The following is a 57,671-nucleotide window of genomic DNA, read 5'->3' as shown; positions in this document are numbered from 1 at the left end:
GACATCACCGCGCCAGGTGACCCGCCGTACCGGCGCCGGAGCCATGGGCACGTACGGTGAGGAGTGGACCGTTTCGCGCCGACCTCGGCGTCACTTCCCTGTACGACGGCGCCGCCTCCCCGTGCCGTACCGGCGCGGGTGATCAGGAGTGGTCGGGGGCCTCGCCGTAGTGGTGGATCAGGGAGCGGAGTTCGGCCACGGCCTGGCGGGAGCGGGCCTTCTCGGTGCCCTGGATGCCCATGGCGCCCACGCTGGAGCCGTCGGCCAGGTCGATGCGGGGCCAGGGTTCGCCTTCGGGGAGTGTCACGCCCAGGAGTTCGGGCCACTCGTAACGGTGGACGCGTATGGCGTTCACCACGGTGACGCCCTTGGTGTCGGCCTCGACGCGGAGGCGGCCGAGGAGGTGGAGGATGAAGGCGACCAGGCAGCCGAAGAGCACGACCCCCACCTTGTCGGCGAGGCCGAAGGGGGGCGGCAGCAGGACGGCCAGCACCACGGCGCCGCCGACCATGACGGTGGCGAAGCCGTAGGCCAGGACGCGGGCCCGGCGGGGGCGCCACACCACCGGGAGCGTGGGCGGGGGCTCGTGCTCAGCCACGCGGACCTGCCAGGCGGGGCCGGCGGGCGGCGCGTGGGCCTGCCGGGGGGCGGCGAGAGGGCCGGTCGGCCAGGTGGGGGTCGTGGGGCGGGCGGGGCGGCACTTGCTGGGTTCCCTTCGGGTGGCGGTGTGGGTGGTGCTTTGGTCCGCGGTCCCGAGGGGAGGGGCCTCAGGGGAGGTCGTTCATGTCGCGGGCCTTCAGGTCGCGCAGGAGCAGGGCCGTCTCGATGGCCGCCAGGGTGGCCTCGTAGCCCTTGTCCTCGTGGCCGCCTGGGACGCCGGAGCGGTCGACGGCCTGATCAAGGTTGTCACATGTGAGGACTCCGTTGCCCACGGGGGTGGATTCGTCCAGGGACACCCTGGTCAGGCCGGAGGTGACCGAATCGCAGACGTATTGGAAGTGGGCGGTCTCGCCGCGGATCACCGTGCCGAGTGCCACGACGGCGTCGCAGCGCCGGGCCAGCGCCTGGGCCACGACGGGGATCTCCAGGGAGCCGGCGACCCGGACGGTGACGGCGGAGGCGCCGCAGTCGCGGACGGCGGTCTCGGCGCGGGCGACCATGCGATCGGTGATGTCGTGGTGCCAGCGGGCCGCGACGATGCCCACGGTGAGGCCGGCGGCGGCGACGGGCGCGGCGTCCGGCCGCCCGGCGCCGCTCATCGCACACCGCCCGCGTGCGCGGCACCGTTCACCGAGCTCGCCACAGGCTGCGCGGCACCGTTCACCGAGCTCGCCACGGGCTGCGCGATGCCGTTCACCGAGCTCGCCACAGGCTGCGCGGCACCGTTCACCGTGCTCACCACGGGCTGCGTGATGCCGTTCACCGTGCTGACCACGGGCTCGGCACCGTTCACCGTGCTCGCCGCGGGCTGCGCGGTGCCGTTCACCGTGCTCGCGGCGGGTTGCGCGGGCTCCTCGTCCATCGCCGGTTCCTCCATCTGGTGTCCGAGGCGGTCGCGTTTGGCGGTGAGGTAGCGGATGTTGAACTCGTTGAAGGCGACCGGCATGGGCTCGCGGCCGAGCACCTTGATGCCGTAGCCGTCGAGGCCGCGTAGTTTGGCCGGGTTGTTGGTGAGGACGCGCACCGACTTGACGCCGAGGTCGGCGAGCATCTGGCCGGCGTTGGAGAACTCGCGGGCGTCCACGGGCAGGCCGAGTTCCAGGTTGGCGTCCACGGTGTCGCTGCCGCCGTCCTGGAGGCTGTACGCCTTGAGCTTGGCCATCAGCCCGATGCCGCGTCCCTCGTGGCCGCGCAGGTACACCACGACGCCCCGGCCCTCGGCGGCGACGGCCCGCATGGCGTGGTCGAGCTGCACGCCGCAGTCGCAGCGCAGGGAGCCGAGCACGTCCCCGGTGAGGCACTCGGAGTGGGCACGCACCAGGACGTTCCTCCCGTCGCCGATGTCGCCGTAGACCAGCGCGACGTGCTCGCCGCCGTCGATGCCGCTGGCGTAGCCGTACGCCCGCCACATGCCGTACTTGTTGGGCAGGTCGGTGACCGCGACCCGGGTGACCACCCGCTCGGTGCGGCGGCGGTACTCGACGAGCTGCTCGATGGACACCAGCGCCAGGCCGTGCTCGTCGGCGAACATGCGGAGCTGCGGCAGCCGGGCCATGGTGCCGTCGTCGTTGACGATCTCGGCGAGCACGCCCGCGGGGGTGAGCCCGGCGAGCCGGGTGAGGTCCACCGCGGCCTCGGTGTGGCCGCGGCGGGCCAGCACGCCGCCCTCGTGGTAGCGCAGCGGGAAGATGTGCCCGGGGCGGACCAGCTCGAACGGCTCGGTGGCCGAGTCGGCGAGGGTGCGGATGGTCCGCGCGCGGTCGGCGGCGGAGATGCCGGTGGTCACGCCGTCCCTGGCGTCCACGCTGATGGTGTACGCGGTGCGCAGCCGCTCGCGGTTGTGCTGCACCATCAGCGGCAGCCCGAGGCGGTCCAGGTGGGCGCCGAGCATGGGGACGCAGATCACGCCGCTCGTGTAGCGGATGGTGAAGGCGAGCAGCTCCGGCGTGGCCTTCGCGGCGGCGAAGATGATGTCGCCTTCGTTCTCGCGGTTCTCGTCGTCCACGACCACCACGGGCAGCCCGCGGCGGATGTCCTCGATCGCCCGCTCGATGGAGTCGAACCTGATGTCGTTCATGCCGTCGCCACCTCCAGCCGGCGGATGTACTGCCGGCGCCATTCACGAAATCCCAGCAGGACCAGGACGAAGAAGATCCCGTACACCACGCCGGACACCACCAGCCCCGAGGCGAACGCCAGGGGCACGCCCACCAGGTCGACCGCGACCCAGATCCACCAGAAGTCGATCAGCGCCTTGCCCTGGGCGTAGGTGGCGACGGCGCTGCCCACGAAGATGTAGGCGTCCGGGAGGGGCGCCCACGACCAGCCGGTGACGGTGAAGAACGCGGCGACCGCGGCGGTGGCGGCCGCCATGACGGCGACCAGGACGACGCGTTCGCGGGTCCGCCCGGGCCGCACGGCGAGGCCTTCGGGGTCCTTGGCGCCGCGTGACCAGCGCACCCAGCCGTACACGGCGAGCACCCCGAACATCGCCTGCTTCAGCGCGTTGCCGGTGATGTGGGCCTGCACCGAGGCGGCGAACAGCAGCACCGAGCCGGCGAGCTGCACGGGCCAGGTCCAGATGGTGCGCCGGATGGCCAGCCACACGGTGGCGAGGGCGCAGACGTTGCCGACGAGGTCGATCCAGAGGACCTTCTGGCCGAGCAGGGTGAAGCCCGCCTGGGTCCAGTTCATGACGCGGCGCCCGAGCGGTGCGCCTCGGTGAGCCGCTCGACGTACTTGGCGATCACGTCGACCTCGAGGTTGACGGGGTCCCCCGGCCGCCGCAGGCCGAGCGTGGTGAGGCTGAGGGTGGTGGGGATGAGCCCCACGGAGAAGCCGTCGTCGTGCAGGGCCGCGACGGTCAGGCTGACGCCGTCGACCGCGATGGAGCCCTTCTCCACGACGTAGCGGGCGATGCCGGGCGGCAGGGTGAACCGCACGGTCTCCCAGTGCTCGGCGGGCTCACGGGCGGCGACGGTGCCGGTGCCGTCCACGTGGCCCTGCACGATGTGGCCGCCGAGACGCTGGTCGGCGCGGACGGCCCGTTCCAGGTTGACCCGTGCGCCGGGGACGAGGGAGCCGAGCGTGGTGCGGTCCAGCGTCTCCTTCATGACGTCCGCGGTGAAGACGTCGCCGTCGACGTCCACGACGGTCAGGCAGACGCCGTTGACCGCGATGGAATCGCCGTGCCGGGTGCCCTCGGTGACGGTCTTGCCGCGGATGGACAGCCGCGCCGCGTCGTCCAGCGCACGCAGCTCGGTGAGCTCCCCCAGCTCTTCGACGATTCCGGTGAACATTCGCTCCACCCGGCCCCTCCTACTCGCCTGTAGCCATTGCCACGGCGAGCCCCGGGGTGAACGGGGTGCGGCGAACGCACCACGTGCGCGCCCGGCGACATCGGTCGCCGGACGCTCGCGCGCTTCCTCCCATCCGGACTTTCACCGTCGGTCCTGGAGTTCCACCAGGTCCACCGGCCGATGGACTCGGCCGGGTCGCGGACTGTCACCGCCGGTTCGGAATTTCACCGACCCCGGAGCACGCTGCTCTGCCCTCAGTGTGCCACGCCCTGCAAAGAGCTCGTAACCCCACACCCCTGTAAGCGCCAGGTCGGCGACCGGAGGCAAGACTGGGGTGCCACCCCTTATGCACACCTTTGTTCGAAAACGTGGTGTCGCCGGGGATTTGCGTACCATGGTCAAATTCGGGCGATTTCGTCATGGCCGCGTCATGCTTGTGTCACAGAACCGTGACAATGGCAAATATGGGCGATCGATAGTGTGACCTACGGCATCGACGCAGGTCAATGGGTGTGCGGACACGAACTGATTGACATTCCGCAACGAACCTCAAAAAGGCGAGAGGGAGCCGTCGAGGACATTGACCGGCAGGTAATAAATTGCCAAGGTTCCCTCAAGTCAGGATTTTCTGCTGATCGATCTCTGGTGGCAGCCACACGATGACTCTCCCCTCACCCGCCACGCCCGAGGCGGGCTCCGCGCCCACCGGCGCCGCCGGAGCCCCGCCCGCCGGCACCGGCACCGCCCCCGCGGTGGGACGCTCGCCGTCCCAACTGATGTGGCGGCGCTTCCGCCGCGACCGCACCGGCGTGGCGTCCGCCTTTGTCGTGGCTTTCTTCTTCCTCGTCGCGCTCCTGGCGCCGGTGATCTCGTGGCTGTACGGCAAGGACCCGTACACGACCTACGGCCAGAACACCCCCGGGCTGCTCAACGAGTACGGCTACCCGATCGCGCCGAACGGCGGCGTCAGCGCCGACTTCTGGTTCGGCCTGGAGCCCGGCCTCGGCCGCGACGTGTTCATGCAGCTCGTGTACGGCATCCGCACCTCGCTGTCCATCGCGGTGATCGTCACCATCGTCACGACGGTGATCGGCGTGGTGATGGGCATCTGGTCGGGTTACGCCGGCGGCAAGACCGACTACGTCATCGGCCGGATCATCGACACGCTGCTGGCCTTCCCGTCGCAGCTCTTCCTCATCGTGTTCCTGCCCGTGGTGGAGGCGGCGTTCGTCTCGCCCGAGGAGGAGACGCCGGTCTGGCTGAGGTACGTGTCCATCTGCCTGGTGCTCACCGTGCTCGGCTGGGCCACCATCTCGCGGCTGCTGCGCTCACAGGTGCTGTCGCTGCGCGAACGCGAGTTCATCGAGGCGGCCCGGGTCACCGGGGCCTCCCCCGCGCGCGTCATCTTCAGGGAGCTGCTGCCGAACCTCTGGACGCCGATCATCATCCAGTCCACCCTCGCCCTCCCGCTGTACGTCGGCGCGGAGGCGGGACTGGGCTTCCTCGGGGTCGGCATGACCGAGCCGACGCCGGACTGGGGCCGCATGTTCCTGGTGGGCTCCAACGTCTACCACCAGGACATCACCTACCTGGTGTTCCCCGGCGTCTCCATGGTGATCTTCGTGGTGGCCTTCAACCTGCTCGGCGACTCCCTGCGGGACGCCTTCGACCCCAAGACCCGGCGATGAGCCGCTTCCCCGCCGTCCTCCCCCGGACGGCCCAAGAATCCCAGGAATCAGGAAGGGCGATATGAGAATCTCACGCAGGAGCACCGCCGCGGTGGTGATCCTCACGGCCGGGGCACTGACGCTGGCCGGCTGCGCCAAGGGCGGGGGCGGCGGCCCCGCGGCGTCGCCGGGCGGCACCTCCAGCACGCCGCTGGAGAACAAGGCGGTCAGCGCCATCACCGTCGGCACCGCCGAGGACTCCAAGGGCCCGGCGCCCGCCGTCCCCGGTTCCAAGCGCGGCGGCACGGTCAACATGATCGACCGGGACGACTTCTCCCACCTGGACCCGGGGCGCATCTACCTGAACTACAACTCCACCGTCTCCCTGCTGTTCACCCGGCAGCTCACCGGCTACCGGCAGGAGGGCGGCAAGATCACGCTGGTCGGCGACCTCGCCACCGACACCGGCACCACCACCGACGGCGGCAAGACCTGGAAGTTCACCCTCAAGGACGGCCTGAAGTGGCAGGACGGCACGCCGATCACCTCGGGTGACATCAAGTACAGCTTCGAGCGGCTGTTCGCGCCGTTCATCACCGAGGGCCCGACCTACGTCCAGCAGTGGCTGGTCGAGGGCGACTACCGCAAGGCCTACGAGGGCCCGTACGACGGCAAGTCGCTGGACGCCATCCAGACCCCCGACGACAAGACGATCGTCTTCACCCTGACCGCCCCGCACCCCGACTTCAACTTCACCGTGGCCATGACCGGCTACGGCGCGGTGCCGAAGGCGCAGGACACCAAGGAGAAGTACGACAAGAAGCCCTTCTCCTCCGGGCCGTACCAGATCGTCAGCCACGTGACCGACAAGTCGCTGGACCTGGAGCGCAACCCCCACTGGGACCCGAACACCGACCCGATCCGCAACGCCTTCCCCGACAAGTGGCACATGGAGTTCGGCGTGCAGGCGCAGAACTCCACCGAGCGCTTCCTCGCGGACAGCGGCGCGGACAAGACCGCGATGACCTTCCACAACGCCGTCGCGGCCGAGCGGGTGCAGGAGGTGCTGAACAACCCCGACGCGATGAAGCGCTCGGTGCGTGGCCTCACGCCGTTCACCACCTTCTACAACATCAACACCAAGCGGATCACCGACGTGAAGGTCCGCCAGGCGATCATCAAGGCCTGGCCGTCCAAGCAGGTGCAGCTCATCGCGGGCGGTGAGGTCAACACCGGCCAGATCGCCACGACCGTGATGAGCCCGACGGTGCTCGGCTACGAGGCGTTCGACCTGTACGGCATGCGGGCCAAGCCCACCGGCGACCCCGAGGGCGCCAAGCAGCTGCTCCAGGAGGCCGGGCAGCCCAACCCGACCGTGGTCTACGCCTACAACCAGACGCCGACCCAGGAGAAGATCACCGTCGCGATCAAGGACGCGCTGACCAAGGCCGGCTTCAAGGTCGTGGCCAAGCCGCTCAACCCGGCGACCTACTACGACGCCATCGGCCCGGTGGACAACAAGTACGACATCTACTGGGGCGGCTGGGCCGCCGACTGGCCGACCGGCTCGACCGCCATCCAGCCTCTGTTCGACGGCCGGCAGATCGCCGACAACGCGTCCAACTACAGCCACCTGAACGTGCCGGCGATCAACGAGGCGATCGACAAGGCCAACGCCATCGCCGACCCGGTGGAGGCCGGCAAGGCGTGGGCCGCGATCGACAAGATGATCATGGAGCAGGCGGCCATCGTGCCGGAGTACTACCAGACCTACTTCGGTCTGTACGGCTCCGGGCTCGGCGGCGTCGAGTTCGACCCGATCTCGGGCGAGCAGTACCCGCTGAACGTGTTCGTCAAGTAGTTCCCGCGCCCGCGGCGCCGCCGTACCGGACCTGTGCCCGGTACGGCGGGGCCGCGGAGCCGCCCGTCCCGTCCCGACCACCGGTCACACCGGCTGGAGAAGCAGTCCGAGGCCATGTTCCGGTTTTTCGTCCGCCGTGTCATCGGCGCCGCCGTGATCCTGCTGATCATCAGCGCCGTCACGTTCTTCCTCTTCTACGCCGTGCCCCGCGACCCGGCACGGGCGTTCTGCGGCAAGATCTGCCCGCCGCAGAACCTGGAGCTGATCCGCCACAACCTGGGCATGGACGAGCCGCTGTTCGTGCAGTACCTGCACTGGCTGGGGGGCATCTTCACCGGCCGTGACCTCGTGCAGTTCGGCACGTGCGACGCGCCGTGCCTCGGCTACTCCTTCGCCACGCAGGAGCCGGTGTTCTCCGCGATCGTGGACCGTTTCCCCGTCACCCTGTCGGTGACCGCGGGAGCGGCCGTGGTGATCCTTTCGTTCGGCGTGATCACCGGCATGATCGCGGCGTGGCAGCAGGGCAGGCCACTCGACAAGATCGCCAGCACGTCGTCGGTGATCGGCGCGTCGCTGCAGATCTACTTCGTCGGGCCGCTGCTGGTGTTCTTCATCGTGGACAGCATGGGGCTGCTGCCGCGGCCCCGCTACATCCCGTTCACCGAGGACCCCGTCGGCTGGTTCGTGCACCTGCTGATCCCGTGGGTGGTGCTGTCGATCATCTTCACCGCCAACTACACCCGCATGACCCGCTCGGTCATGGTGGAGCAGCTCGCCGAGGACTACGTGCGGACCGCACGCGCCAAGGGCATGTCCAGCCGCACGGTCTTCCTGCGGTTCGCCTGGCGCGGCGCGATGATCCCCATCGTGACCATCTTCGGCGTGGACCTCGCCACCCTGCTCGGCGGCGCCATCATCACCGAGCAGACGTTCACCCTGCACGGCATCGGCGAGCTGGCGGTGCGCGCCGTGCAGAACACCGACCTGCCCATGCTGCTCGGCGTGACGCTGGTCGGGGCGTTCGCCATCGTCGTCCTCAACATCGTGGTGGACGTCCTCTACGCCGTCATCGACCCCCGTGTACGGCTCACCTGACATGTCCTCCCGAACCACCACAAGGAGCACCGAGTGACCACCGTGACCTGGGAGCGCGAACCGGCCGGCCCGCGCGGCCCCGGGCCGTTCCTGTCGGTCAGGGATCTGTCCGTGCAGTTCAGCACCGAGGACGGCGTCGTCCACGCGGTGGACCGGCTCTCGTACGACCTGGAGAAGGGCACCACCCTCGGCATCGTCGGGGAGTCGGGGTCGGGCAAGTCGGTGTCCACCCTCACCATCCTCGGGCTGCACGACCCGGCCGTCACCAAGATCGGCGGCGAGGTCTGGCTGGAGGACCGCCAGCTCGTCGGCGCCCCGCGCGCCGCCATGGAGAAGCTGCGCGGCGACCGCATCGCGATGATCTTCCAGGACCCGCTGACCTCGTTGTCGCCGTACCACACCGTGGGGCGGCAGATCGGCGAGACCTACCGCAAGCACAAGGGCGCGAGCAAGCGCGAGGCGCGCGACCGGGCGATCGAGATGCTGCGGCGGGTCGGCATCCCGCACGCCCAGACGCGGGTGGACGACTACCCGCACCAGTTCTCCGGCGGCATGCGCCAGCGCGTCATGATCGCCATGGCGCTGGTCTGCGACCCCGACCTGCTCATCGCCGACGAGCCCACCACCGCGCTGGACGTGACGGTGCAGGCGCAGATCCTCGACCTGCTCAAGGAGCTGCAGCAGCAGTTCGGCACCTCGATCATCCTGATCACCCACGACCTCGGCGTGGTGGCGCGCACCGCGCACGACGTGCTCGTGATGTACGCCGGTCGGGCCATCGAGCAGGGCGGCGTGCGCGAGGTGCTGCGCGAGCCGCGCCACCCGTACACCTGGGGGCTGCTCGGCTCCATGCCGCGGCTCGACTCCAACGTGGACCTGCCGCTGCTGCCGGTGCGGGGCACGCCGCCGAGCCTGCTCAACCCGCCGCCCGGCTGCCCCTTCCACCCGCGCTGCGACTACCGGGACCGGGTCCCCGGGGACATGTGTGAGACCGAGCGGCCCGAGTTGTCCCCCGCCTCGGGGCACCGGGACGCCTGCTACCTGACGCTCGCGCAGAAGCGGGAGATCTTCGACGGCCAGATCAAGGGACGACTGTGAGCGAGACGCTGCTGGAGCTGTCCGGCCTGACCAAGCACTTCCCCGTGACCGGCGGGCTCGTCCTCAAACGGCAGGTCGGGCGGGTGCACGCGGTGGACGGCGTGGACCTGGCCGTGGAGGCGGGGCACACCCTCGGCCTGGTGGGGGAGTCCGGGTGCGGCAAGTCGACCACCGGGCGGCTGGTCGCGCGGCTGCTGGAGCCCACCGCCGGGAAGATCCTGTACCAGGGCAAGGACATCGCGCATTCGAGCCGGCGGCAGCTCAAGCCGATCCGGTCCGAGATCCAGATGATCTTCCAGGACCCGTACTCCTCGCTGAACCCCCGGCACACCGTGGGCGGCATCATCAGCGGGCCCATGGAGGTCAACGGCATCAACCCGCCCGGCGGGCGGCAGAAGCGGGTCAGGGAGCTGCTGGAGATCGTCGGGCTCAACCCCGAGCACTACAACCGCTTCCCGCACGAGTTCTCCGGCGGGCAGCGGCAGCGCATCGGCGTCGCGCGGGCCCTCGCGCTGGAGCCGAAGCTGATCGTGGCCGACGAGCCGGTGTCCGCGCTGGACGTGTCCATCCAGGCGCAGGTCGTCAACCTGCTGCAGCAGCTTCAGCGCGACCTCGGCATCGCGTTCCTGTTCATCGCGCACGACCTGGCCGTGGTGCGGCACTTCTCGCAGCGGGTCGCCGTGATGTACCTCGGCAAGATCGTCGAGGTGGGTGACCGGACGTCCATCTACGAGCGGCCCCGCCACCCGTACACCCACGCCCTGCTGTCCGCCGTCCCCGAGGTGGAGCTGGAGGACAAGCCCGCCACCGAGCGCATCCGCCTCACCGGGGACGTGCCCTCCCCCATCGACCCGCCGTCCGGCTGCCGCTTCCGCACCCGCTGCTGGAAGGCCCAGGACAAGTGCGCCATGGAGGAGCCGCCGCTCGTCCGCCTGGAGGGCAACCACGAGGGCCACCTGACGGCCTGCCACTTCCCCGAGGCCCCGACCACCCACGGCGAGGACGTCATCCTCGACCCCGCGCTCGCCTGAACCGGCGCCCCGCGGAGCCGCTCGAGGACGTAGGTTCGTCCATGCCGGGTTCACGAGAGATCGGGAGGCCGCCGTGGCGGTGTTGCGGGACAGGAAGGCCGTGGTCACCGGAGGGTCGCGAGGCATCGGGCGGGCCATCGTGGAACGCCTGGCCGCGGACGGCGCCGAGGTGGTGTTCGGCTACGCCGCCAACGCGGAGGCGGCGGCCGAGGTGGAGCGGGGCGTCAAGGCGGCCGGGGGCGCCGCGCACGCCGTGCGGGCCGACCTCGCCGAGCCGGGCGCCGCCACGCGGCTCATGGAGGCCGCGGCGGAACGGCTCGGGACGGTGGACATCCTGGTGAACAACGCCGCCCCTGCGTTCGTCCCCACGCCGCTGGCCGACCTGGCCGAGGAGGACTTCGACCGGGCGATGACGGCGAACGCCCGCGCGATCTTCCTCACCCTGCGCCACGCCGCCCGGCACATGCCCGACGGCGGCCGGGTGATCAACATCTCGACCGTCAACACCGTACGTTCATCCCCCGGCATCGCGGCCTACGCCGCCGGCAAGGGCGCCCTGGAACAGCTCAGCCTGGTCGCCGCCCAGGAGCTCGGCCCCCGCGGCATCACCGTGAACATCGTCTCCCCCGGCGCCACCGACACCGACCTGCTCCGCGGCACCAACCCGCCGGAGGCCCTGGAGATGGCCACGGCCATCACGCCGCTGCGCCGCCTCGGCACACCCGACGACGTCGCCGCCGTGGTGGCCTTCCTCGCCGGCCCCGACGCCCGCTGGATCACCGGCCAGAACATCCGCGCGAGCGGCGGCCTCGTCTAGCGCGGCCCCGGGGAGCTTCCCGTCCCGCGGGCCGCCCCACCGCGGCGGCGCCCCAGGAAGGAAACCTCACTAGAGCAGGCGGGCGGCCTGGGCGCGGAGGGCCTGGACGGCGCCCGCGGGGTCGTCGGCCCCGTACACGGCGTTCCCGGCCACGAAGACGTCGGCGCCGGCCTCCGCGCACCGCTCGATGGTGGCCGCGGAGACGCCGCCGTCCACCTGGAGCCAGATCTCGCCGCCGTGCTTGCGGATCAGCTCCCGGGCCCTGCGGATCTTGGGCAGCATGATGTCGAGGAACGACTGGCCGCCGAAGCCCGGCTCCACCGTCATCACCAGCAGCATGTCGATCTCACCGAGCAGGTCCTCGTAGTCCTGCACGGCGGTGCCGGGGTTGAGGGCGAACCCGGCCCGGGCCCCCGCCTCGCGGATGCGCCGCAGGGTGCGCACCGGCGCGGTCGCCGCCTCGGCGTGGATGGTGACGCTGCCCGCCCCGGCCTCGGCGTAGCCAGGTGCCCAGCGGTCCGGGTCCTCGATCATGAGATGGCAGTCGACGGGCAGGGTGGTGGCCTTCACCAGGGACTCGACCACCGGCAGCCCGATGGTGAGGTTCGGCACGAAGTGGTTGTCCATCACGTCGACGTGCAGCCAGTCGGCCACGTGCGCGACCTTGGCCACCTCGTCGGCGAGCCGCGCGAAGTCGGCGGTGAGGATGCTGGGCGAGATCTGTGCTGGCATGATCCCCCAGTCTACGGCCCCCGCCCGTCCCCGCCGGGCGGCGCCGCGTCGGACAATGTACTGATCATGCCGCCGGAACAGCTCCGTCCACTCCTCGGCGAGAGGGTGCGCCCGGACCCGGCGACCTCGGCGAGCTCCTCGAAAATCCGCGGATCACGGAGTGACCGGCTCGCCGAGCCAGGCGAGGGTGAACTCCCCGTCGTGGCGGACGCCTTCGAGAAAGGCTCGCCACTCGGCGGGCGTGTACGCCACACCCGGCTGTCCGTCGTCACCCCGCACGACCACCCGGTGTCCGTCGAAGGAGACGAGAACCTCGCTCGCCACGCGGACGGGTGTGGCCAGCCGGTCCAGACCCAGATCTCCCCTGCGCACCCGCTCGAGCAACGCGAGCCACCGCTCAGCCGCTAACCCGATCATCGGCCTGTCCTGCGACACGTCATTGGAGTTACGCACCCACACGGTCACCCCGTCGAAACGAGCCTCCACACAGTTGCTCTGGGCGCCACTACGAGAGCTTTTACGCCAGACGCTGTCCAACCGCTGACCTCCTGGCATATGAGACACTTTCGGTGTGAAGCGTGCTCCTTAGAGAGTATTCGCCAGCTTCTCCAGAAAGGAGTCCGTCTCCTCTGGCGTCAGGGCGAGTTCGCAGAGACGCTCGTAGGCACGGAGATACTGCATCGCGCCATGCTCGTCCTCAATGTACATATCGGTGTTCATCGCCTCGATATGTGCGACGGTGAGCTGTGGCAGGTTCAGAAGGGTGAAGGCGCCGGACATGCCCGGATGGGGACGATCCATGAACGGGAGTACCTGCACCGTGACAGTGGGCAGGGTTGCGCATCTCCGCAGATGCCCAAGCTGCTCCTTGAAGGTCTTCGCCCCACCGATAGGGTGCCGAAGAGCCGCCTCGCTGATCAGCGCCCGCAGCACGACGGGCTCGTCCCGAGTGAGCACCGCCTTGCGCGCCATACGGACGGCGACGAACTCGTCCAACTCGGTCTCGCTACTCAGACCACGCATGGCCGCTACGAACACGCGGGCATACGCCTCCGTCTGCAAGAGTCCGGGAATGAGGTAGGTCTCGTAGGTGCGAATCTCGGTGGCCGCGGCCTCGAGCCGGATCAGGTCTACGTACGAGGGCGCCAGGGCGTCGCTGTGCTCGACCCACCAGCCACGCCGCTCATGCTGGATCTCCGCCGCCACGACCATCAGTTTCTCTCGGACGGCAGGATCAGCGATCTCATAGGCGTCCAGAATGGGCGGTATATCCCGAGGCGGAATTCCGACGAGGCCGTTCTCGATGCGGCTGAGCGAGCCTGTCGACCGTTTGCACTTCTCAGCGGCCACAGCAAGAGACGGGATACCCGCCTGTAGCCGGAGTTCGGCGAGCTTCGCCCCTAGCCAGCGCTGCCGGAGCGACGGCGTATCCACCTTTACGTCCTCCTTTGAACTCTCGTCTTTGCACCCTGACAGCCCGGCGACCTTTTCTTCAGTGGAAGATTTTCGCTGAAGCCGCTTGCGAAGCAGAATCAGCAGGCTCACTCTAGGCTCGCCAGGCGATCACGGAAAGCAGTTGACCGAAAGCATGCCGTAACGGTGGCTCGGATGGGCCCTCACGGGCCATGTGCCAGTGATCGTCCGGCGACGCGACAAACGATCAGCGCCCTCATGTCGCAATGGCGGTCAAGAGCGATCAAATGGCACACAGCACGAGAGGATCAACGTGATGGCTATGCGTCGGCATACGGTGGCTCGAATGGTCGGCTGGCTCACCAGTCGCATCCGCCTGACGGCGAACGCACCGGACCGGCCACGTGGGGCCCTTGTCCCCACCCGGCCGGTGACGCCGCTGGATCCGATGGACTTTCCGACCTACAACCAGCCGTTCGCGGCCGTTCCCTCCGAGGTGAAGGCGGCCCGCGCGTTCGTCACCGCCCTCCTCGGGGCCGAGCACCCCTGCCACGACGACGCGATCCTGCTGACCAGCGAACTGGCCGGCAACGCCATCCGGCATGCCGTCCACGGCGCGTTCGCCGTCTCGGTGGCGCTGGTGCCGGGCGGGGTGAGGATCACGGTGGGCGACCGCGGCTCCGCGACGATCCCGCGCCCGCGCGACCCCGGGGATGCCGAGGTCGCGGGGCGTGGACGCGATGGTCGACGCCCTGGCCACCCGCTGGGGTTTCCAGAGGACCACGGGGAACACCAGTGTCTGGTTCCGCCTCGCCGAACCCGCCCGCGCCGACACCTGAATCCACCAGAAGGCGCCAGAAGCGGGAAGAACGTCAAGGGAACCGGCTCGGTCACGGCTCGGCGACCGGCCCTCGCCGGCCCCCGCCGCGGGCGGCCAGTGCCGCCACGACGTCGAGGAAATCGTCGAGGTCGGCCTGGCACTCCGCGTCCCAGTCCACCGGGGCGTCCAGATGCTCCGCCAGCAGCTGATGACCCGGCAGCAGGTGGGGCGCAATCTGGGCTCGGCGGCTGCGGGTGTCCAGTGAGCCCTCGGAGAACCGGCCGCCGACCTCCGAGGTCGCGAACCCGAGGATGAAGGTGCTGAGCATCCGCTCCATCCTGGGCACCTGCGCCGGCTCGACACCCGCACGCAGCACCGCGTCGAACACCAGGTCAATGATCATGATCGCGGACGGGCTCACGGCCGGACGGGTGAACAACAGCGGGAAGACGGAGGGATACCGGCGCGCCACCGAACGGACCTCGGCGGCCAGATACAGGAGCGTCTCCCTCCAGCCGAGACCGGCCGCCGGCCGGGAAACGTCGGCGAGCATGCGGCCGATGACGGCGTCCAGCAGCTCGTCCTTGTTGCGGAAGTACCCGTAGAGCGCCATCGGCGTCAGCCCGATGCGGGCGGCGACCGTGCGCATCGACACCGCCTTGATGCCCTGCTCGGCCGCGACGAGAAGCGCGGCATCGGCGATCTCGGCACGGCGAGAGTCCTTGAGCTTCCGCATCGCCTCAGTCTACACTGTAGAGTGGTATACAGCGTAGACCGGGAGGTCTCGATGCTTCGAGCGGTCGGCTTGACGAAGCGCTACGGCGACGTACGGGCCCTCGACGGATTCACGCTCGTCGTGGAGCCGGGTGAGGTCGCCGGCCTGGTCGGGCACAACGGCGCCGGGAAGACGACCTTCGTGGAGATCGTCTGCGGTCTCGTCCGCGCCGACGCCGGCACGGTGACGATCGGCGGCCGGGCGCCACGCTCCGCTCGGGGCGATCTGGGGGTGGCCCCGCAGCACATAGCGCTCTATCCCGGCGCGACCGCCCGGGAGCACCTCGTGCTCTACGGCCGGCTGGCCGGGTTGCGCCGGGCGGCACTCGCGGCCGCGATGGACGAGGTCGTCGAGGCGATGCTGCTCACGGACCTCCTCGACCGGCGCGCCGGGCTGCTCTCCGGAGGGCAGCAGCGGCGGATCCAGGCCGCGATCGCGCTCCTGCACCGGCCCGGTCTTCTCCTGCTCGACGAGCCGACCGCCGGCGCGGACCCGCAGACCCGGCAATCGCTGCTGGCCGCCGTGCGGCGGCGCGCCGCCGACGGAGCCGCGGTCGTGTACACCACGCACTACCTGCCCGAGCTGGCCGAGCTCGGCGCCACCCTCGCGGTCGCGCAGGGGGGACGGATCATCGCCCGCGGGACCAGCGAGGAACTGCTCAGCGGCCTGACCGACGAGGTTCGCGTACACATCGACGACAAGGAGCTCCGGATGCGCACCAACGACGCCGCCAAGACCCTGGTCGATCTGCTGAGCGGGCCACACGGCTCGGTGCACAGCATCGACATACGCAAGGCCTCCATTGACGACCTCTACCGGTCGCTGGCGTGACCGATGATCGCCGAATCCCTGTACCGGGTTCTCGCCCTCGCGCGGATCAACTGGACCCTGCGGCTGCGTGATCCCGGCCAGTTCATCAGCTACCTGCTGATGCCGATGATCCTCATGCTCGTGCTCAAGCCCATCTACAACCGTGCGTTCTCCGGCGGCACGATGCAGGTGGTGACCGGCATGCTGGTGATCTTCTCGACGTTGGCGCTGGCCATCGTCGGCACCGCGACGCTCACGGAACGGACCTGGCACACCTGGGACCGGCTACGGTCCACCCGTGTCACCACCGCCGAACTGCTGGTCGGCAAGGCGCTGCCGATCTTCGTGGTCCTGCTCACGCAGCAGACGATCCTGCTGGCCTACGGCACGCTGGTGATCGGGGTGCGTCCGGCCGGGAGTCTGTGGCTGGTGGCGCTCGCGGTGTCCGCCTGGGGCGCGACCCTGCTCGCCATAGGTACCGCGATCGCGGCCACGGTCCGCAGCCACGGCGAGTTGAGCGCGATCTGCGACATCGGCGCGCTGACGCTGACCACGCTGGGTGGCGCGTTCGTCCCCGTCGGCATGTTCCCCGGGTGGCTGCAGGCGGTGGCACCAGTGTCGCCGGGCTACTGGGCCCTGTCCATGCTGCAGGCCGCGCTACGCGGGAACGTGCCGGGAACGCTGCTACCGGCCACCGTACTCCTGACGATAGGCGCCGCCGCCGGGACCTACGCCATCTGGCGCCTGAGCCGCGGCCTCGGCCGCACGACGACGCTCTGACGCGCCACCCGGACGACCGACCACCGGGCCTGCCGCCCTACCCCACCATCCGGACGACCGGCCACCCGACCTACCCCACCATCCGGACGACGGCCACCGGGCCTGCGGCCTGCCGCCCATCCCACCATCCGGGTGGCGCCGGCGCCGGGTCAGCGGGCGCCGGCCGTCACCGGGTGGTCGTCGCGGTCGCTCAGCGTCTCCTGGCCCGCAGACTCTGCTTGCGGCGGTCGACGCGGGCCTGCCGGTCCGCGTCCGGCTCGGCGTCCTCGGGTGCCGCGGCCGGTGTGGTGGTGGCGTCGACGAGCGCGGCCGGCTGCGAGGTCTCGTGCGGGTCCTCGATGGCGAGCAGGAGGCTCCGGCTGACGATCTCGGTGAAGTCCTGGGTGGACACGATCAGATGCGGCTCGCCGCCGCGCAGCGCGTCGAGCATCGCCCGCCAGCCCTGTTCCTCCCCGATACCGAAGGCGGCCCGCCGCCGGACGGAGAGCTCCCGCGTCTCGGGGGTGTACCCGCTCAGGTCCTCGGCCCGGGTGTTCTGGACCCACTCGCCCCAGCCGATCGAGACGACTCGGGTGCCGGGCAGCGGCCTCGCGTACGCGCTGGCGTCGAGGTAGGCGTTGGCGGCGCAGGAGGCGAGCCGACCCGTGCCACCGCCGGTGGCCACGTCGGTCGAGGAGAACAGGACCACGAACCCTACTTGCTCACCCCTCAGCTCCCGCAGCAGCGCCCGGGTGCCCGCCACCTTCGGCGCCAGCACCTGGTCGATGCCGGCGGTGGTCGTGAACCGGGTCAGGCCAGCGCCGGGCACGCCGGCGGCGTGCAGCACCCCGTCGAGGCCGCCGTAGCGCTCCTTGGCCAGATCGACGGCCTGGCGCACCACGGTCTGGTCGGCGACATCGCCACTGACGACGGTCACCTCCGCACCCAGGCGCTCCAGTTCGAACACGTCCCGCAGACGGCGCCGCAAGCCCGGGACCGCGGCCTCGTCGCACAGCACGGCCGCCCACCGCTCCCGCGGCGGCAGCGGAGTCCGGCCGAGCAGAATCAAATTGGCCGCGTACTCACCGGCCAATTGCCGCGCCAGCGCCATGCCGACGGCCCCGAGGCCGCCGGTGATCAGGTAAACACCACCACGACGCGGCCCCGGCACCATCTCGGCACCGGCCGTGACCGCTGAAACACCCGGGCCGTACGGGACGGCTGAGGTACCCGGGACCGCTGCGATAGCAGAGGGCGTCCAGCGCCGTCCCTGGACCGCTGAGACCGCCGGGACATCCGGGGCAGCGGGGACCGCCGGGGCAGCCGGGCAGGGCGCGGGGTCGTACGACGGCGTCCAGCGCCGTCCCTCGACCGCCGGAACGTCCGGGAGAGCCGGGGCAGCCGGGGCAGCCAGGCGTGGCGCGGGGTCGTACGACGGTGTCCAGCGCCGTCCCTCGCGCAGCGCCACGACCCGGTCGGCCGGTTCGCCGAGCAGTTCGTCGACGAGCTGCGTCAGCACGTCGCCGGCCGGCTTCCCGATGTCGACCAGGCGCGCCGCGGTGCCCGGGTACTCCACCGGCAGCATCCGGCACGCGCCGACGGCGGTGGCCTGCTCGGGCCGCATGCGCGCGGCGTCGGCGGGCAGCACGTGCTGCGAGCCGGTGGTCACGACGTCGCACCACCAGGTGAGGCCCAGGTCGCCGTAGGCCTGCGCCAGGCCGACGAGGGTGTGCAGGCCGTGGCGCACGGCCCGCTCGGCCGGGTCCTCGGCGGTGGCCTCGGTAATGGCCTCGCCGGGCGTTCCCAGGTGCCACAGGTGGACCACCCTGATGGGGATGCGCCCGGCCGCCTTGAGGGCGGCGAGCAGCGTCCGCGCGTCCTCGGGTACGCCGGGCCGGATGGTGAAACCGCCGTCGGCCTCGGCGTACCGTGCGCCGGGCGAGACCGAGAGGTGCGAGGCGCCGAGCGCGTCGAGGCGGGCGGTGAGGGCGTCGGCGACCGGCTCCGCGCCCGGCGCGGTGAGCACGAGCCAGACGCCGCCGACCGGCGCGGGCCGCCGCGGCGCGGTCTGGCGCCAGACGGGCAGGTGGAGCCACTGATCCTCGGGCAGCAGCGGCAGGGCCTCCGGCTCGTCCTTCCGCGAGGCGGGGGCCCGTCCGGTGGCCGCGCCGCGCCGCGCCTCCAGCCAGTACGGACGGCGTTCGAAGGGGTACGTCGGCAGCGGCACCCGGCCCGGCAGCGCCACCCCGCCGTGACCCTGCACCGCCCCGCCAGGCCCATCGGCCCCGCCATGCCCATCAGTCATGTCAGGCCCAATGGCCACGCCACGCCCATCGGCCCCGGCCACACCCGGCTTATCGGCCACACCAGACCCACCGGCCCCGGCCACACCCGGCTTATCGGCCACACCAGACCTGCCGGCCACACCAGACCCACTGGCCGCATCAAGTCCACCAGCCACACCAGGCCCATCGGCCACCCCATGACCATGCGCCATGCCGCCGCGGCCGTGGTAGGTGAGCCAGTCGACGTGTGCGCCGGCGAGCCATAGCCGGCCGAGTGCCTCGGCGAGCACCTCGTCGTCGGGCCGGTCGTCCCCGGCCGCGGGCTGCGTGGGCAGGATGAGGGGCCGGCGGTCCTGCTCGCACGCCGGGTGGGAGCGCACCATGGTGCCGAGCGACCGGCCGGGGCCGATCTCCACGAAACCGGTGTCGGGGTCGGACAACGCCGTGGCCACCGCGTCGGCGAAGCGGACGGTGGCGCACATGTGAGCGGCCCAGTACCCGGGGTCGGTGACCAGGTCGGCGGTGGCGAGGGCGCCGGTGACGTTCGACAGGTAGGGCAGGGTCGGCGGGTGCGGCGTCACCGACACGGTGGCCCACGCGGTGAGCTCGTCGCGGACGCCGGCGAGCATCCGGGAGTTGAACGCGTGGGTGGTGCGCAGGTCGCGGCAGGCCACACCCCGCTCGGTCAGTTCCCTGGCCAGCCTCGCGATCGGCTCCGGCGCGCCCGCGACCACGACCTGGTCGCCGTTGTCGGCGGCGAGGTCGACGCCCCGCGCGGCGAGATCCGGGACCAGGCCGCGCAGCCTGGCCTCGCCGGTCGCGACGGCGAGCATGGCACCGGCCGGCCGCGCCGCGATCAGGCGCGCCCGGTACGCCACCAGCCGCAGCGCGTCGGGCAGGGACAACACGCCGGACAGACAGGCAGCCACGTACTCACCGACGCTGTAGCCGATCATGGTGCTGGGCGTGACGCCCCAGTGCATGAGCGTGCGGGCCAGCGCGTATCCGGCGACGAACGCGGCAGTCTGGGCCACCTCGGTGCGACACGGCAGCGCCGCGCGCGGATGCTCCTCCACCTCGGTGCGACACGGCAGCGCCGCGCGCGGATGCTCCTCCACTTCGGTGCGGCGCGGTGGCGCCGGGCGCGGATTCTCCTCCGCCTCGGTCCCGTGTGGTGCCCGCGACTCGGTCTCCTGGCCGGCCGGTCGTGGTGGTGTGAGCAGTAGCGCGCCGATGCCGGCGGCGAGCGGCTCGTCCAGCAGCGTGAGGCATTCGTCGACGTGCGCGCGGAACACCGGTTCCGTCGCGTAGAGTCCGGCGACCATGCCGGGGAACTGCTCGCCCTCGCCGGCGAGGAGGAAGGTGACCGGGCGGGCTCGCCAGGACTCGTGACGGGTGCGGGCCGGAGTGCCACCGGTGGGCTCGCCGCGCAGCAGGGACGCGGCCTGCGCGGTCGACGCCGCGACCAGGACCCGTCTGTGGTCGAACACCCGGCGTCCGGCCTGCAGCGTGAACGCGACGTCGGCCAGGCGCGGGGCTCGTTCGTCCAGGTGCCGGGCCAGCCGGGCGCAGGACTGCTCGAGCGCGGCCTCCGAGCGGGCCGACACCGGCAGCACGTGGTGGCGGCGCGGACCCGGCGGGCGCTCGGGCACCGGCGGGGGCTCCTGCACGACGACGTGGGCGTTGGTACCGCCCGTGCCGAGGCTGTTGACGCAGGCGATGCGCGGCCGGCCGGCCGACCGCGGCCAGGGCACAGGCTCGGCGCTGACCCGGAACGGGCCGCCCTCGAAATCGATCTTCGGATTGGGGGTGCGGAAGTGCAGGGTCGGCGGGATGAGCTCCTCGCGCAGCGCCATGACGACCTTGATGAGCCCGGTGACGCCGGAGGCCCGGTCGAGGTGCCCGACGTTGGGCTTCACCGAGCCGAGCACGCAGCGCCGCTCCCGCGCGACGTCGCCGAAGGCCTGGGTCAGCGCCGCCACCTCGATCGGGTCTCCGAGCTCGGTGGCGGCCCCGTGGGCCTCGACGTAGCCGATCTGGCCGGCGCGCACACCCGCGTTGGCCAGCGCGGCCGAGACCACCGCGGCCTGCCCCACCATGCTCGGCGCGGCGAACCCGAACCTCATCGTGCCGTCGTTGTTCACGGCCGAGCCGCGGATGAGCGCCAGCACCGTGTCACCGTCGGCGAGCGCCGCCCGCGCCGGTTTGAGCAGCACCACCGCCACCCCGTCGCCGTACATGGTGCCGCGGACGCCGGCGTCGAAGGTGCGTACGTGCCCGTCCGGGGACTCCAGGCCGCCCGGCGTGTACAGGTGCCCCACCGTGTCCGGCACCCGAACCGACACCCCACCGGCCAGGGCGAGCTCACACTCCCCCGCGCGCAGCGCCTGGCAGGCCAGGTGTACCCCGACCAGCGACGTCGAGCAGAACGTCTGCACCGAGACGCTGGGCCCCGTCAGGTTCAGCTTGTACGACACCATGGTGGACAGCGCGTCCTTGTCGTTGCCGATGACCACCTCGAAGGAGCCGGCGTCCAGGTCCTGCTCGAACTGGGCACCGCGCTCCAGCATGTAGGTGCTCAGGTTGGCCCCGGCGTAGACGCCGACCCGGCCGCGCGTCTCCGGGTCCGGGTAGCCGGCGACCTCCAGCGCCTCCCAGGCGCACTCGAGGAACAGCCGCTGCTGCGGGTCGGCGATGGTGGCGTCGCGGGGGCTGAACCGGAAGAACGCGGCGTCGAACCCGCGTACGTCGTCGAGCACCGGGCGGGCGGGCACATAGGCCGGGTCGTCGGCCAGGGCCGGGTCGACGCCGCTCGCCAGCAACTCCTCCCGGCTGAACCGGCGGATCGACTCGGTCCCCGAGGCGATGTTCGTCCAGAACGTCGCCACGTCGGAGGCTCCGGGGAACCGCCCGGACATGCCGACGACCGCGATGTCGGTGTCCCTGACCTGGTCGCCGGTGTCGGTGACTGCCATGGTGCCTTGACCTCCAGAGGTGTCGGTCGCCGGGGGTACGGGGGGCGGGGTCACCGCCGCCCTGGGGAGTCGGTCGCCGACGGTACGGGTCGCCCGGGGGCGGGGTCACCGTCGGGGGGCGCCGACCGGCTCGGGAAGCAGGGCCAGGACCTGCGGCGGGAGTTCCTGGTGCACCGGGGTGAACCCGTGCGCGAGGAACATGTCCCGGCAGCCGCGCCGGCGGACCTTGCCGCTGGTGGTGCGCGGCACGCCGGAGGCGATCAGGACGACGCCGGGTAAGGACAGGTCGAACGTCCGCACGATCGCCTGGCGCACCAGCAGCGCGAGTTCCCGCGCGGGCATGCCGCGTAGCTGCGGGACGCTGGTCTCCTGCACGATCACCACGTGCTCCGGATCGGTGCCGGCCGCGAACGCCGCGCCGATCCTGCCCCGCAGCGCCGGGTGCACCGACTCGACGACCTGCTCCACGTCCTGCGGGTAGATGTTGCGGCCGTTGACGATGATGACGTCCTTGAGCCGGCCGGTGACGTAGAGGTCGCCGTCCAGCAGGAAGCCCAGGTCCCCGGTGCGCAGGAACGGGCCTTCTCCGTCGATGGTGTACGCCCCGAAGGTCTCGCGCGTCTCGTCGGGCTTGTTCCAGTAGCCCCGGGCGACGCTGGCGCCGCGCGTCCAGATCTCGCCGACGGTGCGCTCGGTGAGCACCCACCGCGTCCGCGGGTCCACGATGCGCACCTGCTGTTCGATCGCCCTGCCGCTGCCGACCAGGACCGTGCCGTCCCCGGCGGGGGCTGGGACGATCTCGTTGCGGGCCAGCGCCTCCCGGTCCACCTCGCAGGTGACCGCGGCACGCTCGTACGGGGTCGCGCTCACCGCGAGCGTCGCCTCGGCGAGGCCGAAGCCGGGCTTGACGGCGCCGGGGCGCAGTCCCGCCGCCGCGAAGCGGCGGGTGAAGTCCGCCACCGTCTGCGCGCGGACCGGCTCGGCGCCGTTGACACAGGTGTGCAGCGTGCTCAGGTCCAGTTCGCGGAGCTGCTCGTCGGTGACCCGGCGCAGGCACAGGTCGTAGGCGAAGTTCGGGGCGAAGGTGTTGGTGGCGCGGTGCCGGGTCATCGCCTGCAGCCAGTGCGCCGGCCGTTTGATGAAATGGGTGGGGGTCATCAGCACGGATTGGCCGCCGACGAACATCGGCGCGAGCAGCCCGCCCATCAGGCCCATGTCGTGGAAGTGCGGCAGCCAGCTGACCAGGACCGTGCCGTCGTTCATGGTGCAGGCCGTGGTCAGTTCCCGCTCGTTGGCCAGCAGGTTGGCGTGGGTGACGATCACACCCTTGGGTTCACTGGTGGAACCGGAGGTGTACTGGAGGAACGCGACCGTGTCGGGCCCCACGCCCTCGGGCATGCGCCACCGCGCGGCGTCGCCCAGCGGCGCGGCGTCGGTGACGACGCAGTCGAGCGCGTCGAATCGGCCGTCCTCGCGCAGCAGTTCGGTGACGCCTGGCGCGCTCTGCTCGGCGGTGAGCACCAGGCGCACGTCGGCGTCGATCATGATGCCCGAGATGCGCTTCATGCTGCGGCTGTCGTGCGGCATCGGCGCGGGCACCGGGATCATGCCCGCGTACAGGCTGCCGAGGAACGCGACGAGGAACTCGGCGCCGCTCGCGTAGGCCAGCAGCACCCGGCTGCCGGCGGTCAGCCGCCGGGCCAGCCCGTCGGCCACCTGCCGTGCCTGCTCGTCGATCTCGCGGTAGCTGGTGCGCTCCTCCACCACCCCGGTGAAGGTCTCCCGGACGAACGTGTAGTGGCGCCGGTCGGCGTACCGCTCCAGCATCGCTCGGACATGGTGGACAAAGCTCGTGGACATCAGCTTCTCCTTGTCGCGGGAGCCCAGGCCCGGCCCGCGTACGGCCGGTAGGGCCGGAAGACTTCTTAGGCGTACCGGTCGGAACAGTTCAGGGTCGTCCATCGCCTACCTCCATCGCACGGGTGTGCTTCGACGTCGCGGGCCCGGTGTCCCGCGGCACGGGGTCACCGGCACAGCACCACCGCCGCGGCGTATCCGGCCGCGACGTCGAGCGGCCACAGCCGCCCCGTCGAGCGCGGGTCCGTGCCCAGGCGAACGGTGCCGGGACCCACCACGACGTCGCGCAGCCGGGCGATGCCGACGCCCCGGGCCTTGAGGTAGGCCTCCTTGGCCGTCCACAGGCGCAGGAACCGGTCGGCGCGGTCCTCGCCCCGGGCGGCGGCGACCCGGTCCGCCTCCACCGCCGGGAACATGGACCGTGCGACCGCGGCGTAGTCGACCTGCGCCGAGCCGTGCTCGACGTCGACTCCGACGCGTCCCGTGCCCCGCCATAGGGCGATCAACGCGACGTCGCCGCTGTGGGAGAGATTGAAGTCGAGCGGCCGGGTACCGGGGCCGTCGCGCGGCTCCAGGCTCGGCCGGCCGGCTCGCGAGGTGGCCAGCCGCAGCGCCCGGGGGTGTACGCGGCAGACCCGGCCGAGCACGGTGCGCAGTGCGGCACGCGCCACCATGTACTGGTGGCGGTCCTCGGCGAGGGCGAAGCACCCGGCCCTGGACCGCTCGTCCGGGCTGAGCAGCGCCCAGGCGTGCCGGCGCGCGGCCACGTCCTGATCCAGCGGCACCCGCCACAGGCGCAGGCCGTGGACCGGCGTCGGCAGGACGGTCAGCTCCACGGCGCGAGCTCCTCGGCGATCAGCGCGTGTACCCGCGGGGCCTGTTCGAGCACGGCGAAGTGGCCGCCGTGCAGCGTGTGCCGGCGAAACCCCGCGCCGGTGCGCGCACCCCACGCGGCGACGTCGGCGACGGAGGCGCGGGCGTCGGCGGTGGCGGCGAACGCGGTGATCGGCACGTCCAGCGGCGGGGACGAGGCGTAGCGGTGGCTCTCGTTGACGGCGAAGTCGGCGCGCAGCACCGGCGCCATCAGCGCGAGCACCCTGCGGTCGAGGAGCTCCCGCGGGGTGCCGCCGAGCAGGCACAACAGTTCGGCCAGCTCGTCGAGGGAGGCGTCGGCGAGCCGGGGCAGGTTCTCGGCGAGTTGCGGGGCCTTGCGTCCGGACACGAACAGCCGCGCCGGCGGCGGGCAGCCCCGCTCGATCAGCTCCCGCACCAGCTCGTACGCCAGGAGCGCGCCGAGGCTGTGCCCGAACACGGCGTACGGGCGGCCCAGCGTGGGCGCGATCTCGCCGGCCAGGTCCGTCACCAGCGCCCGGCAGTCCCGGTACGGCCGCTCCTCCAGCCGGGTCTCCCGCCCGGGCAGTTGCACCGGCACCGCGCCGATCCAGGGCGGCAGTCCCGCGCCCCACTGCCGGTACGCCGAGGCGCCTGCCCCGGCATGCGGCAGGCACAACAAGCGCAGGCGTGCCGCGGCGGCCACAGGAAAGGGCAACCACCGGCTGGTCCCGAGATGTACGGACACCGTCGCGTCTCCCCCGGTCAGTCGGTGAGCAGGCTGACGTAGGACGGCACCGGCGGGATCGCGTCGAGGTCCGCCCGCAGTGTCACCTGCCGGTCGTCGCGGCCGATCTCGCGGAACCCGGCGAACGCGTAGGCGATCTGCATCATCCGGTTGCGGCCGGTCTCGACCAGGTCGGCGTGCAACTCCACGCCGGCGTCGCGGGCCTGGCGCAGGAGGTGGTTGAGCACGATCGTGCCGACGCCGCGCGACATCACCCGGCACGACATCAGCAGCAGGCGCAGGTGCCAGATCTTCTCCGAGGTCTCGATGAGGACCAGCCCGATCTTGCCGTAGGAGCCGAACCGGTCGTCGAGGGTGACCACGTACAGCAGGTGGTCGCCGGAGGTGCGCAGCTTGTCGAGGTCGTCATAGGAGTAGGTGCGGCCGGTCGAGTTGAGCTGGTTGGTGCGGACGGTCAGCTCCTCGGCGCGCTGGAGATCGTCACGCGCGGCGGTCTCGATGCGCACGACCAGCTTGAGCTGGGCGAGGAACTCCTCGCTTGTGCCGACGAAGCGCTCCTCCTCGTCGTCGCGGCTGATCTGGCCGAGGTACATCTCGCGGCGCAGGCGCGACTCGTCGGTGACGAACCGGGGCCGGAACTCCGGTGTCCGCAGCGCCTCCGCGAGGTCGGCCGTGTCCACGCAGACGACCTGCGGGCAGGCCGCGGCCACCTCGGCCCGTTCGAACTCCTGGTCGTCGACGAAGGCGATCGCGTCGAGCCCGATGTTGAGCTTCTTGGCGATCTGCTGGACCGAGTGCGATTTGGCGTTCCACCCGATCTGCGGATAGAGGAACCTGTCGGCGATGCCTGCCTTCTCGACCTGCGCCCAGGCCGCCTCGTGCTCGTTCTTGCTGGCGATGGAGTGCAGGATGCCCAGCCCGTCGAGCGCGTGGATCGCGTCGACGACCTCCGGCTTCACCGTCACCGCGCCGTCCTCGAGCAGCACGCCGTCCCACAGCGTGTGGTCGAGGTCCCAGACCACGCACTTGACCCGGCCGCGGCGCTTCTCCTCGGACAGTTCGTCACCCATGAGCGGTCTCCCTGTATGCGTCGGCGGCGATCGTGATCCGCTGGATCTCGTTGCTGCCCTCGATGATCTCCATGACCTTGGCGTCGCGGTACAGCCGCTCCACGGGGTGTCCGGGGCTGCAGCCGGCGGCACCGTGGATCTGCACGGCCTCGGCGGCGTGCCGGGCGGCCGCGACGGACGCGAAGTACTTCGCGACCCAGGTGGCCATGAGCGTGCCCGCGTCGCCCCGGTCCTTGAGCCGCCCGGCCTCCTCGTAGAGCAGCCGCGCGGCCCGGGTGTCGGTGACCATGTCGGACACCTTCGCCTGGATGAGCTGCAGGTCGCGCAACGGTCCTGAGCTCACCTCACGCTGGGTGGTGTAGCGGGCGCAGGCGTCCAGGCAGGCTTGCAGGATGCCCACCGACCCGGCCGCCACGCTGTAGCGGCCGAGGTCGAGCACGCCGGTCATGACCATGCCGGCGGCGAAGCCGTCGGGGCCGACCAGGGCGTCGGGGCCCGTCTGCGCGCCGTCGAAGGTGATCTCGGCGAGCATGCTGCCACGGGTGCCGAGCATGCCGTGGATCGGGGTCACGGTCACGCCCGGGGCGTCACGCGGCACCAGGAACGCGCCGATGCCGCCGCCGGTCCGCGCGAACACCAGGAACAGGTCGGCGCGTTGCCCTCCCGTGATCCACTTCTTGACGCCGTCGACGATCCAGCCCCGCGCTCCGCGGGTCGCCCTGGCGGTCAGGTTCGCGGCGTCGCTGCCTGCGCCCGGCTCGGACAGGCAGAACGCGCCCAGCACCGTTCCCTCGGCGAGCCGCGGCAGCCACCGCCGCCGTTGCTCCGTGCTGCCGAAGCGCAGCACGGCCCAGGACACCATCCCGTGCACGGTCAGCAGGCTGCGCACCGACGAGCAGGCACGGCCCACCTCCTCGTGCACGTGGCCCACGGTCAGCATCGAGGCTCCCTGGCCGCCGTACTCGACCGGCAGGAACGGCGCCCACAGCCCCGCCGCGCCGATCCGGTCGAGCGTCTCCTGCGGGACGCGGCCGTTCTGGTCGAACCGGCCGGCCAGCGGCGCCACGTGGGTCTGCGCGAAGCGCCGTGCCGCGGCCCGGTCCACGGCAGGGGCCAGGTCGAGGACGCCGGGCTCCGTCAGCGACGAGGTCATCGTCTTGCCCGCCGTCAGACCGACGCCGTCTGGCGGCCGACCAGACCGGCGATCGAGTCGATGGTGCGGAAGTTGTCGATGCGCAGCTCCTCGTTGGGCACCGTGAAACCGAACGTCTTCTCCACGAACATGACCAGCTCCATCGCGAACAGCGAGTTCACGAAGCCGAGCGAGAAGATGTCCTGGTCGTGGGCGAACTCCACCTGCGGGTAACGCTGGTGGATGAAGGCGGCGATGGTCGTGGTGTCATGGTCGGACATGGTGTCCCTCCCGGTGGTGGTTGCGGCCGGACTGAACCGTGCGGCCGGTCAGGCGGACGTGCCGTAGTCGTAGAAGCCGCGGCCGGACTTGCGTCCGTGCAAGCCGGCGTCGGTCATGGTGCGCAGCAGCGGGCAGGGCCGGTACTTGCTGTCGTTGTAGTGCTCGTACAGCACCTCGACGCTGTAGAGGATGGTGTCGACGCCGATCAGGTCGGCGGTCTCCAACGGCCCCATCGGGTGGCCGAAGCAACTGCGGAAGACCTCGTCCACGGCCTCGGCGGTGGCGACGCCCTCATGCACCAGGAACGCGGCCTCGTTCACGGTCAGCATCAGCACCCGGTTGGAGACGAAGCCGCAGGCGTCCTTGACGTCGACCGCCTTCTTGCCCATCGCGCCCAGCAGCTCGCGGGTGCGCCGCACCGTCTCGGCCGAGGTGTGGTGGCCCGGGATGAGCTCCACCGCCGGCTTCATCGGCACCGGGTTCATGAAGTGCACGCCGATCACCTGGTCAGGCCGGCCCGTCACCGACGCCACCTTTGTGATCGGCAACGCGGAGGTGTTGACCACGAACACGGTCTCCGGTTTGCAGACCTGGTCCATCTCCCGGTAGAGCTCACGCTTGAGCTCCCAGTTCTCCGTGATGTTCTCGATCACGAAGTCGGTTTCGGCCAGGGCCTCGGGACCCATCGCGGTGGTGATCGACGCCAGCACGGCGGCGGCGTCCACGGCCGGGCCGCCGAGCAGCCGGCTCATCCGTGCCTGCGTCTCTATCTTCTGCAACGCCGTGTCGAGCACCTGCCGGTCCTTGTCGATGAGGACCACCTGGTGCCCGGTCTGGGCCAGGTTCTGGGCCACGCCGACGCCCATCACGCCGGCTCCTGCGACACCGATCACGCTCATGGTCAACGTTCTCCTCTCAGGTGGTGGGCCGGTCATCGGCCACGGGGCCGAGCTCGGCCGCGTACTGGCGCAGGGTCGGGTGGTGCAGCACGGTCATCACCGACACCGGGACGCCGAGTTCCCGCTGCACCTGGCCGGTCAACTGGGTGGCGAGCAGGGAATGGCCGCCGAGTTCGAAGAAGACGTCGTCCAGGCCGATGCGCTCGATGCCGAGCACCTCGCTCCACACCCGCTCCAGGCGCCGCTGCAGCGTCGTCGCCGGCGGCACGAACGGGGTGGTCAGATCGGGGCGGGGATGGCGCGGCGCGGGGGCCCGCTCGGGCTCCGGCTCGGCGGGCGCCGGGGCCGTCCACTGAGCCTGCCGGGCCGCGAGCGGGCCGCTCGAGGTGACCAGCCGCCCGAGCCGCGGGAGCAGCGACCAGGCCCGGTCGAAGACCTCCACGCCCTCGGCGACGGTCATCGCGTACGCGGCGATGGTCGTGCCCGGCGCGAGGTGCGCCTCGGCGCGGGTGCGCCACGCCTCCCAGTCCACCGACAACCAGCGGCCCGCCCCGGCTTGCCGCGCCGCGAGGGCGTACGCGTCGAGTGCCGCGTTGGCGCCGGCGTACGCGGCGAAGCCCAGTCCGCCGAGGACCGCCGCCAGCGACGACAGCGTCAGCCGGTACGGCGCCCGGTCGCCGAGCGCCTCCTGCAGCGCGAGGAATCCGTGCACCTTCGGCCGGAAGTGCGCCGCGGCCTGCGCCGCCGTCATGGCGACGGCGGTGCCGAAGTGGTCCTGATGCGACACGCCCGCTCCGTGCACCACCGCGTCCAGTCGCCCGAACCGCTCCTCGGCGGCGGCGACGACCTCCCGCATGCGCGCCGGGTCGGCGGCGTCGGCGCTCAGCGCGAGCACCTCGGCGCCCGCCTGCTCCAGCGCCAGCACGTTGCGCACGCCGCGGCGCACGCGTTCCGCGACGTCCTGGCGTCGCAGGCACGCCTGCCATTCCTCGCGCGGCGGAAGCGCGGAGGCCGCGGTCAGCACCAGCCGGGCGCGGACGGTGCGGGCCAGGTGCTCGGCGATCGCGAACCCGACCTCGCCCAGGCCGCCGGTGATGAGCACGACCGCGCCGTCGGGCAGCCCTGGCCGGACCGCGTCGCGGGCGACGCGCGGCACCGGCAGCGGCTCGTAGTCGCGTACCCAGCGGCCGCCGTCGCGGTGGGCGACCTGCGGGTCGCCGCCCTCGCAGGCCTCGGCGAGCAGGTCGCTCACCGCCTGGCCGGACGGCGGAGCGTCCCAGGGCACGTCGAGGTCCACGTGGCGGCAGCGGATGCCGCTGTGCTCCTGGTTGAGCACCAGCGCGAGGCCGCCCAGGGTGGCGTCCTCGGGGCGGCGCAGGTCGTCGCCGACGACGTGCTGCGCGAGGCGGCTGAGCAGCAGCATCCTCGGCGGCTCGGCGGCGGATCTCCGCAGCAGCGCCGCGGCCAGCGCGCGGGCGCCGTGAAAGCCGTGCCGCTGGGCCTGGTCGAAAGCCGCGGCCCGCTCGTGCGCGCCGGCGCCGGCTGGGACGGGCCCGCCGGGTCCTGGGCCCCACAGCACGGTGCGGGGCGGCGCGCCGAGCGCCTCGACGAGGCGTTCGTGGTCGCCGTGGTCGTCGACGCGCACGGTGAAGCCGTCGGCGACGGATCCGCCGAACGCCGGTCCGGGGCGTACCGTCCACACCTGCGCCCCGGCGGCGCGCAGCCGGGCGGTCACCGCCTCGCCGAGCGGGCCGTCTCCCTGGACCAGCCAGGGCCCGAGCTCGCACAGCCGTTGCGCGGACACCTCGGCGAACAGCGGCCGGCCGCGCCAGACCGGCTGGTAGAACCAGTCGGCGACCTCGCCGTGGCGGGACAGGTCAGGCTCGCCTGTGACGGCCGTGGCCGCGGCCGGGCGTCCCGGCTCGATCCAGTAGCGCCGGCGGTGGAACGGGTAGGTGGGCAGGACCACCCGGCGCCGGTGGCCGTCGGAGAGCGCCGCCCAGTCCCAGTCCACTCCGGACAGCCACAGGTCGCCGAGGCGGTGCAGCAGCCAGGCGGCCGCGCCCCGGTCGGGCGGCGCGAGGCTCAGTGCCGGCCCGGCCGGCGCGTCCGGCTCGGCCAGGTCGGCGAGGTCGGCGAGGTCGGCGCGCAGGTGCGCCGGGCCGGTGATCTCGGCGATCCGCATGCCCGCCGCGGCCAGCAGACGGACCAGGGCCGCCGGGCCGCCGGTGTGCGCCAGGCCAGGGATCGCGTCGGCGAGTTCCTTCCATGCCTGCGCGGAGGCCGGGCCGGGGTCGGGCAGGTCCAGCCGGACCGGCGGATTGCGTCGCTCGGCGGTCCCGGTGGACCAGTGGACCGGGTCGGCGAGCGCGGCCAGCGCGGCGTCACGGTCGGCGCAGACCACGTGGGCACGAACCGCGAATCCGGTCCGCGACTGCTGCAGGGTGTACGCCACATCGCCGAGGTCGAGGTCGGGGTGGGCGGACAGGTGCGCCCGCAGCCGTCGCGCGACCGCCGCCACCGCGTCCTCGTCACGCGCGGACCAGGCCAGCAGGTACGGCCCTGGCCCGGCCGGCCGTGGAGCCGGTTCCGGAGGCTCGCGCAGCACCACGTGCACGTTGGTGCCGCCGAGGCCGAAGGAGCTCACCCCGGCGTGGCGGGAACGTCCGTCGCGCGGCCAGGGCCGCTGCTCGGTCAGCACGGAGAACCGGCCGCCCGCCTCGGCCAGCGCCGCGTTGGGCGTGCGGTAGTGCGGCGTGCCGGGGAGCACGCCGTGGCGCAGCGTGAGGCAGGCACGGATGAGTCCGGCCACGCCGGACGCGCGATCCATGTGCCCGTGGGTCGGTTTGAGCGAGCCGAGAACGGTCACCGGGCGCGGGCCGGCGGGCGGGCGCTCCTGCTCGATCGCGGCGAACGCCTGGCGCATCGCGGACAGCTCGACCGAGTCGCCGAGCATGGTGCCGGTGGCGTGGCACTCGATGTAGCCGATGTCGGCCGGGTCCACTCCGGACAGCCGGATCGCGTCCTCGATGACCGCGGCCTGGCCGGCGGTGCCCGGGGCGGAGTAGCCGGCCTTGCCGCGGCCGTCGTTGTTCATCGCCGAGGCGAGAACCACGGCGTGGATCTGGTCGCCGTCGCGCACGGCGTCGTCGAGCCGCTTGAGCGCGACCACGCCCACCGCGTTGGCCACGACGGTGCCGTTGGCGGCGGCGTCGAAGCTGCGCACCGTCCCGTCCGGGGAGACGATCCCGCCCTCTTCGTACCGGTAGCCCGCCGGCTGGGGCAGGTCGATCGAGGCGCCGCCGGCCAGCGCGACGTCACTCTCGTAGGTCAGCAGGCTCTGCACGGCCAGGTGCACCGCCGACAGCGAGGTGGAGCAGAAGCTCTGCACGCCGAGGCTGGGGCCGCGCAGGCCGAGCTTGTAGGACACCATCGTGGTGAGCGCGTCGCGGTCGTTGCCCGCGGCGAACTGCAGCTTGCGCAGCGAGCCGGTGAGGTCGGGGCGGGTGAGCAGGTTCTGCTGCAGGTAGTGGCTGAAGCCACAGCCGCCGAAGACGCCGGTGGAGCCGGGCATCCGGTCGGGCCGGTAGCCGGCCGTCTCCAGCGCCTCCCAGCAACATTCGAGGAACAGGCGGTACTGCGGGTCGGTGGCCTCGGCCTCGCCCGGGGTCAGCCCGAAGAAGGGGGCGTCGAACAGCGCCACGTCGTCGACGGGGGCGGTCACCCGCACGTACCGCGGATCGGCGAGCTGGTCGTCGCCGGCTCCGGCCGCGCGCAGCTCCTCGTCGGTCACCTGGCGCAGCCCTGGCCGGCCGGCCAGTAGCGCGTCCCAGAGCCCGTGGACGTCGGTGGCGCCCGGGAACCGTCCGGCCATCCCGATGACGGCCACGGCCGTGCCGGTCTCGGCGTCGTCCGGCTGGTTCATCGCTTCCTCCTTCGCTGGGGCGTGCCGTTCTGCAGGGCCACGCGCCGCCGGTCGGCCCGGTCCTGCCGCTGCCCGTCCGCGCCGGGCTGGTCGCCACCGTGCCGGAGCGTGTCGGCGAGCCGGGCCAGCTCCTCGACGGTGGGTGCCTCGTAGAGCACGTGCGGCGGCAGTTCGGTGAGGTCCAAGGCGTCCCGCAGCCGCCCGATCAGATCGATGCCGATCAGAGAGTTGCCGCCGAGCTCGAAGAAGTTGTCGGCGATGCCGACCTGGTCCAGCCGCAGCACCTCGCCCCAGGCCCCGGCGACGATCTGCTCGGTCGCGGTCTGCGGCGCGGCGTACGCGGTGGCCAGCTCCGGCCGCGGGTAGCGGGTGCCGTGCGCGTCGTCGCCCGGCCGGCGCACGGTGTCCACGTCGAAACCGGTGCTCAGCCGCACGATCGAGCCGAAGTCCTGGGTGGACACGATGACGTGCGGCAGGCCGGTCGCCAGGCCGCGGCGCAGCGCTCGCCAGCCCTCGTCGAAGCCGATGCCGAAGCGGGCCCGGTGCCGGGTGAAGAACTCGCGCAGCGCCGGGTCGTAGCCGTCGAGGCCGGCCGACCAGGCGTTCCAGCGCCACTCCCCCCAGCCGACGGCGACGGTGCGCCGCCCTGTGGCCGCGCGGGCTCGCGCGAAGGCGTCGAGGTAGGCGTTGGCGGCGCAGTAGTCGACCTGGCCGGGGCCGCCGCCGGTGACCGAGGTGATCGAGGAGAACAGCGCCAGGAAATCGAGCGCGATCTCGTCGCTCTGCCCGGTACGCAGGGCCGCGGCCAGGGCTTCGGTACCGGCGACCTTCGGCGCCAGCGCCCGGCCGAAGTCGGCCGGGTCCTTCAACTGCATCAGGCCGATGCCGGGCACACCCGCGGCGTGGAAGACGCCGTGCAGCGCGCCGAACCGCTCGAACGCGCGGCCGACCGCCTTCTCCACGTCGGGCAGGCTGCTCACGTCCCCGGCGACGACCTCGACCTCGGCGCCGGCGTCGAGCAGGCCGCGCACCGCGGTCACCCGCAGCCTGGTCCGCTCGTCGACCTCGCCGGCCGTACCGGCGGCGATCGCGTCCCAGTCCTGGCGCGGCGGCAGTCCGGTGCGGCCGAGCAGCACCAGCCGGGCCCGGTGCTCACGCGCCAGTTCCTCCGCCATCGCCAGGCCGATGCCGCCGAGGCCGCCGGTGATCAGGTAGACGCCCTCGTCGCGCAACAGGTCGCCGCCGTCGATCAGGCCGGGCAGCCGGGCGTGGTCGCAGGCCCAGCGCAGGCCGTGGCGCACCGCCACCACCTGCTCGCCGTCACCGGCCAGCACCGCGCCGAGTACGCATGGGTCGTCGGCGTCGGGCGCGTCGATCAGGCGGGTACGCACCCGTGGGTACTCCAGCGGGATCACCCGCACCGGGCCGGTGACCATGGCCCGGACCGGCCGGAGCTCGTCCCCGGGCAGCACCTGCTGGGTGGCCCGGGTCACCACGTCCAGCGCCCAGTCACCCCAGCCGACCTCGCCCGCGGCGCGGGCCAGCGCGGTGAGCGTCTCGAACCCGAGCCGGACGTGCTCCTGCTCGGCCGGCGTGTCGGCCAGCGTCCACAGGTGCAGCACCCGGTCCGGCTGGAACTCGCGCGTGCGCAGCTCCCGCAGCAGCCGCACGGTGTCCTCCAGCGAGCCGGGGCGGACGCGGAACCCGTCGCCGTCCTCGGCGTACTCCGGCCCGGCGTACACCAGGACCGTGTCGCCGCCCGCCACGGCCACCGCGTCCCGCACCGCCGTGGTGAGCCCGGCGGCGTGGCCCGCGCCGGTGAAGACCAGCCACGAGCCGGTGGCCGGCCGTCCGGCGCCGGCCGGAGGGAGTTGCCGCCACGTCGGCGCGTACAGCCAGTCCTGCTCGTCGAGCCTGGGCAGCCGGCCGACCTCCGTCAGCGGGCCGCCGGCCTCCTGACCAGGCACGGACGCCCCGGCCGGTCGCGGGTGGCTGCCGGAGGCGCTGTCGAGCCAGTACCGCTGACGCTGGAACGGATAGGTGGGCAGCGGCACCCGGCGCCGTGCGCCTGCGCCGCCGGCCGGTCCGTGCATGGCCTGCCAGTCGACGCTCACGCCGGTCAGCCACAGCCGGGCGAGGCCGTCGGTCAGGGTCAGGTCGTCGGGGCGCGGGTCCTGGGCGGCGGGCAGGGTGGCGACGATGAGCGGCCACCGCTCACGGGGGCAGCCGGAGGAGCGGATCATCGCGCCGAGCGACTGCCCCGGGCCGATCTCCACGACGGCCAGGTCGGACCGCTCGACGACGGCGCGCATGCCGTCGGCGAAGCGCACCGTCTCGCACATGTGGCGCGCCCAGTACGCCGGGTCGCAGACCAGGTCCGCGCCGGCGAGCTCACCGGTCACGTTGGACAGGTAGGGCGTCGCCGGCGGGTGCGGCGTCACGTTCGCCGCGATCCAGGCGGTCAGCTCGGCGCGCAGCGGCGCGAGCTGCCGGGAGTGGAACGCGTGGGTGGTGTCCAGCTCGCGGCTGGCCACTCCCTGCGCGGTCAGCCGCGCGGCCAGCTCCCGCACGGCGGTCACGGTGCCCGCCACGACGAGACTGTCGGCGCCGTTGACCACGGCCACGTCCAGCCCGGCCGGTTCGAGCGGGCCGAACCTGTCGCGCAACGCCGCCTGCGACAGCGGCACCGCGAGCATCGCCCCGGCGGGCATGGTCGAGATCAGCGCCGCGCGGTGGGTCACCAGCCGCAGCGCGTCCCGCAGCGAGAACACGCCGGCCAGGCAGGCCGCCACGTACTCGCCGAGGCTGTAGCCGATCATGAGCTCCGGCCGCACGCCCCAGGCGATCAGCGTGCGCGCGATGGCGTACTCGGCGGCGAACACCAGCGGCTGCGCGACGTCGGTGCGCCGCAGTGCCGCGGCCCGCTCGTCACCGGAGCCGGTGTCCGATGCGCGGCCCAGCAGCGCGGCGAGGTCGTGTCCGCCCGCACGCGCGCCGGTCAGCAGCCCGACCGTGTCGATACGGGGATCGCACTCCCTGATCACCACCGCGCACTCTTCGAGCGCCGCGCGGAACACCGGTTCGCGCCGGTAGAGCTCGGTGACCATGCCGGGGTACTGCTCGCCGACGCCCGCGAACACGAACGCGGCCAGGCGCTCGCGAGTGGCGTCGGTGCGGGCCATCGGCCCAGGGGCGCCCGGCAGGCCGGCCAGCGACGCGCCCGCCTCCTGGAGTGACGCGGTGACCAGGGCCCGGCGGTGGCTGAACACGGCGCGTCCGGTCTGCAGGGTGAAGGCCGCGTCGGCGAGCCGCGGGGCGTCGTCGGCCAGCAGCCGCTCGCCGAGGCGGCGGCATGCCTGCTCGGCGGCCTCGTCGCCGCGCGCGGACAGCAGCAGCGCGTGGTAGCGGCGCGCGTGCCCGGCGGGCTCGGCCGGGTCGGAGGCCGGCGGCTGCTCGACCACCATGTGGACGTTGGTGCCGCCCATGCCCAGCGAGTTGACCCCGGCGACGCGCGGACGGCCGGGGCCGCCGGGGAAGGGTGTCAGCTCGGCCTGGACGTAGAACGGGCTGCCCGCGAAGTCGATCTCGGGGTTGGGCTCGGTGAAGTGCAACTGCCGGGGCAGCACCCCGGTCCGCACCGCCAGCGCCGCCTTGATCAGCCCGGTGACGCCGGCGGCCCGGTCGAGGTGCCCGACGTTGGTCTTCACCGACCCGAGCGCGCATGAGCCGCGCTCCACGTCCGGGCCGAAGGCCCGGGTCAGCGCCGCGACCTCGATCGGGTCGCCGAGCGGCGTGCCGGTGCCGTGCGCCTCGACGTAGCCGACGTCCCGCGGGCGCACGCCCGCGTCGGCCAGCGCCTCGCGGATCACCGTGGCCTGCCCGGCGACGCTCGGCGCGGTGTAGCCGACCTTCATCGCGCCGTCGTTGTTCATCGCCGAGCCGCGGATGACGGCCCAGACGGTGTCGCCGTCGCGCAGCGCGTCGGCCAGCGGCTTGAGTACCACCACCGCGGCGCCGTCGCCGAACATGCTGCCGCGCGCCTGTGCGTCGAAGGCGCGTACGTGCCCGTCCGGCGACGCCATGCCGCCCTCCTGGTAGAGGTGACCGACCCGGTTCGGCACCCGGATCGACACGCCGCCGGCCAGGGCCAGCTCACACTCCCCCGCCCGGAGACTGCGGCAGGCCAGATGCGCCGCCACCAGCGAGGTGGAGCAGAACGTCTGCACCGCGACGCTGGGCCCGGTGAGGTCGAAGGCGTACGACACGGTGGTGGTGAGGGCGTCCTTGTCGTTGCCCATCACGACTTCGTAGTCGTTGACCTCCCCCGCCGCGAGCAGGTCGTACTGCTGGGAGTGCAGGAAGTATGTGCTGATGTTGGTGCCGCCGAACACCCCGACCCGGCCGCGTCCGCCGGGCGCGCCGTACCCGGCATGCTCCAGGGCCTCCCAGCACACCTCGAGGAACATGCGCTGCTGCGGGTCGGTCAGCGCGGCCGCGCGGGGGCTGAAGCCGAAGAACCCGGCGTCGAAGTCGGCGATGCCGTCGAGCACGGGCCGGGCCGGCACGTAGTCGGGCCGCGCCGACAGCTCGGGGCCGACGCCCGCCTCGGCGAGTTCCTCCGGGCTGAAGAAGCTGATGGACTCGGTGCCGTCGAGCAGGTTCCGCCAGAGCTCGGCGACGTTCGCGGCGCCGGGGAACCGTCCGGACATGCCGACGATGGCGATGCGCTGGTCGCGTGCGGACGCGTCCGCCACCGGCGCGACCGGCTCGGTGACCCGAGGCGCGAGCACAGCAGCAGGCCGCGGCGCCGCGACGGGCGTGGTGTGCGCCGCCGCCGGCACCGGGCGGGGCTCGGCGGGAGTGGTCGCGGCCGGGGTGGTGGGCGGCGGCTGCAGCTGCATGGCCAGGCTCCGCACGGTGGGCGCCTCGAACAGCGCCACGGCCGGCAGCCGCGTGCCGAACTCCCGGGCCACGGTCGTCAGCAACTGCAGTCCCAGCAGCGAATTGCCGCCGAGGTCGAAGAAGTTGTCCTGCGCGCCGACCTCCAGCAGGCCGAGTTGCTCGGCCCAGATCGCGGCGAGCCGACGTTCGACGCCCGGCGCGGGCGGCACGAACGGCTGCGCCAGGTCCGGGCGCGGGAACCGCTGCGCCTCGGACGCCGGGGCGGCGGCCGGCTCGGGCAGCCGGCCCGCGATGCGCCGCGCCGGGTCCGCGGCGGTCGCCGTCATCACCGGGTACGCCGACGCGAGCGCGCCGTCGAGGGCGGCCGTGCTCTGGTCCACCGTCATCGCGTACGCGACGAACGCCGCACCCGGCCCGCCGGCGAGTCGCCGCGCGGTCGGGGCCCAGGTGTCCCACTGCACGGCGAGCCAGCGCGTCCCGCCCGGCACGGCCTCGGCCGCCTCGGCCATCGCCGTCAGCGCGGCGTTGGCGGCCGCGTACGCGGCGAAGCCGAAGCCGCCGAGCACCGCGGCGACCGACGAGAACAGCAGGCAGAAGTCGGGAGCCTGGGTCGCGGGCAGCTCGTCCAGCACCTCGCGCAGAACCCGCGCCCCGCGGAGCTTGGGCGAGAAGTGCCGCGCCGTGCCGGCCGCGCCCAGGTCGCGCAGTGCGACGAAGCCGTCCACCCCGGTCTCGCCTGCCGCGTGCACGACCCCGTCGACGCGGCCGTGCCGCCGCGTGAGCTCGCCGACCAGCTCGCGCATGCGAGCCGCGTCGGTGACGTCGGCGACCGCGATTTCCACCTCGGTACCGGCGGCGGTCAGGCGGCGCAGCGCGGGCGGCGGTGTGCCGGACCGGCCGGTCCTGCTCGTGAGCACGACGCGGGCCGCGCCGCGCTCGGCCAGGTGCGTCGCGACGAGCGGGCCGACGTCGCCGAGCCCGCCGGTGATGAGATAGGTGCCGCCCGCCCGGATCGTCGAGCGCGGCGCCGCCGGTGCCGGGACGGGCGCGTGCCGGGCGACCAGGCGCACGCCGCCGCGGAGCGCGACGGCGACGTCGTGCGCGGGCCGGCGGGCCTCCTCCAGCAGCGCGACGGCCACGCCTGCGGCGTCCGCTTCGGCGGCGCCGAGGTCCACGGCGCCGCAGAGCAGCCCCGGGTACTCCTGGCGCGCGACGAGGCACACCGGCGCGACCGCGGCCTGCTCGGGCACGGGGACGTCGCCGGGCGCCGCCGCGCAGCCGCCGCGGGTGACGGCCAGCAGTCGCGGTCCTTCCAGGACCGACTCGCCGAGCGCGCGGGCCAGCGCGGCGACGCTCGCGAAGCCCAGGGCCGCGCTCCGCGCCGGGTCGCGCGCGTCGAGCGCCCACAGGTGCATGGCCAGCAGCGGCCGGTCGCCGGTCTGTTCCCCGGCCCAGCGGACCAGGTCCGCGTAGTGGTCCTGGCGCTCCGGGTCGATGGCGCAGCCGTCGCCGGCGAGCTGGAGCCCGGCCCCCGGGCGCACCACGGTGACGGGGACGCCCAGCTCCGTGAGGCGGGTGCGCAGGTCCCGTCCCGCCGGGCCGCCGTCGGCCAGGAGCAGGACGTGCGGCGTGGACGGCCACGGCGCGGGCGACGGCCCCGGCACAGGCTCCCACACCGGCGCGGTGAGGAACACCTCGCCGGGCGGCTCCGCGGCCGGCCCTGCGCCGGGTCCTGACGGACCCGCGGCCGTGTCCGTGCCCGCTGCGGGGCGGGCCGCGGCGGCGGAGCCGGGCCCGCCGGGGGTCCGGGCGAGGCCGGCCCCGGTGGATGTCGCGGCGGCCCCGGCGTCGGTGGTGACGTCGGCCACGGCGGGCGGGTCGATCCAGTAGCGCGCGCGGTCGAGCGGGTGGCCGGGCAGGTCGACCTTGCGCAGCGGGCGGCCCTGGTGGAACCGTGCCCAGTCCACCGGCACACCCGCGAGCCAGAGCCGTCCGATCAGGGCGTACGCGGCGTGCTGCGCCGTGCCGGTGTCACCGTCGAGGCGCAGCGTCAGGCCTGTGGGACGCGATGGGTGTCGCGTCGCGCTCGACAGCGGGCCGTCGGCGCCGAGTTCGAGCAGCACCGTGTCCTCGTCGCGGGACAGCGCGTCCGCCGCCGCGAAGTCCGCGGCGGTCAGCAGCCGTGCCCACGTCTCGGGGTCCCGGGCGGCGGCCGCGTCGAGCGGCTCGCCGGTGAGGTTCGACCACACGGCGATCGCGGGTGTGGTGAAGGTGACGTGCCGCCGCAGCCAGTCGGCCAGTGCGGCCGGGTCGGTCAGGCCGGCGGCGGTCATCGCGACCTCGATCGCCTCGCGTAGCGGCAGCGCGCCGGCCAGGCAGGCGGCGACGGCCACACCTGTCCGGTGTCCGAGCACAGCGGCGGCGCCGACCCCGCTGTCTCGCAGCCACCGTCCCAGCCCGTACGCGGCGGCGAACGCGGCGACCCGCGGCGGGCTCGCGGCCAGGCTCGGGATCGGGGCGCCGGTGACCTCGGCGGCCCGCGCCAGGCAGTCCTCGACCGCGTCGCGGAACCGTGGTTCGGCGGCGTGCAACCCCTCGGCCCAGCCGAGGTCGGTGTGCCGGTCAGGGACCAGCAGCCGGACCACCCGGTCGGTGCGCGGCTCCTGGTGCGCGACCACGTCCGATCCCGCCCGCAGGGCCGTCGCGGCCTCGCCCGCGTCGGCGGCGACGAGGAACCGCCGGTGCTCGAACACGGCCCGGCCGCGTCGCAGCGTGTGCGCGACGTCGGCGAGGAAACCGTCGGGGGTGTCACCGGTGAGCCGCCGGGCCAGCCGCACGGTGAGGCGGTCGGCGGCCGACGCGGTGCGGCCCGACCAGACCAGCAGCTCCACGCCCGTGCCGCCGGTCGTCTCCCGGGCGAGGTACGGCGCCTCCTCCAGCACCACGTGCGCGTTGGTGCCGCCGATGCCGAAGGCGCTCACCCCGGCCCGTCGCGGGCGCTCGCCCCGGACCCAGTCGCGGCGCTCGGTGACCACGTCGAGGGTGGCGCCGCCCAGGCGAAGCTGGCGGTTGGGCGTATGGAAGTTGAGGGTGGCGGGCAGTTGCTCGTGGTGCAGGCTGAGCGCGGCCTTGATCAGGCCGGTCGCCCCGGCGGCGCGGTCGAGGTGGCCGACGTTCGTCTTCACCGAGCCGATGAGACAGGTCTGCCCGTCGAAGACCTTCTGCAGGGCGGCGAGTTCGGCCGCGTCGCCGAGCGCCGTACCGGTGCCGTGCGCCTCAACGTAGTCGATGTCGCCGGGTACGAGGCCGGCGCTGGCCAGCGCCTCGGCGACCACGGCGGCCTGGCCGCCGACGCCCGGCGCGGTGAAGCCGACCTTGCGCCCGGCGTCGTTGTTGACCGCCCAGCCGCGGATCACCGCGTACACCCGGTCGCCGTCGCGCAGCGCGTCCTCCAGCCGGCGCAGTGCCACCACCGCGACGCCACTGCCCACCGGGGTGCCTAGCGCCGACTCGTCGAACGCGGCGCACCTGCCGTCCGGCGAGGTCATCCCGCCTTCCTGGTAGAGGTAGCCGACCCGATGCGGCACCTGCACGGAGACGCCTCCGGCCAGGGCGAAGTCACACTCGCCGCCGGCCAGGCCGGTGGCGGCGGTGGCGACGGCGACCAGCGAGGTCGAGCAGTAGCTCTGGATGCCCAGGGACGGCCCGGCCAGGCCGAGGATGTGCGACACCCGGGTGGTGAGCGAGTCCTTCTCGTTGCCCAGGCCGATCGCGAGCTCGCCGGTGGAGGCGACCAGGGGCTTGTTGGGCAGCAGGTTGTTGGTGAGGTACGTGCTCCACGCGGCGCCGCCGAAGATGCCGATGAGGCCGTCGAAGCGCGACGGGTCGCAGCCGGCGTCCTCCAGCGCCGTCCAGGAACACTCCAGGAACAGCCGCTGCTGCGGGTCGAGGAGCTGCGCCTCCTTCGCCGACAGCCCGAAGAATGCCGGGTCGAACAGGTCGATGTCGTCGAGGACCGCGCCGGCCTTCACGTACGCCGGGTTGGCCAGCAGGTGCTCGGGCACCCCGGCGCCGCGCAGTTCGTCGTCGGTGAACCGGGTGACGCCGGTCCTGCCGTCGTGGAGCAGGGCCCACAGTTCGCGGGTGCCGGCCGCGCCGGGGAACCGGCCCGCCATACCGACGATCGCGATGTCGGTGCCCGATAACTCCGTGGTGGTCTCGTCCGTCATGCCGAGCCCCCTCGCCTTCGCTCGCCGCCGTTGCCTGTACGTGCCTGCCGCCGGCGCCGCCCGCGTTCCCTCGCCGCGAGGGGCTCCGCACCGGCCGGCTCACCGCCGATCCGGGTGGCGAGCTCCGCGACCGTGGGATGCTCGAACAGCGCGGCCGGTGGCACGCTCACCCGCAGTTGCTCCTCCAGTGCGCGCACGATGCTCATACCGACCAGGGAGTTGCCCCCGAGGTCGAAGAACGGGTCGTGCACGCCGATCTCGCCGATGCCGAGGAACGCGCTCCACACCCGCGCCACCTGCCGCTCCAGCGGGTCGCGCGGCGCGACGTAAGCCTGGCGGAGCACGGGCCGCGGATAGCGGCCGGCCTCGGCGGTCCTCCCGTCCCCGCCCGCCTCGCCGGCGAAGGGCGCCACGGCCGGGGTGTGCATCTGTGCCCAGCGCCGGGCGAGCAGGTCCAGCGGCTCTCCGACGACCATGACGGTGGACCGGCCCTCGGCGGCGAGGCTCACCGCGCGGGCGCTGCCCTCGGCCTCACCGATGCCATGGCGCTCGCGGTAGTCGCGTACGGCCTGGGCCAGCGCCGGCGAGTGGGCCAGCGCCGCCGTCTGCCAGGCGTCGTGCCGCCACGGTCCCCACAGCACGGAGCAGACACGGGTGCCGGCCGGCTCGTCGACCGCGGCGGCGAAGGCGTCGAGCACGGCGTTGGCCGCGCCGTAGTCGCTCTCCCCCGGGCCGCCGACCTCGCCGACGACCGAGGAGTAGAACAGCAGCAGCTCCAGCCGCTCGCCCCGCGGGACGCCGGGCCCGATCAGCTCCAGCAACGGGCCCAGGGCGGCGACCTTGGGGGCGAGCACGGTCCGCGCCCGCGCCGGGGTCTTGTGCTGGATGAGACCGCCGCCGGGGACACCGGCGGCGTGCACTATCCCGTGAAGCGCGCCGAAGTGCCGCCGTGCCTCGCCCACCGCCCGCCGTAGCTGATCCGGGTCGCCGGCGTCCGCGCCGAGCAGCAGCACCTCCGCCCCGAGTGCGGTCAGCTCGGCGACACCGCGCGCGGTCCGCGCGAGCCGCTCGTCACCCGCCAGGGCCACGGCGGGCAGGTCCGCGACCGGGGGCAGCGGGCCGCGGCCGAGCAGCGCCAGCCGGCGTACGCCGGCGTGGGCGAGTTCACGCGCCAGGGCCAGGCCGAGGCCGCGGGTGCCGCCAGTGATGAGGTAGACCCCGTCCGGCCGCCAGGCGCCGGCGCCCTCGCCGTTGGGCGGGCGGGTGCCGGGCCGCCAGGCCCGGGACCACCGGCGTCCCCGCCGCCAGGCGGCGAGCGCGCCGGGGCCGGTGGGCTGCTCGCCCAGGTGCAGCCGCCGCAGCTCCTCGCGGACCTGAAAGGCACGCTCGGCGACGCCGCCGTGAGCGTCGACGTCCAGTCCCGACCAGCGCGCCCCCCGGTACTCGTGGGTGAGCGAGCGTCCGAACCCGTGCACCACGGCCCGCTCGGGCGCGGAGGCGTCCCCGCCGACGACCTCGGCGCAGCCCGCCGACACGGTCAGCACGCACAGGTCGGGTCCGGACACCTGGCCGCCCAGCGCCTGGGTGAGCAGCAACAGGCTGTCGAAACCGTGACGCAGCGCGGCGTCGAGCGTGGCGTCGGGGTCCCGTGCCGCGTCGCCGAGCAGCGCGCCGGGGACGAGGCTCCACAGGTGGACCACGGTCACCGGGCCGGGGTCGTCGAGCTCCGCGACGAGCCGGCGGTAGTGGCCGGCGTCGGCGGGGTCGATCGTGCACCGGTCGCCCTGCCGGTGGTAACCGTCGCCGGGACTCGCCTCCAGCACCGTGACGCCCTCGGCACGCAGCCGCGCGGCCAGGTGCGCGCCGATCCCGTCCGGGTCCGCCAGGATCAGGTGCCGTCCCGCGGGCACCGGGGCGGTGTCCGGGGCCGGGCGGACGCTGTCGCGTGTCCACTCAGGAACGTAGGTGAGCAGGCCAGGCGGCGCGGCTCGCGTGAACGCAGAGGCGGCGTCCGGGCCCGGCTCCGGCCAGTAGCGCGAGCGCTGGAACGGGTAGGTCGGCAGGCTCACGATCCGGCCGGCGCCGCCGTGGCCGGGCTCGCCCGCGCCGCGTTCCCACAGGTCACCGAGTGCGCGCAGCACGGTGCCGTGCTCGCCGGTGCCGAGCTCGGGCCGCGTGCGGCGCTCCTCGGGCGGGCGCAGGGTGGCGACGACGACGCCATCGGGGCCCGCGAGGCCGTTCTGGCGCAGCAGCGTGCCGAGGGTGGTGCCGGGGCCGACCTCGACGAGGACGTCGGCGAGCCGCCGCAGCTCGGCCACGCCCTGTGCGTAGCGCACCGGCCGGCAGAGGTGGTCGGCCCAGTAGCGCGGGCTGGTCGCGTCCTCGCCGGTCAACCAGGTTCCTGTGGTGTTGGAGACGATGGGCACGGAGGGCTCGGAAAGGGCGACGCTCGCGACCACCGCTTCCAGGTCGGTCCGCACGGGGTCGAGCAGCGGCGAGTGGAAGGCGTGGTCGCTGCGCATGCGTACGGAGGCGACACCGCGGCCGGCCAGCCGGCGGGCGGCGTCGACGACCGCGTCGGCGGTGCCGGACAGCACGGTCATGGCGGGCCCGTTCAGGGCCGCGATGGAGAGCGGTCCGGCGGCGAGGACGTCGTCGAGGTCGTCCGGGGCCGCGGCGACGGCCAGCATGGCGCCGCGCGGGACGGTCTCGATGAGCCGGGCCCGCCGCACCACCACGGCCAGCGCGTCCTCCAGCGTGAACACGCCGGCCAGGCAGGCCGCGGTGTACTCGCCGAGGCTGTAGCCGAGCAGTGCGGCCGGGCGGATGCCGCGGCTGCCGAGCAGCGCGGCCATGGCCATCTCGATGGTGAACACGTACGGGTGGGAGAGGCCGGCGCGGGCGAGCGGGTCGTCGCCCCCGGTGCCCGTCCGCGCGGCCACCAGGGTGGCGAAGGCGTCACCGTCCGCCGGGGCGTGGCCGGTGAACAGCAGCGGAGCGAGGTCGATCCCGTGGTCGCGGGCGAGCACGTCGAGGCACCGGTCCACGACGTCGGCGAAGGCGGGCTCGGTCGCGTACAGCTCCCGGCCCATGCCCTGGTGGTGGTCGCCGACACCGGGCAGCAGGTACGCCACGCGGGGACAGTGGCCCGCGTGCCGCAGCACGTGCCCCGAGACGAAGGGTGTGGCCGACAACTGCGCCACCGCGTCGGCGGTGCCGGCCACCACCAGCGCGCGTCGCGCCGGCAGGCGGGCCCGTCCCTCGTCCAGAGTCCGGGCCACGTCGGCCAGGCCGGGTGCGGGCGCGTCGGCCAGGTGCCGGGCCAGGCCCGCCGCCTGTACCCGCAGCGCCTCGGGACTCGCCGCCGACAGCAGCAGCAGGCTCGCGTCCGGGGCCGAGGCGGGTGTGAGGGCCTCTGGCGGGGGTGCCTGCAGCACGCAGTGCGCGTTGGTGCCGGACCAGCCGAACGAGCTGACGCCGGCGACGGCCGCGGCGGGCGCCGGCGGCAGCTCCAGGTGGCCGGGCACGGGCTGGACGGGACCGTCGGGGTCGACGGCGCCGTTGGGAGTGTCCAGGTGCAGGTTCGGCGGCAGCTCGCCGTGCTCCAGAGCCAGCACCGTCTTGATCAGACCGGCCATGCCCGCGGCCGCGAGCAGGTGGCCGACCTGGGTCTTGACGGCGCCGACCCACAGCGGTGCGGTGCGGGGCGCCTCACCGAAGACCTCTCGCAGGGCGGACAGCTCGATCTCGTCGCCGAGCGCGGTGCCGGAGCCGTGAGCCTCGACGAACGCCACGTCCCGCGGGGCGACGCCGGCGTCGGCCAGCGCGTCACGGATGACGGCGGTCTGCGACGCCATGTTGGGCGCGGTCAGCCCGTTGCTGCGGCCGTCCTGGTTGACGGCGGAGCCGAGCAGGACTGCGCGGACACGGTGCCCGTGGCGTACGGCGTCGGACATCCGCTCGAGGATCACCACCCCACCGCCCTCGCCCATGGCGAAGCCGTCGGCGCCGGCGTCGAAGGTCTTGCAGCGGCCGTCCCGGGCCAGCATCGACATCGCGCATCCCTGCACGAAGACGTCCGGGTGCAGGATGAGCGAGGCCGCCGCGGCGATCACCAGGTCGGTCTCGCCGCGGCGCAGGCTCTGCGCGCCGAGGTGCAGCGCGACCAGCGTCGAGGAGCAGGCCGTGTCGATCGTGACGGCGGGGCCGCGCAGGTCCAGGCGGTGCGCGATGCGCCCGGCGGCGACGCTGGGCGCCGAGCCGAGCCCGAAGTTCGGGTCGGTGAGCAGGCCGGCGCCGTGCAGGTCCCATTGCAGGCGGGTGTACTGGCCGGAGTCCATGAGGCCCGCGAACACACCGGTGCGGTCGCCGGCGAGGCCGTCCGCCCGCAGGCCCGCGTTCTCCAGCGCCTCCCACACCAGCTCCATCAGCAGCCGGTGCTGCGGGTCCGTGCGCAGCGCCTCCTGCGGTGAGAGCCCGAACAGCGCGGCGTCGAATCCGGCCACATCGGCCAGGAACGCCGCCTGGCGGGTGTACGAGTAGCGGCTCGAGGTCGGCCGGTCGGGATCGAAGGCCGGCGGCTCGTGCCACCGCGACGCCGGGATCTCGGTGACCGCGTGGACGCCCTTGACGAGGTTGTCCCAGTACGCCTCCGGGGTGTCGGCGCCGCCGGGAAACCGGCAGGCCACACCGACGATGACGACCGGATCGTGCGGAACGCCGCCGTGCGCGGCGTCCGGACCGTCACGGGCCGGCGCGGGGCCGGCGCCCTCAAGGCCCGCGGCCAGTGCCGCGGGGGTGGGCCAGCGGTAGGCCACCGCCGGGTCGACCGGGGCACCGAGCCGATCCTCGAGCTCGGCGAGCAGGCCGACGAGCTCGACCGAGGCGAGCCCGTGGCCGGCGAAGGTGTCCGTGGGGTCGATGTCGTCGGCGGCGCGTCCGGTGAGGTCGGCCAGCCGGCCGACGATCCACCGTTCGACTTCTCCGGGATCAGACACCTGCTGTCCTTTCATCGAGCATTCTGCCGCGCCGCGCCTGCGCCACGCTTTTCCGCACGCTGAGAACGAGACTAAACAGCCGCACTTACACCTCGTTTACACCGCGTTTTCAACGCCCTTTCACACCGCTGTCCGATCTGTTGCACAAGCCTGACTGGCATGATTGGCGTCGGGAAACGGGCCTGATCATGCACCCGCAGGAGAAGCGCTTCGAAATGTGCTCCATGCGGGTCCGCGACGATTGAAGCCGCGTATCGCACGACTCCCGGAACGCCGGCCCGCCCACCCGCGCGCGAACGAAGCGGCACTTCGATCGGGATGCGCATCGCCATGGCGTTGTGACGTGGTCGCCGGTCACGGAAGATCTCCAGGACACTCGGAGATCGCTGATTTCGCGCCTTTCTTGGCGGCCATGCGACGGCCCGCCGGCGAAATGGAACGTTCCCGTCCGGATCATGCATCCGGGAAGATATGCAGCCGGCCGTATACCGGCGCTCCCCTTTGGATCTACCGCGTCACTTTCGTGATCAGCCGGCTCCGCCGCCCACCACCCTCGCCGCGGCCGAGACTTCGAGCTGGTCGCCTCGACGCAGAACGGCGAGCTGGATCCTCTTGAGGGAACCCGACGGCTCGATGCCGAGCTCCGCCACCAGGCGCCGGCGGATCGCCTCGTAGACGGTGAGAGACTCGGCGGTCCTGCCGGCTCGATAGAGCGCGATCATCAGCTGTGCGTGGACCGTCTCCCACGTGGGGAACCTCGAGGTCAGTTCGTACAGCTCGCCGATAATATATTTGTGGCGTCCGAGGTCCAGCTCGAGCTGGATCAGCAGCTCGTAGGCGGCGTTCCGCTCCTCCTCGAACGCCCGTGCCGCGCACGCGAGGACCACCGAGTCCCGCAGATCGCGCAGCGGGTCACCTCGCCACAGCGACAGCGCTTGCCGGAGCTGCCTGGTCGCGGCCTCCAGACGACGTTCCCGGACGCTCTGCCTCGCCTGCACGACCAGATCACGGAAGTCGTGGACATCCAGCTGATGGCATGCCAGATCTATCGCGTACCCATCCGGCGCCGTGACCACGGTGCCGGGATCGACTCCGGCGTTCGCCAGGTACTTCCGTAACCTGGAGATATTCACTTGAAGTGCCGTGAACGACGTGCGAGGCCGCTCGCTGGGCCACAGGGCACTCAGAAGTTGATCAGCCGAGACGACACGCCCCGCGTCGACACACAGGTGAGCGAGGAGCATCCGTTGCCTTAAGGAACTCGGCGTGATCCTGCTGCCGTCAGGATCCAATACCTCCACTGGGCCAAGCAGCGAGATCTTCATGGGCGCGGAGCCGGCTCGCAGAGCCCGCCGTTGTCCGGCAGTGCTTGCTTGCGGTGCCGCAGAGGCTGGGTGGCCGAGCTCGTGATGAGGGTGTTCACCTGTGCTCCTTCGCCGTCGAGCGGCGGATCGATGTCATGGTTCGAATCGAGCGGCTCACAGAGGGCAAGCCGGTACCGGTAAGTCTCGAGCGCATCGGCCCTGACGAGGCTGGTGCCGATCGGCTCGGACATCAGCGTGTGGCGTGCGGCGGTATCGGAGTTTCGAGGCCCTTATCGTGATGAGCGCGTTGTCCGGCAGATCGGAAACCCGGCGCCGAACATCGCCCACCTGGGAACATCACAGCGTCACGAGAAGCCTGGAAGGCATATCCATTTACTCGGGATGAGCACATTCAGGGTGGTTGACGTCAGGGGCCCGCCATTTCAGAAGCGTGTTGTATTCCGAGCACAGCCACAGCGGTCCGCCGGCTGATGCGATGGATGGAGCCACGTTCTAGTATGTCGATCTGTCACATGACCTTCAGGAGTCAGTCAGATGACAGTCAGGAGTCAGCCCATGAGCCATGCTTGTGCGAACATCGCCGCTCGCAATATTCGCACCCCACCCTGGCAACGTCAAGAAAAATTTCTGTTTCGCCGGGGATTGCGCCCGCGCCACTGACGGCACTCGCATGCCGGTGGGGTTACCGTGTGCTGAATTTTTGACCGTACCCCGGCAGACTCGCCTGCCTGAATGTGGGATATCGCTAACAGCACCGGCAAAAAATTAGCAAGGCTCATCACCATGCCGTCCCACTGTGACGGCCCATGTCGCCGGGCACGAACTCCCGCAGTCAGGTCCTGACCGCGACCGGACGTGATCCGGTTCGCCCTGGCGTGATCCCCGGTCCACGGCCCCACCCCGCGTCCTCCCCGCGGCGTCAGACCATGTACTGGTCGTGGCGCCGGTACAGCTCGGTCCACTCCTCGGCGGTGAGGGTGCGGCCCGACTCGGCGATCTCCGCCAGCTCCTCGAAGTACGCCTCGCGCGGCGCGCCCGGCGCGAAGTGCAGCAACATCGAGGCGGGCTCCCCGGACTCGTTGCGGAAGGCGTGCACCCCGCCCGGCGGCACGTGCAGGAAGTCCCCCGGCCGCGCGTCGAGCCACGCCGCCCCGTCGAACAGGCGCACCGTGCCGGTCAGCACGTAGAACGACTCGGCCATGGTGCGGTGGTAGTGCGCCGACGGCCCGCTCGGCCGCGGCCCCATCTCCCACCGGTACAGCCCGAACAGCCCGCCGGTGGTCGCGCCGGTCGCCAGATAGCTCACGTCGGTGCCGCCCTGCCCGATGCGCAGATCGGGCTCCTGCCCCGCGGGCCGGTACGCCGCCGTGGGCAGCCCCCGTTCCCCGAAGTACAGCGCCGCTGGATACGACATCACGCCCCCTGTCCGCTCGTCCCTCCGATATCGATCATGTCATGCCGGGCGCGGGCGGGCCGCCTCAGGGCAGCTTGCGCAGCAGGGCGAGGAACATGGCGTCGGTGCCGTGGCGGTGCGGCCAGAACTGGGCGTAGGGGCCGTCGCCGAGGCCGCCCACCTCGTCCAGGTAGCGGCGGGCGGGCAGGACCTCCGCGGCGCCCGTGCGCCGCACCACGTCGTCCACGACGACGGCGGTCTCGGCCAGGTGCGGGGAACAGGTCACGTACGCCACGACGCCGCCGGGGCGGGCCGAGTCCAGGGCGGAGGTCAGCAGGCGGCGCTGCAGCGCGGTGAACTCGGGCACGCTCTCCGGGTCGCGCCGCCAGCGGGCCTCGGGGCGGCGGCGCAGCGCGCCGAGACCGGTGCACGGCGCGTCCGCCAGCACCCGGTCGAACGCCCCGGAGCGCCACGCGGGCGCGGTGCCGTCCGCGGTGACCACCCCGGCGCGGCGGGTGGCCCGCCAGACCAGACGGGACCGGTGGAAACGCAGGTCCGCGGCGAGGAGGTTGCGGCCCTCCTGCACGGCGAGCGCGTCCAGCAGGCCCGCCTTGCCGCCGGGGCCCGCGCACATGTCCAGCCAGGCGCGGTCCTGGCCGTCCACCGGCACCCGGGTCAGCGCCAGGGCGACGAGCTGGCTCGCCTCGTCCTGCACGGCGGCCCGCCCGTCGGCGACCGCCTGGATCGACGCGGGGTCGCCCTCGGTCAGGTAGGCGGCGTACGGCGAGAAGCGGGACGCGACGGCACCGGCGTCCACCAGCTCGCCCACCGAGCTGCGCCCCGGCCAGGCGACCAGGGTCACCCCGGGCCGCTCGTTGTCGGCGGCCAGCAGCTCGGCCGTCTCGCGCAGGTCGCCGCCGAGCGCGTCGCGGAACGCCGACACGACCCACCGGGGGTGGCTGTGCACCACCGCGAGGTGACCGAGCGGGTCCTCCTCGGCGGCCGGCGCGACGATCGGCATCCACTGCTCGTGGTCCCGGCTCGCGATCTTGCGCAGCACGGCGTTGGCGAACCGCGAGGCCCCGGCGCCGATGCGCAGGCGCACGAGGTCGACGCTGGCGCTGACCGCGGCGTGCGGCGGGATCCGGGTCCTCAGGAGCTGGTGCGCCCCGAGCCGCAGCGCGTCGAGCAGCGGCGGGTCGATCTCGCGCGGCGGGCGGTCGCTGCACGCCGCGATGATCGCGTCGTAGGTGCCGAGCCCGCGCAGCGTGCCGTACGCCAGCTCGGTGGCCAGCGCCGCGTCCCGCCCGGACAGGCCCCGGTCGCGCAGCAGCGTGGGCAGCAGCAGGTTGGCGTAGGCGTCCCGCTCGTCCACGGCGCGCAGCAGGTCGTAGGCGACGTTCCGCGCCTCGTCGCGCACCGGTCCGCGCCCGCCGCCGCGTGCCCGGCCCTGGCCCGCGCCGCGGGACGGGCCGCCCTGGCGTCCGGACGGGACACCGGTGCCGCGGCCTTGCCGGGGTCCCTTGGTCAACGTTCCCCCACAGTCATGGTCGTGCTCATGCCTCGCCGAGCCGGTCTCCGGGGGACAGGCGCACACCGCGGGCCCACTCCCCCGCGGTCATGCGGCGCTTGCCTTCTGGCTGGACGTCGCCGAGCAGCACCGGGTGGGTGGCGGTGCCCACCAGCACGGTGTCCTTGGCGGCGGCGATCTCACCGGGCGCCAGAGCTGCGGCGTCCGGGGCGGGGCGCACGGGGCCGCGGAGCTTGAGGCGGGCGCCGCGGAACTCCGTCCACGCGCCGGGGGCCGGGGTGCAGGCGCGGACCAGCCGGTCCACCCGCATCGCGGGGGCCCGCCAGTCGACCCGGGCGTCGGCCGCGTCGAGCTTGGGCGCGTAGCTGACGCCCTCGGCGGGCTGGGGGCGGGCCTGGAGCGTGCCGTCCTCGATGCCGTCCAGGGTGGCGGCCAGCAGGCCGGCGCCCGACTCGGCGAGGCGGGCGAGCAGCTCGCCGCTGGTGTCGTGCGGGCGGATCTCCTCGGTGACCACGCCGTACACCGGGCCCGCGTCGAGCTCCTTGACGATCTGGAACGTCGCCGCGCCGGTGATGGCGTCGCCGTGCAGCACGGCGTGCTGCACCGGGGCGGCGCCGCGCCAGGCGGGCAGCAGGGAGAAATGCAGGTTGACCCAGCCGAGCTTCGGGACGTCCAGCGCACGCTGCGGCAGCAGCGCGCCGTAGGCGACCACGGGGCAGCAGTCGGGCCCGATGGCCGCGAGGCGGGCCAGGAACTCGGGGTCGCCCGCCTTGGCGGGCTTCAGCACCTCGACGCCGGCGGACCCGGCCAGCTCGGCCACCGGGCTCGGGTGCACCTTGCGGCCCCGGCCCGACTGGGCGTCCGGCCGGGTCACCACGGCCGCCACCTCGTGCCGGGGCGACTGGAGCAGCGCGCGCAGGGACGGCAGCGCGGTCTCGGGGGTTCCGGCGAAGACCAGGCGCACGGGCCTACAGCGCCTTGCCTTGAGTGGCGTGCGGGGAGACCTTCACCACAGGGGCGCCGAGGCCGCTCCACTCGGCCTCGCGGATCGCCTTCATCGCGAGTTTGCGCTGCTTGGGGTCCAGGCGGTCGATGAACAGCACGCCGTCCAGGTGGTCGGTCTCGTGCTGCACGCACCGGGCCAGCAGGTCGGTGCCCTCGATGGTGACGGGCTCGCCGTGCATGTCGAAGCCCTTGGCGACGGCCCGGATGGCCCGCGGCGTCGGGAACACCAGGCCGGGGAACGACAGGCAGCCCTCCTCGCCCTCCTCGTCGACGTCCTCGCCGAGGTCGAGGGTGGGATTGATCAGGTGACCGACGACATCGTCCACGTAGTAGGTGAACACGCGCAGCCCGACGCCGATCTGCGGCGCGGCGAGACCCGCGCCGGGGGCGTCCATCATGGTGTCGGTGAGGTCCTTGACGAGCTTGCGCAGCTCCTTGTCGAACTCCGTGACCGGCTCCGCGGGGGTGCGCAGCACCGGGTCGCCGAACAGGCGGATCGACTGAATGGCCACGGACGACTCCGTTCAGATGTGGACGTGGGGCCCCACCAGTTTATGGCTCATCGCCGCCGTCCCGGTCGCGCCCTGTGGACGGCCCCCGCAGGGGGTCAGCGGGAGCGGGACTTCATGGCGGCCTTGCGTGCGGCCTTGGCGGTGACGGGGTCGGGGTGGCGGGTGCCGAGCAGGTCGAGGACGGCGATGGCGTCGGGGTGGGCGCTGCGGCTGACGTCCTCGATGAGGCGCAGCAGCTCCTCGCCCGGCGCCAGCGCCTCGAACTCGCCCATGGCCTCCTGGACGTCGGGGATGTACAGCAGCGTGGCGAGCGTGTCGACGGCGAGCCACGTGCCGTCCTCCTCGCTGAGCGCGGGGGCCTCCAGGTCCCGCACGCCGAGCCACACGGCCGCGTGCCGCCACATGGCGGGCTCGGCGAGGGCCTCGCGCATGGCGGGCTCGGCCTCCGGGCCCATCTCCTCGAGCACGGTGCCGATGACGCCGCGCTGCCCGGCCGTGCCGGACGCCGCCACCTTGATCAGCTCACGGGCGGCGTCCTCGGGGGCCCGCCGCTCCACCCACAGCGTGGGCGCGCTGGAAGGGGCGCGGCCCGACAACATGGCCTCCACCAGCTCGACCGCGCTGAGCTCGGCGAACTCCGCGATCTCCGACAGCAGCGGCGCGTCGTGGCCCTCACGCAGCAGGTCCTGCCGGACGGCCCACACCCCGAGCGGCGTCAGGCGCACCGCGTCGTCGGCCCGCTCGAACAGGCCGCAGTACCGCAGCAGGTCGAGCGCGGCGTCCAGCTCGCCGGGAAGGATCTCACGCAGCCGCCGCATCTCGCCCGGCCGGGCCTGGCAGGCGATCTCGTGCGCCTGAAGCATGCCCTCGACCAGGGCGCCGTAGGTGATGCCGTCGGTGGTGGCGTAGATGGTGGCGAGCATCTCGGTCAGGTGCTCGTCGACCACAGCGGAACCGGTGAGGCCCTCCTCGGTGCGGTCGAGCACGTCCATGACCACGCCGTCCCAGAAGTCGAGCAGCGCCGGCGGCAGCCCCGGGCCGGGGACCGTGCCGGCCCGGGTAATGCGCAGCAGGCCGGTGTTGACGGCGACGATCCACACCAGCCGCAGCCGGCCGCGGTCGAGACCGAGCTCCGCGACGGCCAGATCGGCGTCCTGCGGCGGCAGCAGGCCCTCGGGGGTCACCTCGCGGGCGCCGGTCCACCCGGCCAGGCGGACGGCGTCGCGCACCAGGGGGACGGCAGGGACCGCGGCGGCGAGCCGCTCGGGGTCGGTGAGCTCCACCGGGGGGAAACTGAGGACGTCCGCCGGGGAGACGGAGCGGTCGGCACGGTCGTCGCCGGCGTCCCCGCCGGACAGCTCCGCGAGCATGAACTCGCGCTCCTCACCAGGAACGTTTCCCAGCTCGTCGATGAGATTGCGCAGCTCACCAAGATCGAAGATGCCGCCGTCCCCGCTGTTCGCCATTCAGGCAACTTACTCCACACCAGCCACACGCGAAGACGCATGCCCGACGTTGACCAAGACCGTTCCGGCAACCCGGGAGCGTGCCGGGAAGGGTCAGTGGATGCCGCGCGAGCGGGCCTTGAACGCGGCCTTGCGTGCGGCCTTGGCGATGTCCTTGTCGGGCAGGTGACGGCCGAGCAGGTCGAGGACCTCGGCGACGTCGGGGTGGTCGACCCGCCACATCTCCTCGATGACGCGGGCGGACGGGTGGGCCGCGGCGACGGTCTTCGCGAAGCCCTCGGGGTCGGCCTCCGCGGTGGGCACGGCCGCCGCGAGGACGTCCACGTCCAGCCAGAGGATCTCCTCCGGCGTCAGGTCCGGGGCGTCCAGACCGTGGCGGTCCAGCCAGCGGGCCGCGTGCGGGCGAAGCTCCGTGTCGTCGAGGAACGGCCGCACCGAGGGGGCGGCCTCCGGGCCGAGCCGGTCGAGCACGCTCGCGGCGACGCCCCGGTGCGGCGCCGCGCCCCCGCGCACGGCCTCCAGGAGGGCGTGGGCGGCCTCGGAAGGGGTGCGGCGCTCCAGCCACCGGGTGACGTCCGACTCGGCCTGAGCGAGCGGCACACCGCCGAGCAGCGCGGCGATCAGGCCGCCGGCGTCGCCGCCCGCGGGGTCGGGGGCGACCGGCGCGGTCATGCCCATGCGGGAGTACACCTCGCGCAGCCCCCACAGGCCCTGCGGGGTCAGGCGGAGCACCTCGCCGGCCCGCTCGACGGTGCCGAGCCTGGCCAGGTCGTCCAGCGCCGCGGCCAGGTCCTGCGGCGCTTCCTCCGGGACCTCGGGGGCGTCCGGCGGGTCGCGTTCGTCGGCGCCCCAGACGCCGGACAGGTGCTCGCCGAAGGACTCCAGGGTGAGAGACTCCGGGGCGCGGTAGAGCAGGTCGTGCAGGACGGGCAGCTCGGCGTCGACCCGGGGCGAGCGGGTGACGGGGGCCAGCGGGCCGCCGGTGAGGAAGGCGACGGTGCCGGCCCACAGCTCCAGCACCTCCTCGTCGTCCCTGGCCGTCAGCGGCCGGAAGCCGGGGGGCACCTCCACGGCCCCCTTGTCGTCCACCTCGGCCAGGCCGACGGAGACGGCGAGCTCCCACGCGAGGCCGGGCACCGGCACGCCGAGCTCGCCGGTGACACGCCGGGCGTCGCGCACCCGCATGGCGCCCCGCGCGGTGGGGGTGCGGCCGCCGTCCCGCATCCAGGTCACCACCTGGTGGGCGTGGCGCAGCAGGCCGTCCGAGCGGACCGCCGCGGCGACGTCCTCCGGCGCCGGGAGCCGGACGGCGGGCAGCGGCGAGCACTCCCAGCAGTCGCACTCCTCGGACCGGGCCGGGCGGGCCGCCGCGGAGAAGCCGGTCGGGAACGGCGCGGGCGTGCCGTCCAGGTCGTCGTCGGCGCCCATCGCGGCGAACAGGCTCTTGGCCATGCCGAACTTGGTGGTGTCGGCCAGCGCGGCCGGCATCTCCGGGGCGATCTCGTTGATCCGCTCACGCATGCGGCCCGCCATCTTGGTGCCGATCTCGCCGCTGTCCAGCAGGAAGTCGACCAGTGTGCGCGCCGCCGCGACGGTCTGCTCCGCGCTCTCCGGCGGGGTGATGACCTTGCGGGGATAGATGTCCAGCAGCAGTTGCTCGAACGTGACGGGCGTGAAGTCGGCGAGCTCGCCGATGCCCAGGTAGTCGCTGGCGTAGTCGCACAGGAGCCGGATCTCCTCGACATCCACCTCGATGTCCTTCAGGCGCCCCCACGCCCGGATCTCCTCGATGGCCCCGTTCACCCATTCGATCGACACAGGGAGAAACTAACGGCTTACTAACAGCGCCGCGAATCGGCGACCGCCGGTCAGATCAGATCCATGGGATCCATACACACCCGGACCAGGTCGGGAGCCTTGCGCGCGGACCGCACGCCCGCCGCCGCCTTCAGCTCCCTCGCCAGCGCCGGGCCCACGCTCCACGGCACGCGGAGCATCGCGCGCTCCTCCTCGCCGCCCGGGCGGCCGGGGGTCTCGACCGGCACCGGGCCGAGCATCTGGGTCTCGCGGGGCAGGCGCAGGGAGACGATCATCTCCCGTACGGCGGCGGGGGTGCCGGTGAGCGTGGCCATGCGGACGGCCGGCGGGAAGCCCAGCACGGTGCGGTCGGTCAGCTCACGCTCGGCGTGGGTCACCGGGTCCCAGCGGATCAGGGCCTGCACCGGGGGAAGCGAGGAGTCGGCGAGCACGACCAGCTCGGCTGCGGGCCTCAGCAGGGCCGCGGCGTTCATCCAGCGGCGCAAGGTCTCCTCGGCGGCGCGCAGGTCGGGACGGCCGAGCAGCGCCCAGCCGTCCAGCAGCACCGCCGCCGCGTAGCCGCCCGCGGCGACCGGCTCGGCGCCGGGCGTGGCGACCACCAGGGCCGGGGACGCCTCGACGGTGGCGAGCACCGCGTCCCGTCCCGACGTCTTCACCGGCACGGCGGGAAACGCCCGCCCGAGCTCCTCCGCCGTACGCCGCGCCCCCACCACGAGAGCACGGAAGCGGTCCCCGCCGCACACCCGGCAGCGCCACCCCCCCGCGATACGCCCGCACCAGCGGCAGTAGGGGGCCGCGTGGCCTCCGCGAAGCGCCAGCGGGCCGCCGCAGAGAGGGGCGGGGACGGTTTCCTCGGGGGTCTCCTCCACGTCCGGCTGCGCGAGCCCCGTCAGCGTGGCCGCCGTGCGGAGCCGCCGCGAGACGGGCGCCCCCGGCGGGACGTGCGGCTCGGGCACGGGGAGGGGCGGCTGGGTGCAGCGGGACGGGGTGCGGCAGTGCAGGCACGCCAGGGCGGGCAGGTAGCCGCGGCGGGGCACCTGGATGAGGACCGGCCCGGTGTCCAGCCCGTGCCGCAGCGCCGTCCACGCCGAGGTGGGCAGGCGGGCGGCACGGGCCGCCGGGTCCCTGGCCAGATCGGCGTCCTCCCCCGCCGGGCGCACCCGCGGGGCGTACCTGCGCAGCGCCTCCCGCGACGGGACGACCGGCCGCGCCCACCCCGCGGCGACCATGCGCGTCGCCTCCGCGGTCCGGGCGTACCCCGCGATGAGCATCGCCGCCCCCGTCTGATGGGACCGCAACGCCAGCACCTCCCGGGCATGCGGATACGGCGCCAGCCGCTCCGCGTGCAGATCGTCCCCGTCGTCCCAGATCACCACCAGCCCGAGCTCACGCACCGGCGCGAACGCCGCCGCCCGCGTCCCCACGACCACCCGCGCCTGCCCCCGGAGCACCCGCAACCACCGCCGATACCGCTCCGCCGGCCCGAGATCCGCCGTCAGCGCCACGTGCTCCCCCCACCCCAGCACCCCCCGCAACGCCGTATCGACCAGCACCACATCCTTCCCGTCCGGCACCACCACCACCGCCCCCCGCCCCCCGCGAACCGCCGCCCCCACCACCTCGGCAACCCCCACCGCCCAAGGCACCTCAGC

The 57,671-nt window shown here is 73.1% G+C and carries 38 protein-coding genes, 1 pseudogene and 1 riboswitch (1 of these 40 running past the window's edge); of the genes and pseudogenes, 9 read left to right on the top strand and 30 right to left on the bottom strand.

All coding sequences use genetic code 11. From position 1 onward, the window contains the following. Positions 1-60, top strand: the final stretch of a protein-coding gene (locus ABGB17_RS26070) for a hypothetical protein (protein ID WP_347634037.1). 117 nt of this gene lie to the left of the window's left edge; the window shows 60 of its 177 coding nt (coding positions 118-177); the start codon falls outside the window, past its left edge; the stop codon is at positions 58-60. Positions 61-142: 82 nt separating this feature from the next. On the opposite strand, the gene ABGB17_RS26065 is transcribed toward ABGB17_RS26070, so the two are convergent. The 5 genes and pseudogenes from ABGB17_RS26065 to ABGB17_RS26045 form a co-directional block, all read right to left on the bottom strand. Then, the gene (locus ABGB17_RS26065) at positions 143-598 is read right to left on the bottom strand and encodes a PH domain-containing protein (RefSeq protein ID WP_347634035.1); all 456 of its coding nucleotides are present in this window, start codon (positions 596-598) and stop codon (positions 143-145) included. Positions 599-767: 169 nt separating this feature from the next. Beyond that, positions 768-1,259 carry a 6,7-dimethyl-8-ribityllumazine synthase gene (gene ribH / locus ABGB17_RS26060; RefSeq protein WP_347634033.1) on the bottom strand — a complete coding sequence of 164 codons (492 nt, stop codon included), beginning with the start codon at positions 1,257-1,259 and terminating at the stop codon, positions 768-770. 269 nt (positions 1,260-1,528) lie between these two features. Next, positions 1,529-2,737: pseudogene (locus ABGB17_RS26055) on the bottom strand (bifunctional 3,4-dihydroxy-2-butanone-4-phosphate synthase/GTP cyclohydrolase II); the annotation flags it as partial. Then, positions 2,734-3,354: a nicotinamide mononucleotide transporter family protein gene (locus ABGB17_RS26050; RefSeq protein ID WP_347634031.1), complete on the bottom strand. Its 621-nt coding sequence runs from the start codon at positions 3,352-3,354 to the stop codon at positions 2,734-2,736. The pseudogene ABGB17_RS26055 and the gene ABGB17_RS26050, both read right to left, overlap by 4 nt. Continuing rightward, on the bottom strand, positions 3,351-3,959 hold the full coding sequence (locus ABGB17_RS26045; protein WP_347634098.1) for a riboflavin synthase: 609 nt from the start codon (positions 3,957-3,959) through the stop codon (positions 3,351-3,353). The genes ABGB17_RS26050 and ABGB17_RS26045 overlap by 4 nt, the downstream gene beginning before the upstream one ends. A gap of 115 nt (positions 3,960-4,074) precedes the next feature. Then, positions 4,075-4,205, bottom strand: a riboswitch (FMN riboswitch). Positions 4,206-4,618: 413 nt separating this feature from the next. On the opposite strand from ABGB17_RS26045, the gene ABGB17_RS26040 reads away from it, so the two are divergent. The 6 genes from ABGB17_RS26040 to ABGB17_RS26015 all read left to right on the top strand — a co-directional run bounded on the left by ABGB17_RS26040 (position 4,619) and on the right by ABGB17_RS26015 (position 11,528). Next, positions 4,619-5,647 (top strand): ABC transporter permease, encoded by a 1,029-nt coding sequence (locus ABGB17_RS26040; protein WP_347634029.1) that lies wholly within the window; start codon positions 4,619-4,621, stop codon positions 5,645-5,647. Between the two features lie 61 nt (positions 5,648-5,708). Continuing rightward, a complete protein-coding gene (locus ABGB17_RS26035) occupies positions 5,709-7,487 on the top strand; it encodes an ABC transporter substrate-binding protein (RefSeq protein ID WP_347634027.1) in 1,779 nt (592 codons plus the stop codon). Positions 7,488-7,601: 114 nt separating this feature from the next. Continuing rightward, entirely contained in the window at positions 7,602-8,582 is a 981-nt protein-coding gene (locus tag ABGB17_RS26030) for an ABC transporter permease (protein ID WP_347634025.1), read from the top strand. Positions 8,583-8,615: 33 nt separating this feature from the next. Further along, positions 8,616-9,680: an ABC transporter ATP-binding protein gene (locus ABGB17_RS26025; RefSeq protein ID WP_347634023.1), complete on the top strand. Its 1,065-nt coding sequence runs from the start codon at positions 8,616-8,618 to the stop codon at positions 9,678-9,680. Next, a complete protein-coding gene (locus tag ABGB17_RS26020; RefSeq protein ID WP_347634021.1) occupies positions 9,677-10,711 on the top strand; it encodes a dipeptide ABC transporter ATP-binding protein in 1,035 nt (344 codons plus the stop codon). Before ABGB17_RS26025 ends, ABGB17_RS26020 begins: the two co-directional genes overlap by 4 nt. Before the next feature lie 73 nt (positions 10,712-10,784). Then, positions 10,785-11,528, top strand: coding sequence for an SDR family oxidoreductase (locus ABGB17_RS26015; protein WP_347634020.1), 744 nt, complete (start codon positions 10,785-10,787; stop codon positions 11,526-11,528). Positions 11,529-11,597: 69 nt separating this feature from the next. On the opposite strand, the gene rpe is transcribed toward ABGB17_RS26015, so the two are convergent. The 5 genes from rpe to ABGB17_RS25990 all read right to left on the bottom strand — a co-directional run bounded on the left by rpe (position 11,598) and on the right by ABGB17_RS25990 (position 15,229). After that, positions 11,598-12,260: a ribulose-phosphate 3-epimerase gene (gene rpe, locus ABGB17_RS26010; protein ID WP_347634018.1), complete on the bottom strand. Its 663-nt coding sequence runs from the start codon at positions 12,258-12,260 to the stop codon at positions 11,598-11,600. A 153-nt stretch (positions 12,261-12,413) separates the two neighbouring features. Further along, a complete protein-coding gene (locus ABGB17_RS26005) occupies positions 12,414-12,815 on the bottom strand; it encodes a DUF397 domain-containing protein (RefSeq protein ID WP_347634016.1) in 402 nt (133 codons plus the stop codon). A gap of 30 nt (positions 12,816-12,845) precedes the next feature. Beyond that, the gene (locus tag ABGB17_RS26000) at positions 12,846-13,805 is read right to left on the bottom strand and encodes a helix-turn-helix transcriptional regulator (protein ID WP_347634014.1); all 960 of its coding nucleotides are present in this window, start codon (positions 13,803-13,805) and stop codon (positions 12,846-12,848) included. A gap of 330 nt (positions 13,806-14,135) precedes the next feature. Continuing rightward, positions 14,136-14,336 carry a hypothetical protein gene (locus tag ABGB17_RS25995; protein ID WP_347634013.1) on the bottom strand — a complete coding sequence of 67 codons (201 nt, stop codon included), beginning with the start codon at positions 14,334-14,336 and terminating at the stop codon, positions 14,136-14,138. Between the two features lie 227 nt (positions 14,337-14,563). Continuing rightward, complete coding sequence (locus tag ABGB17_RS25990; protein WP_347634011.1) at positions 14,564-15,229, bottom strand: TetR/AcrR family transcriptional regulator; 666 nt, start codon at positions 15,227-15,229, stop codon at positions 14,564-14,566. A 51-nt stretch (positions 15,230-15,280) separates the two neighbouring features. Here ABGB17_RS25990 and ABGB17_RS25985 point away from each other — a divergent pair, with 51 nt between their 5' ends. Further along, positions 15,281-16,099, top strand: a complete 819-nt coding sequence (locus ABGB17_RS25985; RefSeq protein ID WP_347634009.1) for an ABC transporter ATP-binding protein — start codon at positions 15,281-15,283, stop codon at positions 16,097-16,099. A gap of 3 nt (positions 16,100-16,102) precedes the next feature. Beyond that, positions 16,103-16,858 (top strand): ABC transporter permease, encoded by a 756-nt coding sequence (locus ABGB17_RS25980; RefSeq protein WP_347634007.1) that lies wholly within the window; start codon positions 16,103-16,105, stop codon positions 16,856-16,858. Positions 16,859-17,048: 190 nt separating this feature from the next. Here ABGB17_RS25980 and ABGB17_RS25975 read toward each other — a convergent pair whose 3' ends face one another. The 20 genes from ABGB17_RS25975 to ABGB17_RS25880 all read right to left on the bottom strand — a co-directional run. Continuing rightward, a complete protein-coding gene (locus ABGB17_RS25975) occupies positions 17,049-22,097 on the bottom strand; it encodes a type I polyketide synthase (protein WP_347634005.1) in 5,049 nt (1,682 codons plus the stop codon). 105 nt (positions 22,098-22,202) lie between these two features. Beyond that, positions 22,203-23,957 carry a fatty acyl-AMP ligase gene (locus ABGB17_RS25970; protein ID WP_347634003.1) on the bottom strand — a complete coding sequence of 585 codons (1,755 nt, stop codon included), beginning with the start codon at positions 23,955-23,957 and terminating at the stop codon, positions 22,203-22,205. A 164-nt stretch (positions 23,958-24,121) separates the two neighbouring features. Continuing rightward, complete coding sequence (locus ABGB17_RS25965) at positions 24,122-24,790, bottom strand: 4'-phosphopantetheinyl transferase superfamily protein (RefSeq protein ID WP_347634001.1); 669 nt, start codon at positions 24,788-24,790, stop codon at positions 24,122-24,124. After that, on the bottom strand, positions 24,781-25,533 hold the full coding sequence (locus ABGB17_RS25960) for an alpha/beta fold hydrolase (protein WP_347633999.1): 753 nt from the start codon (positions 25,531-25,533) through the stop codon (positions 24,781-24,783). Before ABGB17_RS25960 ends, ABGB17_RS25965 begins: the two co-directional genes overlap by 10 nt. Positions 25,534-25,550: 17 nt before the next feature. Further along, positions 25,551-26,603 carry an HAD-IIIC family phosphatase gene (locus ABGB17_RS25955; RefSeq protein WP_347633997.1) on the bottom strand — a complete coding sequence of 351 codons (1,053 nt, stop codon included), beginning with the start codon at positions 26,601-26,603 and terminating at the stop codon, positions 25,551-25,553. Further along, the gene (locus tag ABGB17_RS25950; protein WP_347633995.1) at positions 26,596-27,756 is read right to left on the bottom strand and encodes an acyl-CoA dehydrogenase family protein; all 1,161 of its coding nucleotides are present in this window, start codon (positions 27,754-27,756) and stop codon (positions 26,596-26,598) included. The genes ABGB17_RS25955 and ABGB17_RS25950 overlap by 8 nt, the downstream gene beginning before the upstream one ends. Positions 27,757-27,770: 14 nt before the next feature. Continuing rightward, entirely contained in the window at positions 27,771-28,016 is a 246-nt protein-coding gene (locus ABGB17_RS25945) for an acyl carrier protein (protein WP_347633993.1), read from the bottom strand. A gap of 48 nt (positions 28,017-28,064) precedes the next feature. Next, on the bottom strand, positions 28,065-28,916 hold the full coding sequence (locus ABGB17_RS25940) for a 3-hydroxyacyl-CoA dehydrogenase NAD-binding domain-containing protein (protein ID WP_347633991.1): 852 nt from the start codon (positions 28,914-28,916) through the stop codon (positions 28,065-28,067). A gap of 16 nt (positions 28,917-28,932) precedes the next feature. Then, positions 28,933-32,841: an SDR family oxidoreductase gene (locus ABGB17_RS25935; RefSeq protein ID WP_347633989.1), complete on the bottom strand. Its 3,909-nt coding sequence runs from the start codon at positions 32,839-32,841 to the stop codon at positions 28,933-28,935. Then, on the bottom strand, positions 32,838-41,972 hold the full coding sequence (locus ABGB17_RS25930; RefSeq protein ID WP_347633987.1) for an SDR family NAD(P)-dependent oxidoreductase: 9,135 nt from the start codon (positions 41,970-41,972) through the stop codon (positions 32,838-32,840). The genes ABGB17_RS25935 and ABGB17_RS25930 overlap by 4 nt, the downstream gene beginning before the upstream one ends. Next, positions 41,969-46,969 (bottom strand): SDR family NAD(P)-dependent oxidoreductase, encoded by a 5,001-nt coding sequence (locus ABGB17_RS25925; protein ID WP_347633985.1) that lies wholly within the window; start codon positions 46,967-46,969, stop codon positions 41,969-41,971. The genes ABGB17_RS25930 and ABGB17_RS25925 overlap by 4 nt, the downstream gene beginning before the upstream one ends. A 527-nt stretch (positions 46,970-47,496) precedes the next feature. Then, a complete protein-coding gene (locus ABGB17_RS25920; RefSeq protein ID WP_347633983.1) occupies positions 47,497-48,294 on the bottom strand; it encodes an AfsR/SARP family transcriptional regulator in 798 nt (265 codons plus the stop codon). Further along, positions 48,291-48,524 (bottom strand): hypothetical protein, encoded by a 234-nt coding sequence (locus ABGB17_RS25915; protein WP_347633981.1) that lies wholly within the window; start codon positions 48,522-48,524, stop codon positions 48,291-48,293. The genes ABGB17_RS25920 and ABGB17_RS25915 overlap by 4 nt, the downstream gene beginning before the upstream one ends. A gap of 689 nt (positions 48,525-49,213) precedes the next feature. After that, entirely contained in the window at positions 49,214-49,708 is a 495-nt protein-coding gene (locus ABGB17_RS25910) for a cupin domain-containing protein (protein WP_347633979.1), read from the bottom strand. A gap of 64 nt (positions 49,709-49,772) precedes the next feature. Then, on the bottom strand, positions 49,773-51,107 hold the full coding sequence (locus ABGB17_RS25905; RefSeq protein WP_347634096.1) for a transcription antitermination factor NusB: 1,335 nt from the start codon (positions 51,105-51,107) through the stop codon (positions 49,773-49,775). Between the two features lie 136 nt (positions 51,108-51,243). Continuing rightward, a complete protein-coding gene (gene fmt / locus ABGB17_RS25900) occupies positions 51,244-52,182 on the bottom strand; it encodes a methionyl-tRNA formyltransferase (RefSeq protein WP_347633977.1) in 939 nt (312 codons plus the stop codon). 4 nt (positions 52,183-52,186) lie between these two features. After that, the gene (gene def, locus ABGB17_RS25895) at positions 52,187-52,735 is read right to left on the bottom strand and encodes a peptide deformylase (RefSeq protein WP_347633975.1); all 549 of its coding nucleotides are present in this window, start codon (positions 52,733-52,735) and stop codon (positions 52,187-52,189) included. A 95-nt stretch (positions 52,736-52,830) separates the two neighbouring features. Next, complete coding sequence (locus tag ABGB17_RS25890; RefSeq protein WP_347633973.1) at positions 52,831-54,201, bottom strand: hypothetical protein; 1,371 nt, start codon at positions 54,199-54,201, stop codon at positions 52,831-52,833. 93 nt (positions 54,202-54,294) lie between these two features. After that, positions 54,295-56,019, bottom strand: coding sequence for a hypothetical protein (locus ABGB17_RS25885; protein ID WP_347633971.1), 1,725 nt, complete (start codon positions 56,017-56,019; stop codon positions 54,295-54,297). Positions 56,020-56,069: 50 nt separating this feature from the next. Then, positions 56,070-57,671: primosome assembly protein PriA (locus ABGB17_RS25880; RefSeq protein WP_347633969.1), on the bottom strand; the 1,602-nt coding region annotated here is incomplete at its 5' end.

Source organism: Sphaerisporangium sp. B11E5 (assembly GCF_039871875.1).
Classification (GTDB): Bacteria; Actinomycetota; Actinomycetes; order Streptosporangiales; family Streptosporangiaceae; genus Sphaerisporangium.
This window is presented reverse-complemented; position numbering and strand designations above follow the sequence as displayed.

Coding starts and splice junctions, on each gene's coding strand:
- ribH (WP_347634033.1), bottom strand. CDS start 1,259: ATGAGCGGCGCCGGGCGGCCGGACGCCGCGCCCGTCGCCGCCGCCGGC.
- ABGB17_RS26050 (WP_347634031.1), bottom strand. CDS start 3,354: ATGAACTGGACCCAGGCGGGCTTCACCCTGCTCGGCCAGAAGGTCCTC.
- ABGB17_RS26045 (WP_347634098.1), bottom strand. CDS start 3,959: ATGTTCACCGGAATCGTCGAAGAGCTGGGGGAGCTCACCGAGCTGCGT.
- ABGB17_RS26040 (WP_347634029.1), top strand. CDS start 4,619: ATGACTCTCCCCTCACCCGCCACGCCCGAGGCGGGCTCCGCGCCCACC.
- ABGB17_RS26035 (WP_347634027.1), top strand. CDS start 5,709: ATGAGAATCTCACGCAGGAGCACCGCCGCGGTGGTGATCCTCACGGCC.
- ABGB17_RS26030 (WP_347634025.1), top strand. CDS start 7,602: ATGTTCCGGTTTTTCGTCCGCCGTGTCATCGGCGCCGCCGTGATCCTG.
- rpe (WP_347634018.1), bottom strand. CDS start 12,260: ATGCCAGCACAGATCTCGCCCAGCATCCTCACCGCCGACTTCGCGCGG.
- ABGB17_RS26005 (WP_347634016.1), bottom strand. CDS start 12,815: ATGCCAGGAGGTCAGCGGTTGGACAGCGTCTGGCGTAAAAGCTCTCGT.
- ABGB17_RS25990 (WP_347634011.1), bottom strand. CDS start 15,229: ATGCGGAAGCTCAAGGACTCTCGCCGTGCCGAGATCGCCGATGCCGCG.
- ABGB17_RS25985 (WP_347634009.1), top strand. CDS start 15,281: ATGCTTCGAGCGGTCGGCTTGACGAAGCGCTACGGCGACGTACGGGCC.
- ABGB17_RS25980 (WP_347634007.1), top strand. CDS start 16,103: ATGATCGCCGAATCCCTGTACCGGGTTCTCGCCCTCGCGCGGATCAAC.
- ABGB17_RS25975 (WP_347634005.1), bottom strand. CDS start 22,097: ATGGCAGTCACCGACACCGGCGACCAGGTCAGGGACACCGACATCGCG.
- ABGB17_RS25970 (WP_347634003.1), bottom strand. CDS start 23,957: ATGTCCACGAGCTTTGTCCACCATGTCCGAGCGATGCTGGAGCGGTAC.
- ABGB17_RS25955 (WP_347633997.1), bottom strand. CDS start 26,603: ATGGGTGACGAACTGTCCGAGGAGAAGCGCCGCGGCCGGGTCAAGTGC.
- ABGB17_RS25950 (WP_347633995.1), bottom strand. CDS start 27,756: ATGACCTCGTCGCTGACGGAGCCCGGCGTCCTCGACCTGGCCCCTGCC.
- ABGB17_RS25945 (WP_347633993.1), bottom strand. CDS start 28,016: ATGTCCGACCATGACACCACGACCATCGCCGCCTTCATCCACCAGCGT.
- ABGB17_RS25940 (WP_347633991.1), bottom strand. CDS start 28,916: ATGAGCGTGATCGGTGTCGCAGGAGCCGGCGTGATGGGCGTCGGCGTG.
- ABGB17_RS25935 (WP_347633989.1), bottom strand. CDS start 32,841: ATGAACCAGCCGGACGACGCCGAGACCGGCACGGCCGTGGCCGTCATC.
- ABGB17_RS25930 (WP_347633987.1), bottom strand. CDS start 41,972: ATGACGGACGAGACCACCACGGAGTTATCGGGCACCGACATCGCGATC.
- ABGB17_RS25920 (WP_347633983.1), bottom strand. CDS start 48,294: ATGAAGATCTCGCTGCTTGGCCCAGTGGAGGTATTGGATCCTGACGGC.
- ABGB17_RS25915 (WP_347633981.1), bottom strand. CDS start 48,524: ATGTCCGAGCCGATCGGCACCAGCCTCGTCAGGGCCGATGCGCTCGAG.
- ABGB17_RS25910 (WP_347633979.1), bottom strand. CDS start 49,708: ATGTCGTATCCAGCGGCGCTGTACTTCGGGGAACGGGGGCTGCCCACG.
- ABGB17_RS25890 (WP_347633973.1), bottom strand. CDS start 54,201: ATGGCGAACAGCGGGGACGGCGGCATCTTCGATCTTGGTGAGCTGCGC.